The 56,511-nt window shown below is 37.0% G+C and carries 73 protein-coding genes, 1 tRNA gene and 1 pseudogene (2 of these 75 cut by a window edge); 7 read left to right on the forward strand and 68 right to left on the reverse strand.

The window, feature by feature from the left end; genetic code table 11:
- The 52 genes and pseudogenes from MKX57_RS17325 to MKX57_RS17580 all read right to left on the reverse strand — a co-directional run.
- A protein-coding gene (locus tag MKX57_RS17325; RefSeq protein WP_342550455.1) for a hypothetical protein crosses the window boundary here: on the reverse strand, window positions 1-776 show its 5' portion. Its footprint begins 493 nt before the window's first position; only the first 776 of its 1,269 coding nucleotides appear in the window; it begins with the start codon at window positions 774-776; its stop codon lies beyond the left edge, outside the window.
- Window positions 777-1,074: 298 nt separating this feature from the next.
- Window positions 1,075-1,326, reverse strand: coding sequence for a hypothetical protein (locus MKX57_RS17330; protein WP_342550456.1), 252 nt, complete (start codon window positions 1,324-1,326; stop codon window positions 1,075-1,077).
- Between the two features lie 16 nt (window positions 1,327-1,342).
- Window positions 1,343-2,137: an SAR2788 family putative toxin gene (locus MKX57_RS17335; protein WP_342550457.1), complete on the reverse strand. Its 795-nt coding sequence runs from the start codon at window positions 2,135-2,137 to the stop codon at window positions 1,343-1,345.
- Window positions 2,138-2,147: 10 nt separating this feature from the next.
- Window positions 2,148-3,038, reverse strand: a complete 891-nt coding sequence (locus MKX57_RS17340) for a S8 family serine peptidase (RefSeq protein WP_342551135.1) — start codon at window positions 3,036-3,038, stop codon at window positions 2,148-2,150.
- Window positions 3,039-3,469: 431 nt separating this feature from the next.
- Window positions 3,470-4,135: a M15 family metallopeptidase gene (locus MKX57_RS17345; RefSeq protein WP_342550458.1), complete on the reverse strand. Its 666-nt coding sequence runs from the start codon at window positions 4,133-4,135 to the stop codon at window positions 3,470-3,472.
- Complete coding sequence (locus tag MKX57_RS17350) at window positions 4,132-4,536, reverse strand: phage holin family protein (protein ID WP_342550459.1); 405 nt, start codon at window positions 4,534-4,536, stop codon at window positions 4,132-4,134. Before MKX57_RS17350 ends, MKX57_RS17345 begins: the two co-directional genes overlap by 4 nt.
- Window positions 4,537-4,614: 78 nt before the next feature.
- Window positions 4,615-5,352, reverse strand: coding sequence for a hypothetical protein (locus tag MKX57_RS17355; RefSeq protein ID WP_342550460.1), 738 nt, complete (start codon window positions 5,350-5,352; stop codon window positions 4,615-4,617).
- Window positions 5,353-5,447: 95 nt separating this feature from the next.
- The gene (locus MKX57_RS17360; RefSeq protein WP_342550461.1) at window positions 5,448-6,599 is read right to left on the reverse strand and encodes a siphovirus ReqiPepy6 Gp37-like family protein; all 1,152 of its coding nucleotides are present in this window, start codon (window positions 6,597-6,599) and stop codon (window positions 5,448-5,450) included.
- 46 nt (window positions 6,600-6,645) lie between these two features.
- Window positions 6,646-7,125 (reverse strand): hypothetical protein, encoded by a 480-nt coding sequence (locus tag MKX57_RS17365; RefSeq protein ID WP_342550462.1) that lies wholly within the window; start codon window positions 7,123-7,125, stop codon window positions 6,646-6,648.
- Window positions 7,126-7,354: 229 nt separating this feature from the next.
- Window positions 7,355-7,669: a hypothetical protein gene (locus MKX57_RS17370; protein WP_342550463.1), complete on the reverse strand. Its 315-nt coding sequence runs from the start codon at window positions 7,667-7,669 to the stop codon at window positions 7,355-7,357.
- Between the two features lie 21 nt (window positions 7,670-7,690).
- Entirely contained in the window at window positions 7,691-9,256 is a 1,566-nt protein-coding gene (locus MKX57_RS17375; protein ID WP_342550464.1) for a hypothetical protein, read from the reverse strand.
- 11 nt (window positions 9,257-9,267) lie between these two features.
- Window positions 9,268-10,131 (reverse strand): phage tail family protein, encoded by an 864-nt coding sequence (locus tag MKX57_RS17380; protein ID WP_342550465.1) that lies wholly within the window; start codon window positions 10,129-10,131, stop codon window positions 9,268-9,270.
- Between the two features lie 15 nt (window positions 10,132-10,146).
- The gene (locus MKX57_RS17385) at window positions 10,147-14,694 is read right to left on the reverse strand and encodes a hypothetical protein (RefSeq protein WP_342550466.1); all 4,548 of its coding nucleotides are present in this window, start codon (window positions 14,692-14,694) and stop codon (window positions 10,147-10,149) included.
- Window positions 14,695-14,699: 5 nt separating this feature from the next.
- Entirely contained in the window at window positions 14,700-14,984 is a 285-nt protein-coding gene (locus tag MKX57_RS17390) for a hypothetical protein (protein WP_342550467.1), read from the reverse strand.
- Window positions 14,985-15,046: 62 nt separating this feature from the next.
- Entirely contained in the window at window positions 15,047-15,517 is a 471-nt protein-coding gene (locus tag MKX57_RS17395) for a tail assembly chaperone (RefSeq protein ID WP_342550468.1), read from the reverse strand.
- 66 nt (window positions 15,518-15,583) lie between these two features.
- Window positions 15,584-16,354, reverse strand: coding sequence for a phage major tail protein, TP901-1 family (locus MKX57_RS17400; RefSeq protein WP_196243933.1), 771 nt, complete (start codon window positions 16,352-16,354; stop codon window positions 15,584-15,586).
- Between the two features lie 43 nt (window positions 16,355-16,397).
- Complete coding sequence (locus MKX57_RS17405) at window positions 16,398-16,841, reverse strand: DUF3168 domain-containing protein (RefSeq protein WP_342550469.1); 444 nt, start codon at window positions 16,839-16,841, stop codon at window positions 16,398-16,400.
- Window positions 16,838-17,026 (reverse strand): annotated as a pseudogene (locus MKX57_RS17410) (HK97 gp10 family phage protein); the annotation flags it as partial. The gene MKX57_RS17405 and the pseudogene MKX57_RS17410, both read right to left, overlap by 4 nt.
- A 176-nt stretch (window positions 17,027-17,202) precedes the next feature.
- Window positions 17,203-17,892 (reverse strand): hypothetical protein, encoded by a 690-nt coding sequence (locus MKX57_RS17415; RefSeq protein ID WP_342550470.1) that lies wholly within the window; start codon window positions 17,890-17,892, stop codon window positions 17,203-17,205.
- A gap of 110 nt (window positions 17,893-18,002) precedes the next feature.
- Window positions 18,003-18,254, reverse strand: a complete 252-nt coding sequence (locus MKX57_RS17420) for an HK97 gp10 family phage protein (RefSeq protein ID WP_342550471.1) — start codon at window positions 18,252-18,254, stop codon at window positions 18,003-18,005.
- Window positions 18,254-18,577: a phage head closure protein gene (locus MKX57_RS17425; protein ID WP_342550472.1), complete on the reverse strand. Its 324-nt coding sequence runs from the start codon at window positions 18,575-18,577 to the stop codon at window positions 18,254-18,256. The genes MKX57_RS17420 and MKX57_RS17425 overlap by 1 nt, the downstream gene beginning before the upstream one ends.
- Window positions 18,564-18,890 (reverse strand): hypothetical protein, encoded by a 327-nt coding sequence (locus MKX57_RS17430; protein ID WP_342550473.1) that lies wholly within the window; start codon window positions 18,888-18,890, stop codon window positions 18,564-18,566. The genes MKX57_RS17425 and MKX57_RS17430 overlap by 14 nt, the downstream gene beginning before the upstream one ends.
- A gap of 8 nt (window positions 18,891-18,898) precedes the next feature.
- The gene (locus tag MKX57_RS17435) at window positions 18,899-19,057 is read right to left on the reverse strand and encodes a hypothetical protein (RefSeq protein ID WP_342550474.1); all 159 of its coding nucleotides are present in this window, start codon (window positions 19,055-19,057) and stop codon (window positions 18,899-18,901) included.
- A 13-nt stretch (window positions 19,058-19,070) separates the two neighbouring features.
- The gene (locus tag MKX57_RS17440; RefSeq protein ID WP_342550475.1) at window positions 19,071-19,934 is read right to left on the reverse strand and encodes a P22 coat protein - protein 5 domain protein; all 864 of its coding nucleotides are present in this window, start codon (window positions 19,932-19,934) and stop codon (window positions 19,071-19,073) included.
- A 29-nt stretch (window positions 19,935-19,963) separates the two neighbouring features.
- Window positions 19,964-20,629, reverse strand: coding sequence for a DUF4355 domain-containing protein (locus MKX57_RS17445; RefSeq protein ID WP_342550476.1), 666 nt, complete (start codon window positions 20,627-20,629; stop codon window positions 19,964-19,966).
- Window positions 20,630-20,910: 281 nt separating this feature from the next.
- Window positions 20,911-21,393: a hypothetical protein gene (locus tag MKX57_RS17450; protein WP_342550477.1), complete on the reverse strand. Its 483-nt coding sequence runs from the start codon at window positions 21,391-21,393 to the stop codon at window positions 20,911-20,913.
- Window positions 21,394-21,604: 211 nt separating this feature from the next.
- The gene (locus MKX57_RS17455) at window positions 21,605-22,681 is read right to left on the reverse strand and encodes a phage minor head protein (protein WP_342550478.1); all 1,077 of its coding nucleotides are present in this window, start codon (window positions 22,679-22,681) and stop codon (window positions 21,605-21,607) included.
- Window positions 22,678-24,096 (reverse strand): phage portal protein, encoded by a 1,419-nt coding sequence (locus tag MKX57_RS17460; RefSeq protein ID WP_342550479.1) that lies wholly within the window; start codon window positions 24,094-24,096, stop codon window positions 22,678-22,680. Before MKX57_RS17460 ends, MKX57_RS17455 begins: the two co-directional genes overlap by 4 nt.
- Window positions 24,097-24,108: 12 nt before the next feature.
- On the reverse strand, window positions 24,109-25,317 hold the full coding sequence (locus tag MKX57_RS17465) for a PBSX family phage terminase large subunit (RefSeq protein WP_342550480.1): 1,209 nt from the start codon (window positions 25,315-25,317) through the stop codon (window positions 24,109-24,111).
- Window positions 25,317-26,222 carry a terminase small subunit gene (locus MKX57_RS17470; protein WP_342550481.1) on the reverse strand — a complete coding sequence of 302 codons (906 nt, stop codon included), beginning with the start codon at window positions 26,220-26,222 and terminating at the stop codon, window positions 25,317-25,319. Before MKX57_RS17470 ends, MKX57_RS17465 begins: the two co-directional genes overlap by 1 nt.
- A gap of 101 nt (window positions 26,223-26,323) precedes the next feature.
- Window positions 26,324-27,112, reverse strand: a complete 789-nt coding sequence (locus tag MKX57_RS17475) for a hypothetical protein (RefSeq protein WP_342550482.1) — start codon at window positions 27,110-27,112, stop codon at window positions 26,324-26,326.
- 166 nt (window positions 27,113-27,278) lie between these two features.
- Entirely contained in the window at window positions 27,279-27,482 is a 204-nt protein-coding gene (locus tag MKX57_RS17480) for a hypothetical protein (protein ID WP_342550483.1), read from the reverse strand.
- Between the two features lie 606 nt (window positions 27,483-28,088).
- Window positions 28,089-28,805 (reverse strand): hypothetical protein, encoded by a 717-nt coding sequence (locus tag MKX57_RS17485; RefSeq protein WP_342550484.1) that lies wholly within the window; start codon window positions 28,803-28,805, stop codon window positions 28,089-28,091.
- Window positions 28,806-28,876: 71 nt separating this feature from the next.
- Complete coding sequence (locus tag MKX57_RS17490) at window positions 28,877-29,290, reverse strand: LuxR C-terminal-related transcriptional regulator (protein ID WP_342550485.1); 414 nt, start codon at window positions 29,288-29,290, stop codon at window positions 28,877-28,879.
- Window positions 29,291-29,488: 198 nt separating this feature from the next.
- Window positions 29,489-31,549: a hypothetical protein gene (locus tag MKX57_RS17495; protein ID WP_342550486.1), complete on the reverse strand. Its 2,061-nt coding sequence runs from the start codon at window positions 31,547-31,549 to the stop codon at window positions 29,489-29,491.
- Window positions 31,550-31,630: 81 nt separating this feature from the next.
- Window positions 31,631-31,819, reverse strand: a complete 189-nt coding sequence (locus MKX57_RS17500; protein ID WP_342550487.1) for a hypothetical protein — start codon at window positions 31,817-31,819, stop codon at window positions 31,631-31,633.
- Between the two features lie 134 nt (window positions 31,820-31,953).
- Complete coding sequence (locus MKX57_RS17505) at window positions 31,954-32,322, reverse strand: hypothetical protein (RefSeq protein ID WP_342550488.1); 369 nt, start codon at window positions 32,320-32,322, stop codon at window positions 31,954-31,956.
- Between the two features lie 3 nt (window positions 32,323-32,325).
- On the reverse strand, window positions 32,326-32,676 hold the full coding sequence (locus tag MKX57_RS17510; protein ID WP_342550489.1) for a hypothetical protein: 351 nt from the start codon (window positions 32,674-32,676) through the stop codon (window positions 32,326-32,328).
- Between the two features lie 39 nt (window positions 32,677-32,715).
- Window positions 32,716-33,567, reverse strand: coding sequence for an ATP-binding protein (locus MKX57_RS17515; RefSeq protein ID WP_342550490.1), 852 nt, complete (start codon window positions 33,565-33,567; stop codon window positions 32,716-32,718).
- Window positions 33,509-34,258 (reverse strand): DnaD domain protein, encoded by a 750-nt coding sequence (locus MKX57_RS17520; protein ID WP_342550491.1) that lies wholly within the window; start codon window positions 34,256-34,258, stop codon window positions 33,509-33,511. Before MKX57_RS17520 ends, MKX57_RS17515 begins: the two co-directional genes overlap by 59 nt.
- A 204-nt stretch (window positions 34,259-34,462) precedes the next feature.
- On the reverse strand, window positions 34,463-34,858 hold the full coding sequence (locus MKX57_RS17525; RefSeq protein ID WP_342550492.1) for a hypothetical protein: 396 nt from the start codon (window positions 34,856-34,858) through the stop codon (window positions 34,463-34,465).
- Window positions 34,859-35,072: 214 nt separating this feature from the next.
- The gene (locus MKX57_RS17530; RefSeq protein WP_342550493.1) at window positions 35,073-35,873 is read right to left on the reverse strand and encodes a PD-(D/E)XK nuclease-like domain-containing protein; all 801 of its coding nucleotides are present in this window, start codon (window positions 35,871-35,873) and stop codon (window positions 35,073-35,075) included.
- Window positions 35,827-36,726 (reverse strand): hypothetical protein, encoded by a 900-nt coding sequence (locus tag MKX57_RS17535; RefSeq protein ID WP_342550494.1) that lies wholly within the window; start codon window positions 36,724-36,726, stop codon window positions 35,827-35,829. Before MKX57_RS17535 ends, MKX57_RS17530 begins: the two co-directional genes overlap by 47 nt.
- 72 nt (window positions 36,727-36,798) lie before the next feature.
- Window positions 36,799-37,083, reverse strand: coding sequence for a hypothetical protein (locus MKX57_RS17540; RefSeq protein ID WP_342550495.1), 285 nt, complete (start codon window positions 37,081-37,083; stop codon window positions 36,799-36,801).
- Window positions 37,080-37,289 (reverse strand): hypothetical protein, encoded by a 210-nt coding sequence (locus MKX57_RS17545; protein ID WP_342550496.1) that lies wholly within the window; start codon window positions 37,287-37,289, stop codon window positions 37,080-37,082. The genes MKX57_RS17540 and MKX57_RS17545 overlap by 4 nt, the downstream gene beginning before the upstream one ends.
- Window positions 37,290-37,481: 192 nt before the next feature.
- Entirely contained in the window at window positions 37,482-37,616 is a 135-nt protein-coding gene (locus MKX57_RS17550; RefSeq protein ID WP_261612760.1) for a hypothetical protein, read from the reverse strand.
- Entirely contained in the window at window positions 37,600-37,842 is a 243-nt protein-coding gene (locus MKX57_RS17555; protein WP_342550497.1) for a hypothetical protein, read from the reverse strand. Before MKX57_RS17555 ends, MKX57_RS17550 begins: the two co-directional genes overlap by 17 nt.
- Complete coding sequence (locus MKX57_RS17560; RefSeq protein WP_342550498.1) at window positions 37,839-38,357, reverse strand: helix-turn-helix transcriptional regulator; 519 nt, start codon at window positions 38,355-38,357, stop codon at window positions 37,839-37,841. Before MKX57_RS17560 ends, MKX57_RS17555 begins: the two co-directional genes overlap by 4 nt.
- Window positions 38,358-38,537: 180 nt before the next feature.
- On the reverse strand, window positions 38,538-38,888 hold the full coding sequence (locus tag MKX57_RS17565; protein WP_171365603.1) for a hypothetical protein: 351 nt from the start codon (window positions 38,886-38,888) through the stop codon (window positions 38,538-38,540).
- Window positions 38,889-38,929: 41 nt separating this feature from the next.
- Window positions 38,930-39,157, reverse strand: coding sequence for a hypothetical protein (locus MKX57_RS17570; protein WP_193832800.1), 228 nt, complete (start codon window positions 39,155-39,157; stop codon window positions 38,930-38,932).
- Window positions 39,158-39,171: 14 nt separating this feature from the next.
- Complete coding sequence (locus MKX57_RS17575) at window positions 39,172-39,396, reverse strand: hypothetical protein (RefSeq protein WP_342550499.1); 225 nt, start codon at window positions 39,394-39,396, stop codon at window positions 39,172-39,174.
- A gap of 1 nt (window position 39,397) precedes the next feature.
- Complete coding sequence (locus MKX57_RS17580; protein WP_171365606.1) at window positions 39,398-40,195, reverse strand: ORF6C domain-containing protein; 798 nt, start codon at window positions 40,193-40,195, stop codon at window positions 39,398-39,400.
- A gap of 68 nt (window positions 40,196-40,263) precedes the next feature.
- Between MKX57_RS17580 and MKX57_RS17585 the strand changes: the two genes are divergently transcribed.
- Window positions 40,264-40,623 carry a DUF2513 domain-containing protein gene (locus MKX57_RS17585; protein ID WP_342550500.1) on the forward strand — a complete coding sequence of 120 codons (360 nt, stop codon included), beginning with the start codon at window positions 40,264-40,266 and terminating at the stop codon, window positions 40,621-40,623.
- On the opposite strand, the gene MKX57_RS17590 is transcribed toward MKX57_RS17585, so the two are convergent.
- Together MKX57_RS17590 and MKX57_RS17595 are read right to left on the reverse strand one after the other, a co-directional pair.
- A complete protein-coding gene (locus MKX57_RS17590) occupies window positions 40,607-41,089 on the reverse strand; it encodes a hypothetical protein (RefSeq protein ID WP_342550501.1) in 483 nt (160 codons plus the stop codon). The genes MKX57_RS17585 and MKX57_RS17590 overlap by 17 nt on opposite strands.
- Window positions 41,090-41,107: 18 nt before the next feature.
- Entirely contained in the window at window positions 41,108-41,350 is a 243-nt protein-coding gene (locus MKX57_RS17595; RefSeq protein ID WP_342550502.1) for a helix-turn-helix transcriptional regulator, read from the reverse strand.
- A 166-nt stretch (window positions 41,351-41,516) separates the two neighbouring features.
- Between MKX57_RS17595 and MKX57_RS17600 the strand changes: the two genes are divergently transcribed.
- The 3 genes from MKX57_RS17600 (at window position 41,517) to MKX57_RS17610 (ending at window position 43,702) form a co-directional block, all read left to right on the forward strand.
- Window positions 41,517-41,927 (forward strand): helix-turn-helix transcriptional regulator, encoded by a 411-nt coding sequence (locus MKX57_RS17600; RefSeq protein WP_342550503.1) that lies wholly within the window; start codon window positions 41,517-41,519, stop codon window positions 41,925-41,927.
- Window positions 41,928-42,035: 108 nt separating this feature from the next.
- Window positions 42,036-42,524 (forward strand): ImmA/IrrE family metallo-endopeptidase, encoded by a 489-nt coding sequence (locus MKX57_RS17605; protein WP_342550504.1) that lies wholly within the window; start codon window positions 42,036-42,038, stop codon window positions 42,522-42,524.
- A 2-nt stretch (window positions 42,525-42,526) separates the two neighbouring features.
- A complete protein-coding gene (locus MKX57_RS17610) occupies window positions 42,527-43,702 on the forward strand; it encodes a site-specific integrase (protein WP_090002283.1) in 1,176 nt (391 codons plus the stop codon).
- Between the two features lie 94 nt (window positions 43,703-43,796).
- Here the strand turns inward: MKX57_RS17610 and MKX57_RS17615 are convergent.
- A tRNA-Arg gene (locus tag MKX57_RS17615) sits at window positions 43,797-43,870 on the reverse strand.
- Window positions 43,871-44,093: 223 nt separating this feature from the next.
- Here MKX57_RS17615 and MKX57_RS17620 point away from each other — a divergent pair.
- On the forward strand, window positions 44,094-44,840 hold the full coding sequence (locus MKX57_RS17620) for an SDR family oxidoreductase (protein ID WP_089985742.1): 747 nt from the start codon (window positions 44,094-44,096) through the stop codon (window positions 44,838-44,840).
- A gap of 76 nt (window positions 44,841-44,916) precedes the next feature.
- A complete protein-coding gene (locus MKX57_RS17625; protein ID WP_258954693.1) occupies window positions 44,917-45,585 on the forward strand; it encodes a hypothetical protein in 669 nt (222 codons plus the stop codon).
- 41 nt (window positions 45,586-45,626) lie between these two features.
- Here the strand turns inward: MKX57_RS17625 and MKX57_RS17630 are convergent, their stop codons facing one another.
- The 13 genes from MKX57_RS17630 to MKX57_RS17690 form a co-directional block, all read right to left on the reverse strand.
- On the reverse strand, window positions 45,627-46,316 hold the full coding sequence (locus MKX57_RS17630) for a DUF2071 domain-containing protein (RefSeq protein ID WP_008179141.1): 690 nt from the start codon (window positions 46,314-46,316) through the stop codon (window positions 45,627-45,629).
- A 58-nt stretch (window positions 46,317-46,374) separates the two neighbouring features.
- Complete coding sequence (locus MKX57_RS17635; RefSeq protein WP_008179143.1) at window positions 46,375-46,548, reverse strand: DUF2639 domain-containing protein; 174 nt, start codon at window positions 46,546-46,548, stop codon at window positions 46,375-46,377.
- 100 nt (window positions 46,549-46,648) lie between these two features.
- Window positions 46,649-48,109 (reverse strand): YdiU family protein, encoded by a 1,461-nt coding sequence (locus MKX57_RS17640; protein WP_239354836.1) that lies wholly within the window; start codon window positions 48,107-48,109, stop codon window positions 46,649-46,651.
- A 124-nt stretch (window positions 48,110-48,233) separates the two neighbouring features.
- Window positions 48,234-48,737: a metallophosphoesterase gene (locus tag MKX57_RS17645; RefSeq protein WP_090002289.1), complete on the reverse strand. Its 504-nt coding sequence runs from the start codon at window positions 48,735-48,737 to the stop codon at window positions 48,234-48,236.
- Window positions 48,738-48,749: 12 nt separating this feature from the next.
- Window positions 48,750-49,343: an XTP/dITP diphosphatase gene (locus MKX57_RS17650; RefSeq protein ID WP_089985737.1), complete on the reverse strand. Its 594-nt coding sequence runs from the start codon at window positions 49,341-49,343 to the stop codon at window positions 48,750-48,752.
- 1 nt (window position 49,344) lies between these two features.
- Window positions 49,345-50,091, reverse strand: a complete 747-nt coding sequence (gene rph / locus MKX57_RS17655; protein WP_025114540.1) for a ribonuclease PH — start codon at window positions 50,089-50,091, stop codon at window positions 49,345-49,347.
- Window positions 50,092-50,222: 131 nt separating this feature from the next.
- A complete protein-coding gene (gene racE, locus MKX57_RS17660; RefSeq protein ID WP_008179152.1) occupies window positions 50,223-51,020 on the reverse strand; it encodes a glutamate racemase in 798 nt (265 codons plus the stop codon).
- Between the two features lie 10 nt (window positions 51,021-51,030).
- On the reverse strand, window positions 51,031-51,483 hold the full coding sequence (locus tag MKX57_RS17665; RefSeq protein ID WP_008179154.1) for a MarR family transcriptional regulator: 453 nt from the start codon (window positions 51,481-51,483) through the stop codon (window positions 51,031-51,033).
- 74 nt (window positions 51,484-51,557) lie between these two features.
- Window positions 51,558-51,779 (reverse strand): LuxR C-terminal-related transcriptional regulator, encoded by a 222-nt coding sequence (locus MKX57_RS17670; protein WP_004226437.1) that lies wholly within the window; start codon window positions 51,777-51,779, stop codon window positions 51,558-51,560.
- 188 nt (window positions 51,780-51,967) lie between these two features.
- A complete protein-coding gene (locus MKX57_RS17675; protein ID WP_008179157.1) occupies window positions 51,968-52,432 on the reverse strand; it encodes a thioesterase family protein in 465 nt (154 codons plus the stop codon).
- A gap of 248 nt (window positions 52,433-52,680) precedes the next feature.
- On the reverse strand, window positions 52,681-53,460 hold the full coding sequence (gene sdhB, locus MKX57_RS17680) for a succinate dehydrogenase iron-sulfur subunit (protein ID WP_008179159.1): 780 nt from the start codon (window positions 53,458-53,460) through the stop codon (window positions 52,681-52,683).
- A gap of 5 nt (window positions 53,461-53,465) precedes the next feature.
- On the reverse strand, window positions 53,466-55,220 hold the full coding sequence (gene sdhA, locus MKX57_RS17685; protein ID WP_008179162.1) for a succinate dehydrogenase flavoprotein subunit: 1,755 nt from the start codon (window positions 55,218-55,220) through the stop codon (window positions 53,466-53,468).
- A 65-nt stretch (window positions 55,221-55,285) separates the two neighbouring features.
- Entirely contained in the window at window positions 55,286-55,894 is a 609-nt protein-coding gene (locus MKX57_RS17690) for a succinate dehydrogenase cytochrome b558 subunit (RefSeq protein WP_008179164.1), read from the reverse strand.
- A 272-nt stretch (window positions 55,895-56,166) separates the two neighbouring features.
- Between MKX57_RS17690 and MKX57_RS17695 the strand changes: the two genes are divergently transcribed.
- Window positions 56,167-56,511, forward strand: partial view of a YslB family protein gene (locus tag MKX57_RS17695; protein WP_008179166.1) — the 5' portion only. 90 nt of this gene lie beyond the right edge of the window; 345 of the gene's 435 nt are visible here — the first part of the coding sequence; it begins with the start codon at window positions 56,167-56,169; the stop codon falls past the right edge of the window.

Below are 56,511 nucleotides of genomic sequence, written 5' to 3' on the forward strand. Positions count from 1 at the left end.
GCTATTTTTTCTTGAGCATTAAAGGACGCAGCTGTGATTTTTGGGTTGTTGTGACCAGTTGCCTCTTCAGCAAATTCATATAGTGCTTGGGGAATCCATCTTGGAGCAATTATGTGTACTTCCCCTATGTACTCTTTTACTTTATCAAAGAACATACTAGCAATTGGTGTCCAATCATATCTATCCTTCCTCACTCCATTTACATTTTGTAAGTTACTTGTAGGATTAAATATTATCTTCACGTCTTTTGTATTCTCAAAGAATACACAATGGCAAAAGAAAATCTTTTTATATAAGCGCGAAGATCCGTCTATTCTAGATCCTGTTACCTCACACGGAGAAACAAATGAAAAAGTGTAAGCACCATTCATTTCATTGCGATGTACGCCTACTAAAGTTATATCCGTTAGATTTGGCATCACTGTCGAGAAATCTTCTGATTCATTGTCAGGATCAATATCCCAGACTTTTAACTCAATGTGATTCTCTCTGTTTACATAAATATTATGCAATAAACCAACTTTAATTTTTTCTTGAAGATTGTAAACAAAAGTATAATTATTCCCATCAATTTGATGAAGAGATAGCCATTCGTCTAACGCTACTTCCGGGATAGTCGGTCCTAAAAAACCAGCATCATTAACTGCTTCATTAAGCACTTTTGCCATTCCGTCTCTGGATGATTTCCTAGGTAATTTGTACTTATCAAATAAAATTTGATAGTGTTTGTATTGAGTGTACTTATCTAATATGTTCTCTATATTTCTCCAATTCAATACTTTCCCCCCCTACATTATCTAAATTTATTATGCCAAATTTTTGGTTAATTGTATATTTCTTTCGGAAACGTTTTTAAGGACGTCCGGATATATATATTATTTTTTATTTTCATTAATTGCATCCTTTGTCTAAAATATATTGCAATAATAAAAAATTAAAAGTGTATGGTGGAATTCTTTCGTGTAGTTTTGGTCAAATTCTCTCACATTAAAGTACATAGGTTTTCTTTTTTACCGATAAAAAATGCCCAAGCTCAAAATAATTGAGTACCTGGGCTTTTTTTCTTACTTTTATTTATATGGATTGTATGTTTTTTAATTGGTCCTTGTAATCCCAATTTTGCGGTTTCTTATCTTCATTAAACCATTCACAGTTGTTTTCAATCCAATTATTTCGAAATTCCTCATATGATATACCTTCACTCATATCATCAAATCCAAATTGGAAACCACAACACCCGCATATTTCAAAAGATGGATTTGAAAATTCATTGTAAGGCTGTTTTTCTAACCCTTCAAAACCACAAACAGGACAGATATTCGACACCTAAAATCACACCTTTCTATTGTCTATCATAATATTTCTTGCCATCTTTAGGTTTAAAGAAAGTTTTAAGATACCCATCACTTCCTAAAACTGCAAATTCATTAGTAGATTTATTGTAAAAAACTCTATCTCCATCACTTCTTTTTTTACTTAGAACATCATCACTGTCTGAACCTATTAAATCTTGCGCAAGTTCTAAGTACTCACTTTGAGAAATATTACCAAACTCTTTACCATGTTTCTTGTAATGTTCTTTTAAAAGGTCTGTGGATTTAAAAGCTAATTTTCTTACTGCTGCTTTTATAGCTTCTTTAGAAAGCCATCTTAATGCAGCTCTAACTCCAACACTAATAATCGCTGCTATTACTACTGGTATTACAGAAGCATGTAGCTCAGTAGTGTTAAGATCCATAGTTTCACCAGTCTCTGAATCTACTAATGTTGCTATAAGTTTATCTTCATCATATTGATGTACATTTACAAAATAACTTTTATCTACTTGTTCATTATTATCATCCAAATAACTTACGTCAACACTTACATTATTTTCATCACTAGCTACAACAGAAGTATTAACAGTAGAAGATTCATTTTCAACTGTTAGATCTACTTTAACTTCTCCTTCATTGTACTCACCAACTACATTTACTTTCTCTAACAATTCTTGACCTAATTTTTCCCCAATAATTTCATTAGTAATTTCTTGTAGGTTTGAAGATTGATCTATATTTGCACTAGCTTGGGGACTATCAATAAATAAAGTCATAATTAAACAAAACGTCAAATAGAATAAGAAACCTTTTTTAAACAAAACTAACACCTCATTTTATTTTTAATAAACCATAACCATAAGAAGAATCATAACCATCTTCTCCTAAATCAATTACATTATTTTTACCAAGATTTTTTTCAAAATTATTATCTTTTAGCAGTTTTGCTATTGCTCCTGTAACATAGGCTGCTGCAAAAGAGGTCCCTGTAAAAGCAGAATAACCTCCAGTATTATCAGTTGATAATATCTTATAACCAGGTGCAACATAATCGATTTTTCCTGTAGCAGATGAATTTAATAGTTTTAAATCTTGATTAATACTATTAACTGAGATTACCCCCTCATATTTGGCAGGATAATCTACTCCAAGTCCATAAGTATTTCCAGCAGCAGCAACTATTATAATGTTGTAGTCTAAAGCACGATTAATAACTTTTTCTAAACGCTTATCCTTAGTCTGAAAACCAAAACTTACATTAATAATATCTATCTCGTTTGTAATACACCACTCAACAGCATCTATAAAATCATCTATAGTACCATTACCTTTTCCATTAAGAACTTTTAGGTCAAATATTTCTACATTTGAAACGATTCCTTGAATTCCAAAATCATTACTTTGAGCAGCTATAATACCTGCAATTGCAGTACCGTGGCCAAAATCATCAATAACTGCTTTTTCAGGTTCCACAAAATTTACTGCATTTTTTTCTGATATATTTAAATCTGGATGCGATTTATTAATACCACTATCAATTATTGCTACTTTTAGTAATTTGTGATCTGAAACATCTTCTACTTGCGATAAATCTAAAGTTGAAGCTTTAGAAACTGGTAGATTAGTTAAGTTTCTATCAGGAGAAACATTTTTGCCATTACCCTCAATTAAGAAAAAACAGATTACAAGTATTATACTTACATAAACAATAAATCTATAAATTAAATACCTCTCCTCTTATGTTTGAATTAACACTTGTTGACTAGTCAATATTAGCTATTGTGCTATTTAACAAATTTCATTATTCTCGCGAGCAAATATTATCCTATCATTACCAATATATCCAATTCAATATTATATTCACGCCACTTTTTTGACGGTGTGAACGCCATTAATTTGGCGCTATTCAAAGGAAATCCGTAAATTCCGCCAAATCACGCCACTTATCCCCATATTTTTTTAGTGCTATATATACATTTATAGTGTTAACTCAATTTTACACTTGACATTTTCAATAAAAACAAAAATTATTTTTACTATTATATTAATAACAAGTTCATTAATTTGACTATTGACATACCATATATATTACTATTCATATTATAGTTTTTTGTACTAAACGCTAAACGCCCATTACCAATTAAGGTAACCTATTAAGCACTTCGTTGTGCAATGATAATTTTTAAACCTTCAAAATCTCCGCCAGTCAATATACCAGCGTCGAATTTATCAAGCCATGACTTATCAATAAGCTTTTTATCTACTGCTTGTTTGAGGTAGTCGCGTACTGCAGCTTTTGTTGAATCGTTTGTGAATTTCATTGTGCTATCATCCTTTTCTGTTGGTTTTTGTGTATCTTCAATAAGCTGTACCTTTACAGCACTACTTGTCGGAATTACTACTTGCCCTTCTAATTTATAGCCTGCAGGCATCTTCCATGTCGTCGGAATTTCAAAATGAGGTGCATCATACTGACCTACTGGCCAATAGCCTCCCCAAGTGATTCCTAACTTTTTAGCAATTGCCCCAACCTTTGAAAGAGTAGAAATATCATATAGATTCCGTGGAGGAGCAACAGCAATATCCCAAGCTCTACGCGATGTATGATTACTATTTCGTGTCCAAGTAACTACTTGCCCTGGTCTGGTTCGACCTTGTTCATATAAATAGTTTTGGCGCGCTTGGCTGCGATATGTCTCTGTGATGAAAACAAAGTCTATGCCAGCCTTGTAGCACTCTTGAAAGAGTAGTCGGCAGGCTGTTTGAGCAGCTGCAGTTAATTCACTTAAATCTCGACATGTTTGAGTTACGCTTGTCATTTAACCTCACCCTCTCCTGATTTATCTTTTACAATTGCTAAAATATTTTTTACAAAGTCAGGCATTGGCAAGCCCATTTTAGTACCGTTTTCCGTGATCGATATAAATTCAAGAACACAAAATGCAACGGCTGCTCCATCCCCTGCGTACTCAATGCCAGGAATCACAACGGACAATAAATAAACCGATCCTACTAGCATTAAATAATAAATCTTGCGTATGATGCCGTTAAAGCCTGTACGACTATTTAAGTTTTGATTAACGACTCCACTCATGATGCCAGTGGCATAATCAATAGCCATGAAACCGATTAGAACCGTCACAGCTATTCCTAACCCATCAACCGAATATGAAATAATTGTGCCGATTGCTCCACTTACTGCAGCGATCCATTTTTCCATTACAACACTTCCTTTATGCATAATAAAAAGCACCCTCAGCTGAGGGTGCTCGTCTACTTTAATGAAATTCATAGTATATTAATTATTATTTTTATACTCAGTATAATTTTTTAATATAATCACGCTTATAAACGATCCAACTCCACCAATTACATATAGAATCAACGAAAATCTTCCGAAAAATAGAAATGGACTAAACATAAAAGCAATAGAAATAACTATCAATATTACTATTAATAATATCATTGGAATATTTCTATATTGATTAGAGAGCTTAAATAATTTACTAAATGGTATTTCTCCGCTTCTCACCTCTCTTATTTCTAACCCCTTCCAATCTTCTAGCATCATTTGAACTTTTTTATCACTCTTCTTACGGAGTATCAAACAATTATTTGAAGACATTTTAATAATTTTCCATTCTTCGTTCGTATTATCTAATTTTAAATAGTAATCAGCAGTTAATGTTAATTTTTTTTCAAACCAATTCATTATAATGATTAACACCTGAAATAGTACAACTATAATTGCACCAATAACTAGAAAAATTGATATTACCACACTAGATTCCACTGAAAATATTTCTTGTCTTTTCTCCGGATCGAATAATATTCTTACATATGAGATTATCATTATAAATGTAACAATTACGATTAGTTTCCAGAAACTTATCTTTATTCTTTGTAAATCATTCATAAATTTTTTTTCAAATTGCGTTGTATTCCAATAGTTAATTGCTCTAGGAATAACGTATATAAGAATAGACAATAAAAATAAATAATGTGGATTATCTATTACGTTTTCTAATAACACCATGGTTCCTTTCCTCCAATCCATAAACTACATTCGACAAAAGGAAAGGATTTCCTTCTAATTTAGACAATAAAATAACGCTAAGCGTCTGCTTGCGTTTACTTCTTTAACTCATACTTCAATGCGTCAATCTCACGCCTCATTTTACTGATAAAGGTAGGCTTATCATTATCGAACACGACCTCTATCTTTCGCTTGCCGTATTCATAAATTTCTTTTACAGTAGTTATCCTAGTGTCCATCGTAACGCCCCAGCCTTTGTCACGAACAGTAACCACATCACCAACATTGAAATCTTTCCCGTAAATTAATCTTGAGGTTGTGAGTATTTGTCCGCCTAAGTAGATCTCTTGGGCATGCTCTGACAGCTTTTCGTTACCCCGCTTGTTTAAATCAGCTACAACCTTTTCAACAGGGCGTGGGTTTCCCTCATCGTCTTCTTCTGATACATCTCTTGCATCTACAAACATTTCATATCGGTCAGCTCCTACAGCGTCACCAATGGAGATAATTCTGCGTTCTACGCCTTCACCCTGTCCTGCAACGACTGCAAAGTTCTTATAATCCAAATCACTTTCGGTGTATTCGAGGGATTTAATTGTTTCGAACTCCGTTGAGAAAATAACTTGTGGCAACCCCGTTTGATTGGCTAGTAAGTTTCTTCCTTCTTTCACAACGAATACAAAACGTTTATTTTTCAGATCAAGCTCAATGTTCCAACCTAATCCATGAAACTCAGATAATTCAGTGAGCTTTTCATTTAATGGATCATACCTTGAATTTTCTTCAATGGCTGGACCTTTATTTTGGTTAGCGCCTAGTACTAGTCGTGGGAAGATGCGAGCCGGATCACTTGGATTAATCATCTGTGTACTTACAAAATGACGCATTACTGTTTCAACATTACCTGTCATACTTTCATGTGTCTTACCTGTTGCCGGATAGATAAGTCGCTGAGACGTGAATGTTTTTAATGATAAGGCTTTAATGCTCCAGTTTTCCGTTTGCTTGCCGTTTTCGTCTAATTCAATTTCTCGATGCCTGATGATGTAAGCTTGATCTAATCGATTGTAAGGGAAGATGATATTACCTTTAATCAATTTGTCAGCATGTTGTAGGTATCGGTTGATTCGAAGCTCTAACTCTCCAATACCTGACCATGAGATACCTATTTGGGTTGAAGAGTATCGATCCACTTCGCCTAGTAAATTGAATTCATCGTCAATTATTCTTAAAGGGATATTTTGCATGTGGTCACCTTCTTTTGCATAATAAAAGCACTCTCAAATGAGAGTGCTATAAAGTGTCTAAGCTTTTCACAACTTTAAGTAATATAGCTTCGTTTTTTTCGAAAAATGATTTAGATACTTCTGCATTTACATTGTAAATAATATCATTTTCGATAAAAACTAATTCGTAATGAACTTTTTCATCTATATTCCCTATTATGAGCTCGGCACTTTTATCATTATCTAGAGTTATTCTCTGAATATCGAAACCATTATTTTCAGCATTTTCATAAGGATTCGATATATCTTCCATATAGTACGATGCATAGGTAAGAATATGTACGTCTGGATTTCCAACATACAAATTAATACCATCTTCATTATCTGACTCTTCTCCAATTGTCCATTCAGGCGGATAATTTACTGAGAAACCATATTTGGAATTAATGTATTTTTCCCACTCAATACTTTTACTCTGGATTTCATTTTCGCTACAAGCTACAAGAAGTGTAAATATAAAAATTAAAGAAAAAAGTTTTTTTAGCATTTCAAAATCTCCGTTTTTAGAATTTAATATTCATGCATCACTAATTATTCTACTGAAAGCAACGGAATCCTCCTAAAAATGACAATAAAAATAACGCTAGCTTATTGCAGCGTTTACTGTTCGTCTGATATTGCTTGTTTATATGGTTCTGGCACATCGTTAATCGTGATGCGCTGCATATCTATTAAGAATAGATACCCTCGTAGTTTTGGCAGAAATACTATCTCCATTATGCATTACCTCCTGCAACTAAAATTGTTTCCCACAGATCGGCTACACTACCTTTTAGTGCTTGATTCTCTTTTTCTAATTCATCAATTTTCTTCAATAATTGATAAGCTGGTACAATCTGCTTTGTTGTAGATGATGCAGCAACGTTTCCATCTTGGTCTACTCTATCAACAGTAATAATAAATTCAAGTTCCATACCGATATCGAAACTATCACTCTTAGCAATGGAATGACCTTCAACCACCGACTCTGGCTCTGTTTCGTGAATTTTAATCACTAACTTTGTATCATCATCGTATTCTAAATAAAACATATTACGCACTCCTTTTACTTGTTATACTTGAACGACTGTACCTAATGGATTAGAAGCGAAACAGATAGCAAGTACATCACTAGTTGCCCACGTATCTGGATTTGTTCTCCCACGGGCGTATAATTGTACTCGGTCACCATTATTTATATCAAAATCCTCTGAATAGAAAGTACCTGAACTACTATTATTGTCTCTTGTAATACCTTTTGGTACGCCATTGATATATATTTGACCATAGACATGTTCATAACCTTTTCCAGTTCCTGAGCCATACAGATCAAATGTAATTCTGACTCTGCCACTGAAATTACATATAATTTCTTTGATTTTTTTAAAATCGCTCGTGTATTGCACTGTATACCCTACTGATGCTACAACAGCCGCATCACCAACACTAGGCGTTGGTGAACCAATAAGATTACCTGTTACACCATCAATAGTTACACCATTCTTGATGTTACCAGGAATCAATTGAGATAAATCGAGTGTTCCAGTAATGTCTCCATTATCCACCGTAGCTGTTTTTCCCTTTCGCACATCGCTAGGTTGTGCGTTTCCTGCCCCCCCTTCACCCTGTAAGATAAAAGCCCCTGCACGATAGCGAACAGTATAAACACCATTAGCCTTTGCGTTACTAAACGTTGTGCCATTTGCTTTCTTGATTGGAATAGCACCCAAACCATTAATATTTAATGTTATGGCTGCTGTACTATTAGAGGTAGCAGGGAATGAAACAGCCAGGCCATTTTTATAACTTGTAATATCAGGAACAGTAGCAGTTAATACGTTGGCTGTGCCGCCTACTGTTTCAATCCACTTAATGTGTGAAACATCAACTATATGGTTCGCGAACCCCTGCTCTAACTCTGCTATTTTAGCTGCTAAATTAGCTGCTACATTTTCATCTAATATATCTTTAATCGATTCAATCCAAGTTAAATATTCTTGTTTCTGAATTGCTTGCCACGTCTCAAAATCATTTTTCTGCTGCAATTGCCAAGCTTCCATATCATCCTCAAGCGTCCGTTTCTTGAGATTAAACCAATAATCCCACTGTTGCTGAAACACGCTTGTAGGCACGCTAATAAGCGAATAAACGATACCACATAAATCTTCTTTCATACGTTCGTCTACAAGTTTTAGAGGCTCTAAGGAAGATGTATTTTTGGTTAGTCGTATTTGTGCTAACGATAATTCAAATACATATTGATCTCGTTGTAATGATGGAGGTACAGGGTTGGTAGCCGATACGCCTTCTTTTACAAACAGTCTGATGAATCGAGCGTTATTCCGTTTATCCAAACGCAACACAATACGGTCAATGCGATCTAAATTCGGCTCAGGAAGACCATGCGCTAAAAATAATGGCGTTGTATTATGATATTGATATCCTTGTATTAATGCCTTTCCAGCCTCTACATACGTTTGCATCGTTCCTACATTTACTTTTACTTGTAAATTCGGTGTGCCGTCTTTATGTAACAACCCACTCGATAGCACATCACCAAAATAATCAGCAAAGTCACTCGCATAGTGCCAACGTTCATCTCCTGGTGCTGAGTTAAAAAACTTAAATATTTCAGCCACTTTCATCCCTCCTATACTGCGTTGTATCGCTTATGGTAGCTGATGTTTACAATTGCTCCTTGGACGTCATTATCAGCCGTATAATTGATGTCGTTTTCTCCTAACTGCAGTTTAAAAAATACACTGTCTAAATGAAGCCAGTTTATAACGTTTCTTCGAGATCCATCTTCATCAACAAATTCAACCGATTTTGTTCCTGGTGTTGTATCGATTACCATCTTTTCACCTTCAGTGAGTGTTTGATTGACCTTAATGAACTCACCAGTTGTTATATTTTCGATTTTTGGATTCGTCGCAGGGCCATAAAACTCGATATAGAGTGGCGCTGCTACATCTCCGTCATTGTTAATGATTCGTCTATCCCTTTGCATCCCCATCTGAAAAGGACCACTAAATGGGAACTGAAATAACGGTTTGAATGCTGGTTCTTCATCGATTTTCAAACTACGCCAATAAGGATCTGGTGCCACGAAATTGATCATGCCTTTTTGTAATGTTTTAGCCCTGCCTTCGCCATCTGGGAAAATCGGTACACTAGATGCAACTACTAAAATCTCACGGACTAGAAAATCATTTTCATACCGTAGAGTACCGGGACCAAGCTTTGGATTGACAATATGCGCTACCTCTGTTCTCCGCCTTGACACGGTTTCATATCCACCCTCGTCTACTGCATTAACTATAAGAAATGTAATATCAATTGGTCGTTCCTCTAGCAATACATCAATTAAGGTGCTTCCGTCTTCGTACGGTACCCGTTGTGTTTGTAAATTGGCTGGTACATCACCAAGTCCGATAATCTCTTGCAAATAAAAAGGAGGACCGCCAAATGTGACGGACTCTCCAAAACGATTGGTATATGTGACTGTCTCCACAAGACGACCTCTCCTTTATCTAAATGGTATTTGTTGAGCAACACGTTTCAATTCCCGTGCATTTTCTGATGGGCTTAATGGCGTTGGTGAATGTAAGTTCACCACTTGATGTACTCCTCCACCATTCGTACCTTGTCCACCTTCACCATTTACATTAACATCAACTTTTACTTTGTGTTCAATCTCGGTTTGAATGGCATCGATGGCACCATTGATGTCGTTAATAATATCACTAACTTCGACGTGAGGTTGAATCCATTCAGCTACTCTTTCAGCAGCTTTAATGGCATCCGATTTCATATCAGCTAGACCGATAATAATCCCTTTCACCAAGTTGTGACCGATCATCTTTTTACCCCAACGGCTTGGGCTATGGATGTCTAATGCTCCTTGAATAGTAGCTTTGATACTCTCTGCAATGGATTGAGCTTGTGCGAGTAAATCAGGCGTTAATTCTGATAACCCTTGTTGCATGCCTTTAATAACATTACGGCCAATCTGAGGCATTGTAGCAACCATTGCATTAAACTGATTGACAGTACCTGTACGCACTTCTTTAATTTTGTTGGCCCATTCCGTTTTATAGGTATCTAACTGCGTAGCTGTTTCGGCTGTTAATTCTTCTATCTTTTTAGCCGTATCTTCTTTCATCCCAGTTAACTCTAACTCTGCTTGGGAACGTGCAAGATTAGATTTCTCTTGCCATAGTGCCACATATTCAGCAAGTTGAGTAGCACTCAATGTATTTAAGGCTGCGATCTCAGCAGATGCAGATGGACCTAACGCTTGTAATTCAGATAATAACCCTTGGTCAATTCCTTTTGCTCCTAATGCTTGTAGATTAGCTGCCCATTCTTGGAATGCCTGATTTTGACCTCTCAAGTTATCAATCAACTTTTGACCAGATACAGCAGCTTTCTCTTCCATTTCATCGAAGATACCTATAGCGCTATACAAAGATTGTTTCCGAGAATTAACTGCATCCTCATATTCTTGTGTAAGTGCTTTGGAACCATCAATTAGTTTTTGGTTAGTCTCTTGAATCTTAGCTGTAAACTCATCGTTTAGAGAGATTAACTTATCATGGATTTCTTTTTTCGTTTGAGCCACTTTTTCTTCGTAGTAAATACGTTCCTCACTACCAGCTTTATACTGCTTCATGTACTTTTCGTAGGCTGCTAGTTCCTGTGTAAGTGATAACTGATTGAAATTCTTTTTTCGCTCAATGTAATTTTTCTCTTTTTCAAACTGCTCTTTGGCAAGTTCGGCCATTGCTTTATTGTAATTATTCTGTGCTTTAATACGCTCTTTTGTATTTTCCTTAAACAGAGTAGTTGCATACTTCCAGTACCCTGCTTGTTGTTCTGTAGACCATAATTCAAGGGATTCTTTGTTAGACACATACTGCTCTAAAGCTTCTAACGTTTCAGCTTGCGACTTACTTCTTGCTTTCGCCAGTGCATCAGCTTCTTGTTTGGCTAATTTCTGACGACTAGCTGCAGCATCGGCCAAGATGTTGTTAATACGTAGTTGTTGAGCTTTAGTGTTTGTTTGTGTCTTTTTAGATGATGATGCTTTAATAACTGAAATTTGTTGTTCAGTTTTACGATCAAGGTCAGCACGTTTCTTAGCGTAATCTTTTTGAATAGCAAGAGCATTAGCGCTTGTATTGGACGTAGAATTTTTAACAATATAATTAATGTTATCCATCGCGGATTTCGTTGTTGTAATAGACTTACTAAAATCAGGGATAGCCTTACCAGCCATGATGTTCGTAGCCTTTTGAACCACGTTAGTAGCAGACTCAATACCCTTAGCAACACCGATGGGAATCCATTTAGCTAAAGCAATCATGACACGTGATGGTGAATGAATGCCTAGTTTGTTTCGTAGCCACTCTGGTAGTAATTCAGCTAGCTCCATAACTTTTGCTTTTACCTTGCCGAACCAGTTATTGATCCCTGTCACTAAACCAGCTACGATGTATTCCCCAATCTTCACTAGACTGATGTTTTCTAGGAATGATTTAGCAGCATTCCACCCATTAACAACAGCCGTTTTGACATTCTCCATTGCCGTTGAAACAGTGGTTTTAAATCCGTTCCATATCGTTTCAATCACGTTTTTAATACCATTTAGTATTGTAGAAACAGTATTCTTAATGCCTGTCCAAATGCTTTTGATAACGTTGGCAATAGCATTCAATACGGTTGAAATGAAATTTTTAATCCCATTCCAAACTGAACGGACAAGACCAGAGATGCTTGTAAACATATTATCTAGGAATGATGCAATACTTCTCCAAACAGACGTGAATATAGATTTGATGCCGTTTAGAATCGTATTGAAGAAAGACTTTATACTGTTCCAGATTGATGTGATCGTACTTTTCATGCCATTAAATATTGTTGTGACAGTACTTTTAATCGTATTTAAAGTATTGGTGAATATCCCTTTAATAGCTGCCCAAATACCTTGGAGGAATGTTTTAGCAGTCGAACCAAACGCTTTGAGGGGACCAAGTAATTTACCTACAAAGTACAGGTTCACAACACCCCATACAGCTTGTAATGCTCCCACTAAGATTTGCTTAACACCATCCCATACTCCCTTCCAATCTCCTTGGAACAAAGATGTGAACACCTTTACAATGCCTAGAATTATGTTCACTGCACCTTTAATTACATTCATTATCGCGTCCCAAGTAGAGACAATTAAAGCTTTCACAACCGGCCATACAAACTTCATGATAGCTCCGATGACTGTCATGGCTGTTGTCACTACATCTCCAATAAACTTCCAAATTGTAGATGCAGTTGCCTTAATGCTTTCTTGGTTTTCATTCCAAAATGACGTTATCTGTGCCCAAACTGACATGATCGAGTTTTTAATTGCTGTTACAGCCATAGATATCCCCGTTTTAATTACTTCCCAAACGGCTTGAACTTGTGACCTAAATTTCTCATTTGTTTGATACAAGCGTACCAAGACTGCAATGAAAGCTACTATTGCGATCACAATTAAACCAACTGGATTTGTTATTAAACCTTTTCCAAAGGTTTTAACAAAGGACAAGATTTTTGCTCCTACTGTTGTCAAAGTCCCACTAAAATTAGTGAACAGTCCTCCAACACCCTTTAAAGCTTTCCCTAAACCACCTGTAATGGCAGGACCTAACCCTTTAAAAAGCTCTCCAAACGCAATGATATTAGGAACCACCGCAAGTAAAACACCACCGATTGAAATAAAACTTGCTATTAGAACCCCTATCATTCTGTTACTTTCCATCCCACCGTTCATGAACTCTAGAATACTATTCACAATATTCATTAGCCCCGCACCAACTGGAGCCATACCAATGCCCAAGTTCACTAAAAAATTAGTAAGGTTACCGATTAGTTGCAATACACTAGGCGCTGTTTGCTGTACATAGGATAGGAATGTTTGGAAACCTTGATTTTGTGAAAGGCTAGCTGACCATTCCTTAAATCGCGCCATCATTGCTACAAGACCATCCATCATTCCTGATGATGAGCCAGCAAATGCACTAAAGAAATAAATTATCCCGGCTGTCGCATCTCTGAAGATTGCTCTAATCTTTGGCATATTTTCATTTACATAATCCATAAATGATTGGAATTTGGAACTACTTGAAAGGCCATTTGACCATTCCGCAAATCGTGCTGTCATTTCCTCAAAGCCTTTTGCTGTCGAGGCTGTCAAAGGGGCAAATGCTACTAACATACTTGCTAGCCCTTTAAATAGGTTTCCCATAGATCTTGTTACTGTTTTCAACATTGGGGCACCAGTTGTGTTCAAGTAATCTAGAAACTTCTGAATAGGTGGTGTGCCAATGGCTGTGTTCAGTTGCGTCATCAAACTAGATACTGCCTGAGCACTTGATAAGAATAATGGTCTTAACTTCGTTAATAGAGTGTTTGTTATTTGCATGGCACTCGTAAAAGCATTTAATACTGGCTTTTCTGTTTCTTCTACAAGCGATTGATACGTTTTCTTCATGTTGTCAAAAGAAGATTTGGCATTCATTTGAGCTGACGTTAATTTCGCATTTTCATCAAATAACTTTTTGATGGTTGGTATCGCAACTGCCGCAAATGCTCCAGCTGCTACACCAGCACTTGTAAACGCTCCAGCTAAAGCAAAGGTTGAACCTGCTACTGTACCGATCATTGGACCAAGGTTAGCAATAGCTACTCCAATATTCGCTATAAGTGGTGCAATCATCGGTAAAACAGCAATCAATGAGCCGGTTAGGGTGTGTTGCATCAATTCACCAAAAGCACGAATATCTGTGGCAATGCGTTGTATCTTTCTTTGAAAGTTCTCTATTCGTGCCTCTATCTTAATGACGACCCTTTCTCGAACTAATGTAGCTATTCGCGCTCGAATTTCGGCCATACGACGGTTAAACTCGGATACATCTGCTCCAACATCTACGTTCACATCATTTGCAGTAGTACGTATCGTGTTTTGGACTTGTCGCATACGGGCCATAAATTCGGTGATACGTGCACCAATACGCGCTGTAAAGTTCCCGTTCATCTACTTCACCCCTTCTTATTAAAGTTTTCAGCCCATCGCTTCATCGCTTCTTGTGCCTTGGTATGTCGAGTAGTATCAATCTTCTTCGACTCTTTCCACGCATTATCACCATCAATAATTCGCTTGCGAGCACTTCTGGCATCAAACAAGTCCTTCTCTATGTTCAACTTTTTCTTATTAGCAGCGATACGATGAAATACAGCCATATGAGCCATGTTGTCGTAATTGTCAACGACCTGTAACATAGCCCCTTGCTTAAAAGCTTTGTACTCATTAGGCGTCCACGACATAATGAGATCTACATCGTAAATCTTCATGTGTTGTGCAACGTCTGTAAGTACTTCCAGCCATTCTAGTCCGTCGACTCTGTTGTTTCGCCCAATAGCTCCGCCTTCGCGTCCATTAGCATTTGAATGCCCTTCTCGTTCTCGGCTTTTTCCTCGTCTGATTTGCCCATTGTTTTGAATAGCTCTAAGTTCTTCCAAAACGTCTTCACACTTTTTTTGAAAAAACCCGATGCATTGATTTCTTGGAAAGCCTCTTTAAATAATTGATCTGTGTCTCCGTCCTCATTGATACGATCCTCTAAAGCTGCTTCAATATCTGCGATACTTGGACGCTTTTGTAAATGTGCTAATCCGCAGTCCCAAAACGCTTTTAATGCGTCTAAATCGAATTGCAGAAGCCCTGTATAGATACCATTAAAGCCACCAACTTCATTTCCGTTTTCATCTGATTGGTTGTAGTTTTTATCTGCTAGATTTTTAAATGCAAAACCGAATTTTGCCTCTTGTTGTGTACCTGCAATTGTTAATGTAGCCATGTTATATAGCCCTCCTAATGTTTTGTTTGTAGTAAAAGAAAAAAGCACCCCTAAAGAGTGCTTTGATTAAGAAGCTGTAACAGTTACAGCGACTGTCGTTGTTTTGCCACCACTTGCTGTTGTAATAGTAATTGTTGCTGAACCTTCGGCCACGCCTGTGATTAATCCAGCAGGTGTCACCGTAGCGATTGCCACGTCACTTGAAACGAATGTTACGTTTTTATTAGTCGCCTCTGCAGGAAGTACAGTAACTGTTAACTGACGAGTGCTTCCGACTACTACAGATGTTGTTTGCGGGGTAACCGATACACTATCCACTGGAGCACCTTCTGTTTGTTCTTTGCCAAATTCACCTGACTTTTCACCTGGCATTTCAAAGCCATAGCGTGCGAACTCAATTACTTCAGTTGGCAATGGTGGGAGTTCCCCAGTTTGGGATTTACCGATAACTTGTAATGTTGCCGAAACCTCTTGGAATCCGTCACCAGGACTAGATTTCTCTACTGACTCAACTAACGTGTAGGCAAACACAGCATCATGTTTACCATTCGCATTGAGCTCTAGGTCAACTTCCCACACCTTTAATTGCTTTTCGTTTCGGATAGCATTTAAGATAGCCTTTTGCCCTGGATCACTTTTATCACCATAAGCCGTAATTTCAAATGACTCACTCGATTGACCGTATGCTAGGATACGCCCAAATTTTGTTTGTTCATCTACAAGTTCATTCTCCATAGAGTAAGAGTTTTCGGTTAAATTACCGATTAAAAATCCATCCTCACCAAGAGCAGCAGTTGCCAATTGTACGAGTAAGACCGTGTCTTTACCGTTTTGCATAAGTGTTTTCCCTCCTAAAATAAAAACAGCCCATTTAGGACTGTCAGATGTTTTGTACTTTATATTGAATTGTTAGAATGCCATGTTTTACACCGGGGCTATTATCGTCTATTACGCGTGATTCACGTCTTGTAACACTTAATACTTTCGCACCTTGTATCGAGTAGTTTCGAGCCATTAGAGCCTGTTGGCAAGCTGATAACATCTCATACGTTTTACGTTTACCACTGTAATCATCGTTATCCTTCCACCAAGTATGAATAGTAAAAGTAATGGTTTCGACATTACTGGTTTTGGTATCAAATGGGCTCGTGTAAGGCTCTGAGATTGTTACGTATGGATATGGTGTGTTCTCATCGACTGCATCACAAACGCCAAGATCATCTTCATCTTTTCGTGTAATGGATGTTAGGGCTTCGCAAGCCGTTAACTTTTGATAAATTACCCTCTGCAATTCAAAGAAAGGCAAGGCATAGTAATTACTCATAAGCCTAATCGCCTCATTTCTCTTTCGAAGTATTCTCGACCAGCATCTACAGCAGGGCCCCAAAATGGTTGAGCTCTCATACCTTCGGTGGTTACATATCGACCTAGTTTTGTGCTGAAATATGTCCATGGTGTTCTACGGCCATTTCCCGAAACACTATAGATACCTGTGCCGTGCTCCACATATCAATTTTGTTATCGTAGTGGCTTTTTATCCTCTACTTCTTACAGTCACCTGTAAGTTCGGCATACATTTTCAACCATTAAAAAAGACAACCTTTAACGGTTGCCGGACACTCGTGCCGAGATTATATTTATTCACTCGGTATGCTCTACAGTTCTTGATAGCCTTTCGCAATCCATCAAGTTACCTCGGTATTATCTTGGTATTTTCGTATAAGGTCTTTGAAATCGATGCCTTTTGATTTGTAACCCCAAACTTCTGCATGTGGGATACTTAATTTATGGGCCCATTGCATTACAGTTAATTTTTCGCCATTGTATTCTACAAATACAGAAGTAGTTTTATTGTAATGTTGCTCTTCCATAGGAATAAAAGTGCAATTATTCGGCTCATAATGACCGTTGACATCTTTTCTCTCTAGGGTTAGTCCTTCCTCGAACCCATTCCGCTCTGCCCAGTCAATAAAATTTCTCACATCATGCCATTCTTCACAGACTTGAATACCTCTACCTCCATAATTTTTATAAGCATGTGATTTTGGATTTTCACATCTATGGATCATCGCATTCCATCGACCGAACAAAGGATGTTTGGTCTGTCCGTGATAATCTGACACTCCGAAATTTATCAGGTCTTGTTCTGCCTTAAGACAACCACAAGAGCGAATTGGTTTTGTTTTACTTCTAAGTGTATCACTTCTAATTTCTTTAATTGTTCCACACTCACACTGACAAACCCAATATGTTTTTCTGCCAACTCTTTTTTCTGATTTTACCAAAATTTCCAGTCTGCCGTATTTTTGGCCAGTTAAGTCTATTAATCCTGCACCTTCTACAAATTGGCCTTTTTTATTTTTATCTAGTTGCACTTGAACACCCCCAGTATAACTCCGTATTCAAATTCTACCTATTCCGTATTCGATGTACAAATATTCAAACCAAGACTTCCACCGATTTTGCCCGGTTTATTACCTCGTTGTTACCAACAAGGACGGCATATATTTACCGCATAATGAACCCCTACTGAAACGACCGCATTGTATTTACCTAGCATTTTAATTTCGATTGAATCACGTAAACTACCGTCATCAACAGGAGCCAAAGCCTTAGCTTGTGCTTGAATAAGCCTCGCTGTCTCGTATACGATGTCCGACACTTTATCGAGTAAACCCTCCTCAAACCTTTGTGCCGCCATTAATAACCGACGTCCACTAAATGTAATCCTAGCCATTATTCAGTCACCATCTTTAAGGCCACACGTATGATTTCGTGTTGACCACCTTGATCTTCAGGACGGCCAGCGAAAGCATAAATTTCACCCTCATACCGTAATCGCATGCTCGATGTTAAATCGATTCTGTAGGGATAGTACATGTATCTTTGCAATGGATTGCCGAGTTGTTGAGCGTAATATTGCTCTTTGCTCGTTGGCGTATCTACAAAAGTTTTTAAGGTATCAACTAGCGTCCATTCAGTTTTAAATCCTCCTGCACCGTCTGATACCTTCTTCTTCTGAACTACTTCAACTTCATGAGGAAATTCATCGTAATGCATGGAATTTCACCTTCTTGTAAGGTCGTAAATATGTCCAGATGGCTTTTGGAAAATCGGTATCGTATGAATACGAGACTGTCCCCATTGTACGTCCTGCTAGACCTGTTGTTTGTGTATTAAACTGAATTGCTTTAGCTATGAACAACTTAACTCCCTGTGGCATTTCTGACGGTTCCCACTTACCATTACAATGGCCTTTTGCTACATCAAATAAAATAGAAGCCATTGCACGATAAAACCCATCATACTTAGCTCCTGTAACATTATTCAATTGCTTTAGTTGATCTATTTCTTCTTGTGTTGGTTCCCACATAAGACCACCTACTTTTCTACTTCATTGTCTGTTTCTGATTTCTTGGTAGATACACGTTTAGGCTTTGGTGCTTCTACTTCCTCAAACTCATCAGTACGTAAAAGACGGGCACCGTGTTCTTCAGTGACCGCCCATGTAATATCTGTTTTTAAGTTTTTAACTAACACGAATTACCCCTCCTTATTCTGGACGTTTAGCTGATAATACTGCTAGCGCTTCTGGACGTGTCACTTTGGCACCGTATAAATGTAGACCTTTTACTGCATCTGCAAAACGTTTCTCTGGGCGGTATCCTTCAACTTGAGCTGCTTGCTCAGCATACGTCCATGCCATGTTATGACCAGCAATGATTTTTGAGTTTGCTACAACGCCAGAACCTGTGGCTACAGAAGGTGCATTGTTAGATTTCATTAATAAGAAACCTGCTGCTCGACCTACAACCCCATTTAATAAACGCTCATCAGCTGGTAAAGAACCTGAACCAACGAAACGGTCATCTTTTAACAGTAACCCTTCAAACCAAGGTGGTAGAACAGCAAAGCGACCTTGTGTTGGCACATTTGATTCATCAAGTTTAGTTGAAAGGTCTACTAAGTATTCATAAGCATTATCCTTTGTCACTTCAATTGGTGCTGCATCTGTACCAATTGTATTTTTAGCATGTACATAATGTGAGGCAATAAATTGATCAGCAACATTCGATAGTGCATAGGCAGCCTCCGCCATTGCAGCGTCCATCAACTTTGGGTTTTGTTGAATTTTATCAAGATCATCAATCTGGAAATTGAAGAATTTTGATTCAGTAATTTGAAGTGAGCGAGTATGATCTGTTAACTCTTCTGGATCACCCATATTAGAGTTTTTTGTATAATCACCAATTGTTACAGCACCAATACCGTTGATTTTCACAGTGTCACCATAAGCCTTGATTTCACCTTCATAATCACGATTGATTACACCTGTTTGTCCAAACACTAAAGATTTTTGTAAGTTGTGTAATAGTCGAGCTGACCAGATTGTTGGAATAAAGTTTGTAATTGCCATATTGTAATTTCCTCCTTACCGATAATCGGTTATAGTAATTTGTTTTTAACGATTTCATCCCAGTTGGCATTGATTTCTTCAGTAGTCATTTTCATAACAGCTTCTTTTGTCAATGCTGTAGGATTACCGCCTTTTGGTGGTGGTGGCGTTCCTCCATCTTTGAAGCGTTTATCCACTTCTGCTTGAACTGCAGCATTAAACTCAGCTTCAAGGATTCCTAAGTTTGCTTTAGTCCTTTCTGCATCATCACCAACAAAGAACTCTACTAATTTACTCGGTAGGCTCTTTTCAGTAGCAGTAGATAGTGCTTGATTAACTAGTTTTTCGCGCGCAGCTTCTTTTTGAGACTGCTCAAATTGTGCTTTTAAGTCGCGTAACTGTTTTGCTTCCTCTGATTCAGGCGGATAACGCTTAGCAATTTCTTCTTCTAATTTCTTGGGTAGAGTTTTAGTTTCGTACGTTTTAATAGCATCCGTTACACGAGTATCAGCAAATGACTGTAGATAGCTTTTACCTTCTGCATTTTCTGTTAGAAAGGCTTGAACAGACTCAAGCGTCAACGTAGCCCCTTGACCGTTTCCTGGTGGTGCTGGCTCCGGTGTAGGTTCAGGCGTTGGCTCTGGATTTGGATCTCCTGCAAAGTATTGAATATCTGAAGGTAAAAATGTTTTTAAATTAAATGGATTTTGATTCATAATTTCCTCCTTGCCCAATTTAGTTATTCGTATGAATCCCTAAACTGTTCAAAAGTGTATTTGTTCTCGTTCTTTATAGCGTCTGCGAGAAAAAGACAAAAGAAAAAAGCCACTCAAAAAGAATGACTCGATTACTAAGTAATAAAGTTGGATTAGTTTACTGATATTAACCTTGATATGAGACAAATATAAAAAGCTTGTTTTGAGATTGATGATTGTCAAAACAAGCTCTTATTAAATGTAGAAGTTAAAACCCATGTTACAGGGATATCGTTTAACTATTAAAGAGGTGAAACTACAAGTTGATAGTATTCATCTGGCGTATAAATAATGTTGTATGGTGAGTATATCCCAATAACATATTGTGGCACAGTACCATCACTTTTTAAGCCAGGAATGTTTAAATAAACATTTTGGTAGAAGTCTCCATTGTCTCTAGCTACTTCAACATATTGTCCATTTATTTTTTCCCATACGGCTACTCCATAATTGTATCCGCCATCAGGAACTTGCAAAGCAATTTGATAGCCATTAGGATTAGTCCCATATTCAAATTTCCAATAATCAATATCATTTACTGAGCTGATATAACCTCTATTTATAGCCTGATCGATGTTATAAGTAATAACTTGACTGCCAGTAGCCCAGCTATCGTTCGGTTCTGTTTCCCACTGAATATAATTCGCTGAGGCCGCTGAGGCACCTGTGGACATTAAAAATATTGTGAGTAATGTCGTAAAAGAAAATGTATAGAGTTTCTTCATTTTTAAAACCTCCTAATATATTGTTTGGGTGACCAATCAACACTAGATTACCATGTTATATCTAAATTAGGAAGTATTTTACTTATAATAGTTGTAATATTGCATATTATGTTGTAATTAAATAGGAAATTAAGTCAAACTTTATCTATATTCACTGCGAAATAAGGCTTATTTAAATAGTTGTTAATAGTTTTACTCTATAGAAGTACAATCACTCCTCACCACTAAACTGTTTCCTCCAACTCTCGTAACTCACGAACGGAACCACAACACTTGGTGGCTTTACCTGTTTGTACGCTTTGTTGAAAGCTTGTTTGTAAGTAAGCCCTAAATCAGACATGTAAGCATCAATACGAGCAGCCAGTGTCTTTTGGTAGGTATCGTCCATGTAGTCTCTACCTCGTCTGTACTCTGGTAGTTTGCCATTCACCATATAAATCGTGTGGCAACGACATTGAATATCCATTGATGCAATACCCCATAAACGAGGACCTTTTGCTTTCCATCCTAAACTTAGCGCTTTATCTTGTAGATGTTCTGGTAAGTGATCACTACCTCCGATTCCGTTGTAGTGGAAGTAGCCATCTTTATCAGCTTTCTGACCATCTAACTTTCTATGTGATTTGCGTACCCTATTATCAAGTGATGACATCCACACTTTAGTGAGCCGCACTGTTTTACTCGCCTGTTCCTCAATGGCTAAATCAACTTGTGATCTAACTCGGCCACCTTCAGTTCGGGCAACAAGGATAGCTTTCTTCCTCGTCCATCTCATAGCATTCTCAATCCTAATAGCCATGTCTGTGTAGCTTTCACCAGCTTGCAAGCTCTGGGCTATCTCAATGTTTAAACGCCTGATAATTTCGTTCCTGTGTGCTTCAAATATTTTAGGTAACGTCAAAAACTCAACAGGATTGGTTACCGCTGCTTGAATCACCTCAGTGGATGGTATTTTAAAGCCCATTTCCTCACCTGTAGACTGCTGTAAGAGATAAGCCATCAATAAGTATCTCTCGATATAAAGTCGCTCCTGTGAAGCTTGTATAAGTTTAATAATCTCTTTGTAATCAGCATTAAGTTGTTGAGCTATTAACTTCATCTCTTGATTAAAGCGATTGTACTTATTAACGTCAGTCCAAGTAGCTTGGCCGTTCTTACCAAACTTCCGATGCATGTCTAACATTTGAGCAAGAATAGTCTTTAAACGTCGTGCAAAAACAACCTCAATTTCTCTCTCTGCTTTGGCTTCAAGTTCATCTAAGATTCGATTGATATCCTGTTGATTCATGGCACATCAACTTCTTGAGGTTCATTCTCGTCTTCGTCCAAAGGTTCAATACCATTACCATATAACTTTGCGTCTTTCTGCATTTCTTCAATCTCAAAGTCCACATCATCAACAATAGACATCTTAGATAGTCGAGTGCGCTCTGATACTTGCCCTTGCAACGCTTGAGATGCTTGAGCCTCCGACAGTAAATCGATAGGAATGTTTCGCTTGTACTCATACCAAACTTTTAAATAATCGTCCTTTGAACAAATACCTTTTTTGGCCCATGCACTACACAGCACTTTAAATTGGTATCTAAGAGCAGTAGTGAACTTTCGCTCCATCGTTTTACATTTGTTTTCTAGCGCCATTAACTTATACTTCATAGCCACGCCACTTGCATTTCCTGCAAACGATTCATCACTGAAGTTAACGCTCTTAGCTAAACGCATGATGTTCTCTTCTAAACGATTTAAATGGTTCTCAATCATTTGATCATTAACATCTTTAGTTAGATATTTAATATCATCATCTTCACCCATTAACTCAAAAATGCCTGTTCGAGCAACCTTCTTAGCGTCCTCGTCATCCATTCCCATGCCTTTAAGTACTAGGTATGCCAATCTAAACTGTTCAATTTCGTTGGAGGCATCAGAAAGAGTTCGATCATAAGCATCGATGAGGTTATACACCTTGTCAGCATCACCCTGTAGTTCCTCGTTATTAGGGACTCCAAATAAAGGGCAATAGTCGAATAAGTGTTTACGTTCATCTTTCAAAACAAAAGGTGAATCAGCATCAGCACGAGTGTAGAGTCTTTCAGTTGTTGCATCGTAAAACACTAGCTGCTCAATTTCTACTTTTTCACCCTCAGCATCTAGTTCAGCGCTTTTAAAATATCGCATAGAGTATTTTGGTTCGCTAACGTCTGCTGTTTCTGAAAGAATGATAGTTTCCCATGGATCAATTGTTGTAACTCGTTCATTTCCATCTGTATCAATGTAAAGTAAACGTGCTGAATAACCACAAATAGCTGTTTTCTTCCCTGACTCGCTGTCCAAATCATCAACAGAATTACGCAAATTAAAAAGCTCAATTGCCTCAGATAATTTATCAAGGCTTTGAGCTTGCTTGTCTACTACGTATGAAATTGGATTACCGAACATGTAGCCTACCTTTGTGTCTACTATTTCAGCATCTAAAGGATTATTAAGTGTATTATTCACCTTGTCATCAACACGCACCACATGATCATTACCTTGAGCATAATCGGTTGGTTTACGTGTTAAAATCGGTACTGCTGATAATTCTGCTTTATACCGGTTGTAGTTTAGTAGTCGCTTGTTTCGTTCAACCTTTGTCTCATCTACTAGCTTATTAAGTAACAGAGGCGTAACACCTTTTTCATCAATATAAGCAATGTATTCGTTCACTTTACCACCTCCTTATCGGTTCTTCCCAGTGATGATTTCTTTATAATAATGCGTATAAATCGCATAGCGTAGAGCATCCAGTACGTCATCCCACAACTTCACTGGTTCTCCTGTGCTCGAATTCCACACATATTGAAAAATTTCATCTTCAAAACGTTCCACTTTATCACGAACAACAAACAACTTTTCCAATTTGAAACGTCTTGCTACTTCTTCAATACCTGCAACAACTGCTTTTTTAGCATTGAATGCTCGTAATTTTTCACGTTTGAAACGTGCAACATGCTCTGGTCGAGCTGTATCACAATAAAAATTGATATTGCCATAACGCTCTTTAATATCTTTCGCTATCTTTACCCAATCATCAATCTCGTAATATTGATGCGCATACTCCTCGCACAAGTACACATCGCCTTGGTCATCTTCTGCTAACACAACGATAGATCCGAAGTGCTCATATCCCCAGTCAACGCCAGCAAAATATTTCACGATATTCTTTTTGTCGAATTCTTCTAAAGAAACATAATGTACTTTCTCTTTAAAATCTTTATATACTATACCTTCAGCAGCTACCCAACGTCCGTGAATATCACGTTCAGTAAACATACCTGAAGGTGTACTTGCTACAATTGATTCAATGTATTCCTCATCTAATTTATCGTTATCAAATAAAGAAAAATTGAATACGCGAATGTTCAAACGACCACTTTCTAAAGTTTGACCATCTTTGTCAATGTAGTCTTTCTTGATACTGTGCGCTGGATTCTCTGGGTTTGTATCGATTAATACTCTAGCACCTGGGTAAGAACATCGTGAAATAACTTCTTTTACAAATGTGTCATGTAATGCGGTTCCTTCATTGATAAAGGCCCCTGCTGCTGTAAATCCACGTGCCTTTTTCCATGAATCTGCTTTCGCCCCATCAAACACGTATACCTTATTACCAAAAACCGTAACAGCATTGGCCTTATTGAGCTTCAATTCTTTGCCCAATATCATTTCCATATCATCTAGTACATTTCGTCTTATACTCGCCTGTGTAGCGCCACCGATGATAAAAGATAGCCCTTGTCCTTCATACTTTGCAATGTGCATTAAAAAAAGCAAGATAAACACAAATGTTTTCCCTGCTCGTTTAGCACCACTAGCGACTATGATTTTAGGTTTTTCTTCAACGAACGAATCCATAACGGCCTGTTGTTTTTTTGTTAATTCAGCCATTACTCTTCACCAGCCATACGACGTAACATTTTCGCAATCTCTGATTCTTGCTTATTACTATCAGGGTTTTTGAGTTTACTAATTTCTGCTTTCGTCTTGTTAATACTCATTCGAGCCTGTTCAGCCTGCAGTTGCTTCAACTCATTTTCATTAAGTAAATCAGTATATTTCGCAAGGAATGCCAATGCTGCCATTTTATCAGCGAGTTTAACCTTGAACATGCCATCTTTACCTTTTGAAAGTTCGGTAATGAGTGTTCCGTCAATCTCTTCCGAATGATGCATCGAAAACTTTGTGTAAGTGTATGGTACAACTTCTGTTTTCTCGGACTTCTTTGAACCATCAGGATTATATTCAACTGATGTTTCTGTCGCTTCTGATTCGACTTGAGTAAAGTCTATGAAGTCTGTTATGTCTGCAAATGCGATGGCTTTGTATTTCTCTAACACATCGAATTTATCTAAGTCTAAACTTTCTAGCCTTTGCCTTTTCAATTCAGCAACAGTCTCTTTCACCTTAGCCTTACTTAGCAACCTACTACCGTTTGCCATTGCAGTTTGATAGCTACATTCGTATACCTTTTTATACGCACCGGTAGCATTTAATGAACGAACATAATACATACAAAAAAGCCGTTGCTTATCAGTTAGTCCGTCATCACCTTCTAATTCAAAGGTATTAACTTCTTCTGATTCAACGACTTCTTTTTCTTTGGATGCATCCTCTTTTATGGTTGCAACCTTCTTGGTTTTGGATGCATCCTTTTTAGTTGCATCCCTCGACCACTTCTCGCGACTTTTTCGACTCTTTAATGTACCTAGCTTTTTGTCATGCTTTTCAGCAAGATCAGCAAGTGTAATCTTTGTGGTTTCCCACTCTTTCTGTATTTCATCCCAATTAGCCATATCTCATAAACACCACCTCCACATCATTTACTTGTTACGTAATCCTACCACTTGTGCTTATTGCTAATTTTGATAAAAAACACCTTAAGAGGGTGTTTAACTTACTCATTTTTAATATTTAGATAAAATCTCCATGTTATTGATTCCATATAAATCCAAACTTTTATCTTCTCGTCTGTCAAAATTGAATATCTAATTTCAACTATATCTTTGAAATCCTTGGAAATAGTCTCATTATTATTACTAAAGATAATTGTAATACTTCTTTTACTATAATTAACAATATATTTTTTCAGTTTAAAAGTTTTTTCATTAAAACCAATATCATCTTCTGTAATGCCCAATTCTATTTCTTCTGTTTTTCTCAGAAATTCCTCCAATTCACGCCATATTAGAAGCTGGAATAAATCATAATTCTCATCATTTTCTATAAGTGAATTTTTAAAGTTCTTGCCTGCTTTATTGATGTTGTTTTCAAAGGCATCTTTCAGATTATCAATACTTGATTTTTTCTGATTTTCTCCATCATTCTTCTGTAATTCAGCGGTAATAAGATCTATATAATCTTTTCCAATCTCTTGAACCTCTTCTTTAAATTTTTCAATATTATTTTTAATAGTACTTGGATTAAGGTCATTTATCTTAGTATCTACCTGCCCTAATTTTTCTTTCATTTCCCCTAAAATGATATTCATCTCATTTTTTATTGTATCTGCCTTTGTAGCTTCTCGTACAGATATATATATTGCTACTGCTGCTAAAGCAATTGAAACAAATGTTGAAATGTATGAAATAACTTCAATTAATGCTAGGCTTTTTATTTCATTATAGATAGAAATAAAGATTATAAATATAAATAACCAAATCCAATCTTTATGTGTCCATTTCATTTTGCACCTCCTACATAATAATAAATCATGTTGGATGTACAAAACCTTAATAAGTTTTTGCTTTCGCTCTCAAAAGCAAGTACCGGCGATCAAAGGGAGAACTGCTCAATACTCACTTTTCAGGGCAAAAAAAAAGCCACTACTCATTTGAGTGCGGCATTTGTTTTTATGACCATTCTTTTTTTACATCTTCGAATTTCTTAGTGAATAGATCATAAACGAATTTATTTTCAGGACTAGCGCTAGTTGGATCAACGTTATCTTTTAATGCAGTAGATACCTTTTGGACATTAGCCATATCTCCTACTTTATAAGCGCCGATAATCGCTTTCCCTAACTTTTCTAAATCTAAATCTTGAATCTTTGACATTATTTTCACCTCCTGCCAATCAATTATAACCTAGCAGAAGAAATATATGTAATAACCTTCCACTCTCAAAACCACACCAAACTCCGCCCTCTCAACTCATAATGTTTTGGCTGTTTGATGCAGTTTTCAAAGCAAAAGAAAAGCCTCCATCCGAAGATGAAAGCTTAAATATTGTGGTAATCCTAATATCGAGTGCTCACTTTTGACATCGTGGCAGAGCGTACCACGTTATTTCGTAATTGTGTTTTAGATTTATAGTGCATTTCCGTGCACTTTGAACCTGTAGTAATTTGTTTTAGTAAGTTTGACTGAATTCTATGGAAAGTGGACGAAGGTCACATATAAACCACTCCTTCAGTTTTATTAGCCTTTTATATTAATTAAGATACCTAATCTCTTAAAAAATATGGGCCGGCCGTGTATGTCATGCTCCGAACAAGTTTGCTCAGCGCGGGTCGGTCGTCGGTCGGTCTTTCCCTAATATTTAGGATTTTATAAATACCAAGTAAAGAAACATTTACCTGTCCGACCTCCCCTCCATTTTACATCTCTCGATTCTATATCACCTAATGTTGAAAGTATGGCAAGTTTGGCAAGTATGATAGTTTAAATATCTCTTAAATAGATTTTATCATCCAGGTGAGTTATTTCTTCGTTTATTTTTTTTTGTATTTTAATTCTTTGTGTTTTTATAGATGATAAAATTTCTTTTGCTTTATCACAATCATCTGGTATCATTCTCCAAATTTTTTGTCTTTCTAAGTTTGCTATCTCTACCTCTTTTTTTATATCCTGATATTTAAAACTAGTATATTTATCAATCCGAGCAGAACTCTTTTTTTCTAATGAATCTATATTAGTTTCATATGAATTACGAATACGTTTTAATTTGTTTTGAAAAAATATGATATCTCTAAGTATAATGGTATCACTAATATCCCATTTTTTATTCCATATATCCATACTAACCTGGTAAAAATCCCTTGTTTTTTTAGGATATCCCGGAAGAAATTTAGCTATGTGGACTTCACCTTCTAAAAATTCAACTACCCTTTCAAATTCATATTCAAATGCTGCATATACAGGTAATTCTTTAGCTAATTTATTTAACTTTTCATTTTCTTTATCTTTTTTCATTTGAAATCGCGCTACTAAGTAAGCACCCAATGCACCTACTGAGCCACCAAAGAAACTTAAAAAACCACCCGTTATTGTAGCTACATACTCACTATCTCTAAATAAAAAATGTCCTGTAAAAATCAGAAAGCTAACTACAAATATTACCAAAGATGCAATGAAAATATATTCAAATTTTTTACTCATATAACCACTCTTTCCATATTTGATACACACAATATCTTACCACAAATAAAAAGCCTCTCTTTCGAGAGACTTTAATTAACCATTTGTTTTACAATACTGTCCTTAATATTTTGAATATGTGTATGACTTAACCCCATAACCTTTGCTATCCACCGTTGTGATTTGCCGTCTAGCATCCAGTTCAACACTTGAACCTCTCTGTCACCAGCAACTCTTTCGATTAGATTTTGAACCTCTAAAAGCTTCTGCTCATACTCTGTAACTCGTTTAATATTTCTGGAGCGTCTAATAGCCTCCTGCATAATTGGATCACCTACACTGCCTGCTGCCTTTGGTAGTGTAGCCTCAATTCCATACTGTGCCGTTTTTGCCCCTATAACCATTTCTGATCGCATTTCTTTGATGGCGTTAACCATCCAGTGGTAGTCTGTAATCATTGAATCTAAAGCATCTGGTGTAATCGTTAGTGTTCTTTCTTTTAACATAGGTTTGCCCTCCTAAGTTGTGATATAATACCGTTATCTGACTAGCCTAGAAGGGCATAAACCAATTCGAGCTGTAGCGTCTGTAAACGTTGCGGCTCTTTACTTTTTTTGTTTCTTAATCTATAACTCAATTTACTCTTTATATAAGCGATATTAACCATTGATCAGCTATAATTGTAAAATTTGAAGTCTTTCTACTTAAACTTCAGTTTTATTTAGAAATTTTTTAAAATAATCATATTCAAAATATGGATCTCCTGCTCCAGATGTAACATATTTTAAAGTTTCCATACTCTCTTCAAATTCTAGATTTCCATTAACGTCTTCAATTCTAGATAAAAGCATCTGTAAACTAACAAAAGAACAATTGAAATATAATTCACGAACAGTAGGTTTTGAATTATTACTAGAATATTTCTGTATTTCTTCGAATTGATTTTGAAGTTCCTTACATATTTTGTTTACTCCATTTAGTTCCCCTCGACGATTTAATTGATTAGTTGTGAGTTCAACTCCAGTTAAAAACATCAAAATTGTTTGCGAAAAGATTTTATCATTCATCACTCCATAATCCCAAGCATTTAAACTTACTCTCTCGATTATTCTATTCTTATGCTCAACTGAATGGATAAGTTTATTATCACGTTTCCCTTTCTTTAGGTATAAATCGATTTTCCCATGCTTTAGCAATTCAATTTCCCTCTTACCAAGTTGTAATTGAGAGCTTAATAAACCTTTAGTTAAATCGCTAAAAATTGTCACGTCATCACCTGATAATGCTTTTCTAGTTAATGGTTTCTTTTTAATTTCCACAAGAAAAATAAACTTTTGTGTTTCAATAATCAAATCACACTCTTCATTTTGATTATAGTAGCCAGAAAAGTAAGTAATATTTCTTTTATCTAATTCTTGCTTTATAAAATTTTCAAGTATAGTACCAAGTTTAGAATCAAAATTATCTATTTTCCCTCTCATAAATTGACAAAGAATTTCATAAAAAGAAATAGAATTTATCGTTCTATCAACTAAAAAATATTTTTCATTTTTCTTTATTAAAGGTCTTAATTCAAAATCTGATATGTCGTTCGGAGATCTAAATTGTTTATTTATAGACTTATAATCATGAGAAAAGATATTTAAGATTTTAATTAGATTATTTTTCGAAATATTAGGGAATTTCCTTTCGAAGTCACTACTCTTGTATTCTCTAAATCTTAAAGGACGGTCAGGATTATTAAGAATGTAATTTATTAATTCAAGTAATAAATTCATCTCTATACCTAATTGCTCGTCAACTTTAAATTCTTTAAATATATCCTTGAGCATTCCATTAATAATTTTGGGTACTATTAAAGGTTTATATTGTCTAAAATTACTTATCTTATCTCTGAGAACATTACTATAGACATATTCTATAAAGTTATATCTATTAACTGATAAATGGCTATATTTATTAAAAGTTTGTAGTTGTAATAGTGCAACTAAATTACTTGCCATTAATAACAATTCATCAAGGTTCTTTTGAAATAATTTATTTGAACTGTGATTTAGTTTAATAAAATGTTTTACACTTAAATTAATTAAGTAACCAAAAGGTAACTCTAAAGAATTTTCATCCCTAAGTATTCTATACCTTAAAGCATTTTCATCATAAGGGACTTTCTTTAAAAGCATTTCTAATACATTATATCCACCTAGTGATATTAGTTTTTTTTCAACTTCATCTCCCATTTTTAGATATGTGCTATCATCTAAATGAATTTTTCCATTTAAAACACCAACATTGTATCCTCTCTGAATCCAATACTTTGCAGCAGAGGATTCAAGCTTTAATTTATCTGTAAAGAACATTTCAGTATAATCTTTTTTAGAAAGGTGTCGATAATCTAAAATTAAAGTTAGTAGCGATTTCCATCTATCAACTTCATAGATAGCCGGAAAGGTTGTTTCTCCATTGGTATAAGCTCTTATAAAGGCTAATACTTTAAAAGATTGAAGAATAGTATCTCGATTAAAAATAAGATATTCTAAAGCCAATTGATTACTTAATTTGTATATTTCGAAACCATCTATCTCCCCTTTTTCTTTAAATTTTTCTTTTAGAATATCCTCTAATAGCTTATTTATATGGGGTTTATTAATATTTCCTCCGTTTTCTATTTCATGTCTTTCCATCATATCTAAAGTTTCTTTATTACTGGTTTCAACTATGCACTCATCTACTATATTAATAAAAAAGTCTTTTAATTGATTTATCATTTCAGCCTCCATAAATTTTCTCAATATGTAAATTATACATATAGTAAGAAGCTGATTAAACTAATTAATATTAATAGATAATCATGCAGCCATAGCCCCTTCCATTCTAGAAATTAGATAATCTGTAGCCTCTTCAGCATCTTTCAGCCCAACCATGACTCTCAATTGCTCCAAACGCTTATAAGCCATTATTTCGTTATACTTTCCTCCAAAACGCTGGTGCTGTCCCAGGTACAAAATGATTTGATCGATTAGAAATTGTTCATTCATAAAAATTCCTCCTCTCCAACAACTCGTTGTCTTGAAACTCCATAATCTTTGCAATGATAAGGTGCCATTGTTGTATCTTAGTGGCATTTAAAATCCTCGTTAACTCACCATCCCCAATCATGATTTTGCTATTACTACGTGTGATGATTTTGTTTCCGTTGGCCATCTAGTTCACCACCTAGAGCATTTTGTGCAATTTTGTATGCAGTTGTTTCCCAACCTTCCATGATAGGTGCTTCAACTTCCATGACTTTTTCTAGTGCTTTGTGTAACCTCTCAACCTCTACAATAAGAGCTGGCACATCTGTAATGGAATGTTTAATAAACTCTGTATCACCTTCATTCAGACAATCATAGGTTTCGTTACCGGTTTGGCAAATGGCGTAATCTTCATTTGGGTTAAAAATATCGATATGCCCCTCTGCTGTTTCTTCACTTGCCCAAGGGCCCTTCGTAGCCTTCGCCACGCGTTCTTTAATGGCATTCAACTGTTCTTGTTTCATCCCTCATTCACGTCCTTTCACTGGTAGATCAAACCATTCAGCTACAGCCAACATGCCACCCAAAAAATCTTTTTCGAATAAAATGTCAGATTGTGAATACTTGTCGTAAAAGTATTTGAATCTTTCTACTGGTGTTTCTTTAACTTCATACTCCCCAAAGCAAATTTGAATGGCATCTTCTAGTTCGTAATTATCTTTAACTAGCAATTTAGCTAGTTTGGTAGAAGATTTATCTACCATGGTAAATCCTGCATAAATAGACGAAACATCGCTAATTAACATTGCTCGACTGAACGTACTACAAACCTCTGCAGCATCTGCAATTTCACGACTAACTTTGACTTTTTCTATCATCCCTTCACCCTCCATCAAGGGGCTGTTGCCCCTCGTAATCTAAAACCCTAAATCCACACTACGTTTATCTTTAGTCTCTTTAAAAAGCACGACCTTAGCATTCTTGTTTAATCTCGATAGAGTTTTGCTGTCATAAATAACGTTTAGCTTGCCCCCTGACAGGTTTGTAGTGATGATGGTTACTTTATCCTGCCTAGCATTTGAAATAGCTCTTAGCATACGTCCTATGAAGTCGGAGGCCTTTTTGTTAGTGTCCTCATTACCTACTTCTGCACCTAGATCATCCAAAACGAGTACATCAACATCACTCAACAGTTTCGTGAAATAAAATTCTGTGTAAATACTATCTGGATTATCATAAGCTCCTCGTATCTCACGTAACATCTGGTCAAAGTCAATAAACAAGCACGACTTTTCTTTATTGCTGTTGTTATTTACACGGTGCAACAAACTGTAACTCAAATGCGATTTCCCTACGCCTGGCGTACCATTTAGGAAGATATTAAAGACTTGTCCACTAATGATTTCCTCCGCATATTGCGTCATTAGTCGAGCGTTTTTTCTAGCCTCGTGTTCATCTTCTTTGAGTTGATACGTGTTAAATCGTGCATCCAAAATCGTTTTATCAGGAACAATGCTTCGTTTGATAAGGGTGTTGAATTTAGCCATGAGCTTTTGTTCGTTTTTAATCTCTGAATATTCCTTTTCAAGCACATTGTTATTGCCTTCCCTAAAGCACATAGGACACTCAAACTCTCCAGAACCTTTCTGCCTTTCAAGCATTTGTATACCTGTAGGGAATTTCTCTTTATCGTGTTTAAAACAATACTTATCAGAAGCCCAGTTTAACCGTGTACCCATTGCCTGTATTGTGTCCTTGATCGCCTGCAAGTTGCTGCGCCTCCTTTTTAGCTAATAGTTCGATAGATGTTACGCCTTCATGTTTCCAGTTACGTAATGTTCCAGTAGCATATTTTTCTTTATTGGTAACACGGCTATTTATAAGAGCTCGCTCAAATGCTTGAATAATAAGATCTGCATCCTGATAGGTTGCTAGGTAGTATTCGATATCTTCTCGTAACTTATCACTAGGAAACTTTTGCAGACGACTGACAAAGAACTCATATAGCTTTTGAGCATGCTGGGTGTCTGTAGTCAGTACTTGGTTATTATCAGTATTTGGTTTATTCAATACTTGGTTATTATCAGTACTTAGTAGTGTTCGATTTTCTACTTCTTGAAAACCTACTTCTTGGTTTTCTACTTCTTGAAAATCGGTAAGTAGAGAATCTATAGGTACTTCATGAACGATCGTTTCCCATTCTTTAATTCTTTGCCCTTCACGAATAGGTTTTCGTTCGATGTAACCACATTGTTTTAACTCATTGAAACCAGCTCTGAATGATGCCTTGCCGTCTGTTGAGTGAGTCATTAGCTCGTCCATATAAAACACCCAATCATCTGGCATTGAAAGCATGTATGCCATTATGCCTTTAGCTTTCCAAGATAGCCGGTTATCGTTCAATGCCGTTCGATTCATCACTACATAGTTGCTATTCTTAGCCACTCGGATAATGCCCATTTGCCCTCGCCTCTCCTATTTAAGTTTTCTGCGTCGTGGTCGATTAAATGTTTTATGATGCCAAGCTGTCCATTTTGGTGCTGGTGGTAGCTCTTTTGCCCAAGAGTTAAAACCACGCCATAGTCTATCGTTCATCTCTAACCCTCCATATTTTCAATATTCAAATTTTTAATCACATGTTTATTTACAAAATCCACATGAACATTAACGTTCAAGAAGTTTTAAATAATAATTGAATTCAATAAATCGAATAGTTAAAGGTCGGTTCACATCGTTTCCTAATCGGTCATAGATCCTATTCATTTCACCATTTGTGAAATTGGTACCCAGTACCTCATTAAAACTACTTAAAACTTTTGGTGACCAATATCTATTTAAACTTTTTGCTATTGGTCGAGATAGCCAAGCAAACATCTTACATTTAAAGTCCAAAGCAGTTGTTACATCTTCCAAACGAAAATACACGTTGTTTCTTGGCTCTAAAATAATCTCGTTACTGCGATTAATAAAAGCATTCGGGAATGCCTGTAATGTTTGATTTATTATGCTTTTTAGCTCAATTTCTTCATTCAAAGCATGTAATTTTTCAGTTTCGCTCATCATTAACCTCCTACGTTATAAAAATCATCTCGCCTGTTGCCCTATAAAAGCCCTTGTTCCCTCTCACAAATCGCGAAACTACCACTAACCTTGGTAATTCTATAGTTTGGATATCTTTGCATGTATTGCAGCACCAAGCGTCTGATTTCATCGTTATCCTTCGCCTGTTGGAATATCCAAGCAGGCAATAACACCTTCGTTGGTACATTGCTCATCATTCTAATAAATATCCAACTTTAATGGTTCTAGTGAGTTGTTTAGTCATCCGACAGTATTCACATTTCCCGCATCGCACTGGCTCTTTCTTAGAGTTTTTTGCTTCAATAATGCTTGGCAATATGGTTTTTACATTCTCGAACTCAAAATCGAAATCAGATATTTCAAATTCCAATATTTCCTTATCGGGTGGTGTTTCCTTAGTGACAGTGACGAGATATGGAACATAATACTGACCTGTGTTTTGATAGATTATTTCACGATAAATCGCCATTTGTAGCACATAATCATAAGCCTCAACAAACGAAACGTACTTATTGTATTTCTCGCTCCAATAACGCTTATATAGGCTTTGAGTAGTCTTTAAATCGCTAAATGATCTACGCTCATGGTTTATAGAATCGACTTTGATTTTCCAAGGCACTCCAAATATTTCACCTGTGAAAATAACTTCTTTCTCTCCATCTAACGCAAACATTGCAAATCGATCGTTTTTTAAGGTTTCTATCATCTTATCTGCTTGTTCAAAGTCAGCGTATTTCCCACCACGACTCTTAAAAATACTGTTATGATTCTCTTCACAAAACTCAACAAAAGCCTGTTCGCTTTCAAAAGCTGCATGTGTGTATGAGCCAACCATTAATGCAGTAGTTTGAGGACGAGTAAACTCGCCCTTCATCTCAGCGATCAAACGTGCTTCACATTCCAAAGCATTTTTAAACTGCGACACCGACATATATTGTTGGTTAGCCTCATTCGAGTGGTAATTCTGGCTGTTCAATTGGAATGACATTATCATCTTGCTTCACCTCAGTTTTTGGCTGTTCTTGTGATTTATTAAATTCGGCAGTTAATCCACTTGTTTGATTTTTACCAACTTCCTTGTCAAACCAATCTTCAACCTTTGACATACCATCACACAACGAATTGTATATTTTGCCTAAATCAACATAGTCTCGTTCTGTAAATTCACTTGTTTTATAACCAAACTTGTCCTCAACCATTTCTTGTGTGACTTTAAAATACTCTTTAAGAAGCTTTAAAGCATTTGCTAGTCGGTCTTTCAATGGTTCAGTGTTATTACCATGTATAGTCACTTCACACTCTTTTAAAGCTTTTTCTACAACGTCTCCTGGGATAATACTCAAAATGCATGAACGAAGTCGGCGAGCACCGTCGTTAGCTACTTTTTCATATATATCACGTGGATCGGATAGTATCTTTAATCCACGTTTTGTCTTTATTGAATGTTTAACTGTAAAAGTTTTTTCTTGTCTTGTATTTGTTTCTAAATCCCAACAAAAAGCCATAGCTGTCGATTCGCCATTTCGTTGTTCCAATTCTTTAACACCGAAAGAAATGTTCCCCCAGTTTTGTGCTAAAACCTCAGCAAGTCTTATTGAAGGTCCAGTTACATTTGTGTCTCCACGTGGATATGAATACATCGCTGCGTCTGCTAATGAAAAACGTTTACATGCATCTAAGATTCTTTTTTCAGCTTCATAAATATTTCTCGGAAATGACTTCGCCATAAAAATTTGCCCTTTAACTTCCTCCATTTCACGAGAGGAACTAGCTTGAGCTAGTACCCCTCCTCCTTGAGGCTGTTGGTAGGAAGACGGATTATTGAACTGTTCTGCTAAGTTACTCATTGAAATTCCTCCTGTAATGCGCTATAATTGCGCTAAATATTTGATTTGTAAGCCACTATTCCGAGTAGTGGTTTATTTTTTTGTATGAGCAAGTCCATACTGCTCCTCCACATAAGCAATAACCTCGGTATCATTCATGTCATAAGTTGATTCATCCCTATATCCAACAGCCAAATAATCACTGATATTATCGATGTGTACTATCGCATCACCGATTTCAAAGAATACGTCACCACAGGCTATGAAACTACCGAAATCATCGTGCATTTCAAAGCTTATAGAAGGCTCATAATGTGGCGATGGATATTCAATACGACCAAGTACCATTGGGTTTTCTACTTCTAGCAAAGCACTCACGCTATCGCCTCCTTCTGCTTTCTTAAAATTTCTGCATAAGTTGCTGTAACATAACTTGTGTAGCGTACATTACCCTCAACAGCCACTAAAGTAAGAATGATTCCTGTAAATTCACTAGTAATGTCATACTCAGCAAATCGCTCCTCAAAATCTTCTGTATCCAGCCTTATCTCACGCATTTTTGGCTTAAATTGAGCAATACTCATATCTTCACCTCTTTCTGATGGCATCCCATCAAGCAACTTACAACGGCAAAGCATAACCGTAGGGAGACGGTGCTGTAAGCTGCTTGACGAGGGCGAGATAATTCTCGCAATCATCTGATTTTGTGATATAATTGGTTTATCGATTCTATATCTTTTTGGCTGCTTAATTCTGAAGAAATTAAGTAGCTTTTTTTATTGCCAATATGTGATGATGATTGGCACTCCGATAATAAGCATCGCAATAACAGTACTGATGCAAAACTTTCTGTGTGATTCTGGTACATCGTCCTCTGGCAAGTAAAAATAGTTATCAAGCCATTTCCACAACCTTCTTCACCACCTTCGCCTTTTTCCCTTGCAAGTTTAGTTCATCCGTAATTGACCACAATCCCTTACGTCTATGAAGTTTTTCAAGGTGTTCCAGTGAATTATGTAGGTCTCGCTCTAGTTGTTTTGCTATGTCTGTTTCACCTTTTCTTGCTAGCATTACGATTTCTATTGCTAGATCTTCGATACGTCTATTTTCACGTTCGATTTGTTCATCTATATTCATTTGATAAATCCTGCTTTCTGTAAGTACTTATAGTGATCCATCCAAACCCCTGTGTAGCTAATGCCAAGATGCTCTGTAGTAACTGCGATAAAGTTCGCTAGTGCTGTAGCTGCCTCAACTGCCTCCTCGATCATGTCCATGATGTTCTTCCTTTCGAAGTGTTCAATAGCATCACCAGGTTTTGCAAGACTTGTACTAGTTATAGAATCCAAGGCTTCTTGAAGTTCTTCTATTGTTTTCTCACGTACACTACACCTATGAAGGTCTACATTTGGTCCGTTTAACCATATTGGTCCCGTACCTGTATATTGATGTTGTACAGCAAGCGCAAACTTGGGATCATCGAACTTCTCTACGATGCTTTTACTTATATCTGCAGGGACCTTACTACGGCCATTTTCGTATTTGGAGATAGCCTCTCTCCCTACTCCAAAATCAAAACCGAACCGTAATTGTGTTTCATCTCCCCTAATCTCTTTCATTACCTCGCCAACTAAATTTCCAGTAACAGTCATATTTCCATTCCTTTCTTTTTTGAATAAGTCACATTTCATAGAAAAGTTAACTTGTAAGAGACCGCACTTTGTATAAATTCTCTGTATAATAATGGTTAAGAGGTAGATTTGCCCCTACCTCTTAGATTTCTACTAGATTGGTAGTTTGATTTATCTTGAGGCCATTTGCCCTGGCCTCTCCTATGCTCTTAATAATCTAAGACTTTCATTTTCACTCACATAGATACCAAGACGTGAGTTCATGTACATTACATTTTTATCTCGCCATTCCAGCACTTTATCCCTTGGATAACGAGCTGTTAGAGCATGACATTTAGGAAATCCATCCATGCGGATGATCTTTTCTACAGTTGGTAACTCACACTGAAATATTTGAGCTACATGTTCTTTTTTTAAGTTTGATGGTAGAGATAATTCAAATCTCATACTTTCTCTACAATCTTCTACACCTTGTTGATACGCTCGATGTAAAAAATCAACTAGCTCCGCTTTAAGTAGCTCCGCTTTTAATTCTTCGATTGTTAGATTCATAGTTTCGCCTCCAATCTCAGGCGCTGAAATAGCGCCTTCCTCTATTTAGACTCTCGTTCTTGATGCTTTAATACATCGGCGATAGCGTAATAAATTTCCTGTAATTCATCCGGTGAAAGAATTACACCAGCTACACCAACTTCTTTAAAATTGCTATCCATATCTCGTAAAACTACGTGAATGATACCTTGTTCACCATCACTTTCAAGTTCGAATAAAGTGTGACTTGCTGGACCTTCTATCGTTACTTTTACTTCTTTATTACTCATTGGTTAAACCTCCATTAATCTATTTGTGGGAATACGCATCCTAAAGTCGTTAAAACATAATCCATGACACTTTCTAAATGTTCTTCACGGCTTGCAATATAATCGCGCGTCCCATGCTCATCTATAATTTTTGTTGGGTAAGCTTTGCGCCTATCGCATAAAACGCTGTTCATAATGTCGCAAACCTCTTGCAAAACTTCTGACTGATCCTTTGTAAGAAGATTGACTACTCTCGACATATCACTTCACCAACTTTAATTGCAATTGCGTGTTGTAATGTTCGATTCCAAGGCGCATTTCTGTTCTTGGTTGCCACATAAACAAGAATTTCATACCATCTTCAAACTTGTTTTTTGGTAGATCTCTAAATTCATTGATATCAAAATAGTCTTTGAACTCACCCCAACATGCGGAGAACAACTTTTTATTCAAATGTTTGTACGCGTTACTTTCTTTGCCACCAAGTGCTTCATATACTTTCTCTGCAACTTTTTTTCGGATTACTTTTGCTTGTGAACTTGTGATGTGAAGGTTGTCTCGTAATTCCTCGATGTCAGCCTTAACCTCTTTCACTTCCGTTTGAATTGTTTGTACCGTTTTACGTGTTTCAAGTGCTGCTTCTAAAGCCAGAGTAATAGGATCATGCGGTTGTTGTTTCGGCAAGAATGCCTCTGCTAATACTTCTTTAGCTTTAAGTTGATATTTCACTAGATTTTCAACAGCCTTCGGGTTATTTTCTTGCATCGATGGCGTAATAGAAATCTTCGCTAACCATAATGGAAGGAAATCTAATTCAATACACAAAACATCTTGAATACCGCCGTTTGTAGGGAGGGTTAAATTTCGCCCCCCTTTAGAAAGCACTAAATCATTTTGAATTTTATTACGCTCGTTCTTGATTTGGTCACGTGTTAAGCCTATTCCTTCGCACGCCCATTTGACTGCTGCATAAATTTTTCCGTCTGTAATTTTAGCTGCTAATAATTCGTGTTCACCAAACGGTACTAATTTTTGTTCAACTACTGTTAATTGATTCATGATAAAACCTCCTATGTTTTAGAATTTTCCAATCTGCTAAACTATTGGTAGATTGGAGGTGAAAATATATGAAATTAAATTTTGATGCTATGCGCGAGTTAATGTTTGTAATAGAAGAACAACCTAGCAACATAGATGTTAATGTAGTTGTCTTTGACTCTCGACTTGAGCGATTTGATAAAAATGAACTTGGTTATGCTATTGAAAAATTAATTGAATCTAATCTTTTGAACGGACAAGTTGGAAAATCGAAAACTGGCACACAGTTACTTATTCATTCAATCAGTATAGAAGGTCATCAATTCATAGATGCAATCCGACAAGATACCGTTTGGAATAAAACGAAAGAAACTGCTTCCAAAGTGGGTGCGGCCACTATTAGAGAAATCGGTTCGATTGTGTTTGGTTCTGTCAAAGAATTGTTTTAAAATCTAAACCTTTGACTTTGGCGTAGAATTTTACTGTCACTTCGGAAATGTTATTAACATCTGATTTAATGGTAACGTCTATCAACTTTTCAACTTCCATACCATTAATAAAGAAACCATTTTCGAGTGACACTACGTCATAGTCAAATTCGTCGAAGCTATAACGCGGGTACTTTTTAACCAACCCACTAACATCCTTTTCGTTTAAGTAGCCAGCAGCAATGAGTAAGTTAATATAGCTTACTTCCTCATTCTGTTCACTGATTTTCCTAAGTACTTGTGAGGTTGGTGCGTCAATTAATACCCCTTTTTTCAAACAAGTTAAATGATTAAGTGAAAGGCCTATTTTTTGGGCAAATTCATAATCTGACGTTTCTCCTTGTGCTGACTCAATTAAATTAATCAAATTCATTGTTTCACCACTTAGTATTGTCTCAGGTGGCATCTCTTTTAATTTCTGTTCCACATTCACACCCCTTTTTGCTTATGCAATTTTATCGGAATCGCAATTTGCGATTTCGATATCAAAAAAAATTTCATCCAACGTCACACCGAATAGCTCTCTTATTTTTGGTAGATATTTAGTTGGTAAAACACGATGACCATTTTCGATTTGACAATAGTAGTTTGCTGAAATGCCAATTGATTTTGCCACAAATTTTTGCTGGATACCTCTTGTTTTGCGCAATTGTTTAAGGTTGTTTTGTACAATTGGTTTTTCTTTCATGATTAACACCCCCCTAATTTTCGCAAATTGCGATTCGATTAATTACACTTTAACATCGCAAAATGAGATTGTCAAACTTTTTTATCACATTATGCGAATATTTATATAAAAAATCGAGAATTGCGATATTATTTATAATAACGATTACATAGAAAGGTTGTTTTTCATGGGCGAAGATATTTTAGCTAGACGCTTAAGAGCGCTGCGAGAAGAACATGGTTACCTCCAGAAATTTGTTGCTGATAAATTAGGTATTAAAAGCAATACTTTGTCCGGATATGAAAACGGAACAAGGTCGCCTGATCCATCAATGTTATCTGACTTAGCAGACTTGTATAATGTCTCTATAGACTACCTATTAGGAAGAACGGATAATAAAGAAGCTTTACATAAACAAGCTGGTATATCGGACGATGATTACAACAGCCTTAACCCATACCAAAAAGAAGTTATTAATTTCTTTTTAACTAGAGAGAATTTGTTTTTCAAAAACCAACCTGAAAATTTACTTGATGCTCTAGAGCAATTCGAAATTTATTACGAGGTGTGGAAGAAGCAGCAAGAGAATAAGAAGTGATTTTACATTTTTATGTAGGTTTTCCAGATATTTAAAAAAATTCGCCTTTCCAATGGTGGATTTTTTTGTTAACATAAATAGAACATACGTTTGCAAAAGAGGGATGATATGATTTTTGTTTATACTCATTTAGAAGACTACATAAAAGATTTATTCACTAGCATTAATGTGATGTATCCAAAGCAATTGGATCCAATGATAATTGGCCATAAACTCGGCTACGAGGTCATTTACTTACCTATTGATTCAGTAAGTTATGACAACATCATTTATATAGACTCACGATTATCCGAGCAGGAACAATGGCAAGAATTTTGCCATGAGTTAGGCCATGTAATCTCACATTCTGGCAACCAAACAAAAACACCTCCTTTGTTTAGAGAGTACCAGGAATGGAAAGCAAATAATTTTGCTCTACAAGCATGTGTACCAACATTCATGCTAAATAAAATCAAGCTTCCTATAAATGAAGAAAAGGCTATTAATAAAATTTCTCTACTATTTAATGTTGAATACGATTTCGCACAAAAAAGGCTTAATCATTATCTTAACAATCATTTTTTTAGCGATTGTACTCTTCTTGAAAGGAGCTGTTAGCAATGGGATATGTACAAAAAATCAGTAAGAATAAATTCAAACTTATCGCAGATTTAGGTTATCGAGGTAATCGCCGTATTCGTAAAACTAAAAATGTAGAAGCCAAAAGCGAAAAAGAAGCGATGCGCCTACTAATACTGTTTGAAGAAGAAATGAAGCAAAATAAAGATGTATATTTTAGTGATATTGAATCGATTACATTAAATCATCTTTTTCCACGATGGAAAGATAATTACGCAAAACAACATTATAGTGCACGATCATTTCATGATAACTGTACGCATTTAGAAAAACGAATCCTCCCTATTTTTGGTGATATCAAATTAAAGGATATTAAAAAAGTAGATGTAGTATTTTTTGTAGGTGATTTACAGAAGAAAAAACGAAGATTAGACGGCAAAGAAAGCGAGTTAGCCCCTTCCACTATCCATAATATTTACAAGGCATTCGCTAGTATTATGAATGTAGCAGTTGAATGGAATTTAATCGAAGAGAGTCCTTGTAAAAATATAAAGCTACCTAAACTTAAATATGAAGAAGGTAAAGCCTACAGCGAGGAACAAGTTAAATTATTGTTTGAGCGATTAAATAATAGAGAGACTGCTGAAAAACGATTGTTAGTTGAACTGGCTGTGGTAAGTGCTGCTCGACAAGGTGAACTAGTTGCCCTTGAAGAAAAACATTTAAACATTGAAAACAATACCCTATTAATAGAACAAGCTTTAGTTAATTTAACTGGAGATGGGATTATCATAAAAGAAACAAAAGGTAAAAGAAAACGTGTAGTTACTATTCCTTCAAATATTCTGAATGATTTAGTTACACTTGCCGCAGTAAAAAAATATCAACTGGAAGAGGCTGGCGAGGAGCGAGTATGGGAAGGACATACTTTTCTTTTTTCAAATGAGTTTGGTAAACCTTATCGTCCAGATTCAATAAGTCAGTGGTGGGATCGTTTTATGAAAAAGAATCCCGATTTACCTAGAATTCGTTTTCACGATTTAAGACATACTTCAGCTACCCTTTTGATTCATGCTGGTGAACATCCTAAGGTTATTCAGTCTAGATTAGGTCATTCAAATATCACAACTACCATGAATACTTATGGACATCTTTTGCAAGAAACGGATCAGCGAGCAAGTTCTCACTTTGATAAACTTTTTGATGAAAAAGATTGATTTGGGCACCTCTTGGGCACCAAACAGAATATTATACATTTATGCATAAAAACAAAAAGCCTTACAACCGTTGTGGCTGTAAGGCTTTGTATGACGTCCCAGGAGGGATTCGAACCCCCGACCGACGGCTTAGAAGGCCGTTGCTCTATCCTGCTGAGCTACTGAGACATGATGTCGTTTCTTATGTATTCCATAGGAAGGACAATACTTATTATATGTATTATATGGCGTAATGTCAACATTAATTTTACTATGTAGGCAAGGTTTCCCTCATCTATGTTTTATCATATGTTTTCACCATATAGATTATACCATTTTTTTGCCTTATCGATAGGTCGAACATGAAAATTTTTGTTAAAATATTGGCTAGAAATCAATGGGAGGTATGTAGATGTTTAAGGATGCTGTTGTAGTTGTGACTGGTGGTGCACAAGGAATAGGCAAGGGCATTGTGCTAGCGTATGCACGACAGGGTGCGAAGGTGGTTATTGCTGATATCAATAAGGGATTAGGTCAGCAATTAGAGACGGATTTGGTCGATCAGGGCTTCTCTGTCATCTTTGTTCCTACGGATGTGGCGAAGGAACAGGATATTGTTTCATTGATGCGACGAGCGGTCGCACAATATGGGTCGATTCATATATTCATTAATAATGCTGGAAAGTTTCAACATACATCCCCTTATGATATTACGTGGGAGGAGTGGAACGATCTCTTGCAAACGAATTTAACAAGTGCCTTTTTCTGTGCAAGGGAGGCTGCGAAAGTGATGAGGCACAATGCCAAAGGAGGCTCGATTGTATGTCTAGCCTCTACACGGGCTGAAATGTCTGAACCTTTTACTGAAGCCTATACCGCTACAAAAGGTGGGATTGTGGCATTGACTCATGCTTTAGCACGATCGTTTGGTCCTGATCAGATTACTGTGAATTGTATTTCGCCTGGGTGGATTGAGACTGGCAATTATGAGGAACTTCGTCCGATTGACCATGCGCAGCATTTATCAGGGAGAGTGGGTGTGCCAGAGGATATTGCTCAAGCATGTCTTTATTTAACAAATCCGTTGAATGATTTTGTTACGGGCATTAACTTAACGGTCGACGGTGGGATGACGAAGAAAATGATGTACGAGGATTGATGCTAGATCTCCTCCCTTGGCCTTCTTTGCTTTCATACATAGAGCTACCTGGGAGTATGCTAGTGTAGGAAAAAGAATGAAAAGGAGTGAGGTTTTGTACCCTTATTCAAATGGGTTTTCATTAAGCCAATTGTATCAATCCCCCTCTACGCAATACACAGCACCGATTCGTCATTTTTTACGTTCAGCTGATAATCGACGCTGTATTAGTAAAGCAGAGGCGGATTATATGGCAATGAATCGGCTACTGTGGATGGAGCATGTAAATTGGACACGGATGACGATTATTAGCATCGTTTTCAATTTGCCCGATTTACCCTTTGTACAGCAGCGTTTGTTACGAAATGCAACCGATTTAGGGAATTGCCTCCGTCCCTTTTATGGTGACTCTATAGCAGATCGATATGCAGCTTTAATTAAAGAGCATCTTGTGATTGCAGCTCAGTTAGTGACTGCTGCTACTAAAGGAGATACAGCGACGGCTGAGGCAAAAGAGAGAGATTGGTATCGTAATGCTGACGATATTGCACAATTTTTGCATACGATCAATCCTTATTTAAGTATGGAGGCCGTACAAAAGATGTTTTATATGCATTTGGCTTTAACAAAGAATGAAGCTGTGACCATGATTCAAAAAGATTATCAAGCTGACGTGGACATATTTGATGAAATTGAGGCTGAGGCACTTGCCATGTCAGATATGATTGCCGGCGCTATTGTCATGCAATTTTGTTATCTCTTTTAAAATAAAAACAGTTTTTTTCTCTCACTTACAAAAAACAAGGTCTATTTTTGTATAGATCTTGTTTTCCGTTGTTCAATCACTGGAGGAAAAACTTTTGCCTCTTTTGTCTTTGCATAATGTGCAATGGGTCGTGTCCCTTGAAAGGTTCCCTTCATAAAAGAAGCTAACGTATTGCTTTGAATCTTTACTTCAGCTTGTTGTAAGTCCCACGGTGTATGTTGAATATCAATACGAAATAATGTATCGTTCCATTTTGCCCATGAATGGTAACGTTCTACAAGCCATTGGTCAAAATTAGTTTGAGTGTTGTTCCCTATTGTATAGGACACCCTCAATCTTTCATCCAATGTTTTATAATAGCTCGTATAGGTGTTGTCATTATCCCTTTGCTTTCCTTCAATTTTTGAGTATCGATAGGGTAAGCTGACTAATGCCGTTATTTTTGAGAAGACATAATTAGTCACATCTAAATGAAAAAAATAGATTCCTTTCTTGCCCTCAAATTCTACATATGTTCGTACATTCAATTGTAAGGAAGTATTCAAGCCAGGAATGGGTGGTAGAAATCGCATGCGATGCCTATGGACTTTAAAAAGTACCGCACTTACCCAGGCATCTTCTGCGAATAGATCTAGCGTCAGTTCTGGAGGTATATGTTTTTCTAATTCTGGGGGTGATACTGGCCAATGTAAAAATAGGACATCCTGCCATGTCTGTGCTATCATCCACATAGTAAAACTCCTTTCTATGCCCATTTTTTCCTAGAAAGGAGTTATTCAAACAATATAGCTATTTTTGAATCTGCTCAGCCGCTTCTATTTCTACATAGCGATAATATAAATTTCGTAATTCAGATTCTTTAAATAACCCTAGATGACTTTTAAGTTGTGGATGTACTAAAATGCCATGTGTTCGTAGCTCTTTTACAAACCAACCTTTTGAATATTTATGCACCGAATCCATTCTCCTTTACCTTTATTCATACATAGGGTATGCGTTTGGTTTGTGTAGGGTGCCATTGCACAATAAAAAAACGAGAGGAGCCATTCCTCTCGTTGTCTACTTATGTGCCACAAAAAGTTCGATATGGTTGATTAGACGGTTCTGGTAATGAAGCATATTCCTGTTGTTCATTCGTGTGGGCAAAGGGCTGTGCCAGAGCTGTCACTAATTTATTCATCACACTATAGTCTCCCCGCTCTACAGCCGCTTCCAATGCCTCCTCCACCCTGTGATTACGTGGAATAATGGCGGGATTATGCTGACGCATCAATTGTTGTGACGTGTCTTTTGTTTGTGACTGTCTTGCTAATCGTGCAAGCCATTTTTGATGCCAGTCTTTAAATGCTGACGACTTCCATAACGAGGTTTTATCGATTTGGTCAAAGCTTAGGGCGATGAACGTATTAGTATAATCCGCTCTGTCCTGTTGCATGAGCTGTAAAAGTTCTTCTATAAGCTTCATATCCTCTTGCTCTTCATCGAATAACCCTAATTTTGCTCGCATTCCTTTCAGCCAGTTTTGAACGTACAGCTTTGGATATTGTTCTAAGGTAGCTTGAGCAAGTTCAATGGCTTGCTCTTGATTTTCATGAATTAAGGGAAGTAACGCCTCTGCCAAGCGTGTTAAGTTCCAACCACCAATGTTTGGCTGGTTACCATACGCATAACGCCCTTGTCGATCAATTGAACTGAACACTGTCGCTGGGTCATAGGCATCCATAAAGGCACACGGTCCATAATCAATGGTTTCCCCACTGATGGTCATATTATCAGTATTCATGACCCCATGAATGAAGCCCACTAACTGCCACTTTGCTATAAGTGATGCTTGTTTTTTAATGACTTCCTGCAATAAATAAAGATAGCGATTCGTGTCACCGTGTTGATTTGGGTAATGCCGTTCTATGGCATAATCTGCTAAGATTTGGAGTTCTTCATCTGTACCCCATTGTGCTGCATATTGAAAGGTCCCTACCCGTAAATGACTGCTGGCAACTCTCGTAAGGATAGCGCCAGGTAGATCAGTTTCACGGATAATCGTTTCACCTGTACTCACTACCGCTAAACTTCGGGAAGTGGGAATCCCCAACGCAAACATCGCTTCACTAATGATGTACTCCCTAAGCATAGGCCCCAATGCGGCTCTTCCGTCTCCACCACGAGAATAAGGGGTTCTGCCAGACCCTTTTAGTGCGATATCCATGCGTTCATTTAAGGGTGTTATTTGCTCGCCATATAAAAGAGCCCGTCCATCACCTAACATATTAAAATGTCCAAACTGGTGTCCTGCATAAGCCTGCGCAATAGGAATACTACCATCAGGGGCTTTATTACCAGCTAATTCGGCTATGCCCTCTTCACTTTTTAAAGCTTGACTATTTAATCCTAGTGACGCAACTACCGCTTCATTTAACAGGACTAATTCGGGTGAACGAACAGGGTTTAACGTCATACCGGAATAAAAAATACTTGGTAGTTGAACATAGCTATTGTCCATTTTCCAGCCAATTGTCTTTTCCATATTTTCTCCTTTGTTACCTTTTCTATTTATTTTTTCTATTTCAACATCATTCATTCCTAGTCAATTTTACCACCCCATATAAAAATCCGCTTACTTGAAGAGTAATGCGGATTTTTAAGTCGTATTAATTTCGTTGGAAAGTATGACTTGACATACATTGTTGATCATCCGTCCAAAATTCCACTGTAAAAGTCGAATCTTCTATTTCTAGCACGGCAAAGCTTTTTTCTTTGCGACCCCGTGGCTTTAATAAGCTTCCTGGATTGATAAATAAAACATGATCCATCATTTCAGCCCCGAGAATATGAGAGTGACCAAAACAAACAATTTGGGCATTCAATTCTTTTGCCCGATAGGTTAAGGACAGCATGGAACTTTTCACATTAAATAAATGACCATGAGTCACCAAGATTCTTACGCCATCGACTGTAAAAATTTCTTCCTCAGGAAAAGCTTCCTCCCGATCACAGTTCCCTCGTACTTTTTTCATTCCTTTTAATGCATCATGTACATAAGGAAGCTCACTATCACCACAATGTATGCAAACATCTATATCAGGATAAAAATTTCTAACCTTGTCGATCACCTGACTGTCGCCATGTGTATCGCTCATGATAAGTATTTTCATGAATACCACCTCTTATTTAATAAGATTCGGCAATTGCTCCTTCAACTTACGAATAGCATTACCTCGGTGAGAAATAGCACCTTTTTCTTCTGGCGAAAGCTCAGCCATCATACGATTTAGACTTGGAACAAAGAAGATTGGATCATAGCCAAAGCCATTCGTACCACGTTTCTCATGTGCAATCACGCCCTCACAAGTACCAAATACAGTCGTCGTTTCAAAATCTGGACCTGCAATAGCAATACAGCAGCAGAATCGAGCGGTACGTTTGCCATCTTCAACACCTTGTAGGTTTTCTAGCAGCTTCACCATATTAGCTTCATCATCATGATCACCAGCATAACGTGCAGAGTAGACCCCTGGCTCACCATTTAATGCATCTACTGCTAAACCACTATCATCAGCAATCACAATGGTACCAAGATTTTTCGCTAGGGCTTCTGCCTTTAAGATTGCATTTTCTTCAAATGTTGTACCTGTTTCTTCTATTTCCATGTCTGGAGCTACTTCAAACATTGTGACAACTTCATAACCAAGTGGGCCAAATAATGCTTCGAAATCTTTGGCTTTTCCTTTATTTTTTGTTGCGATCACTACCTGTTTCATATTATTTCCCTCCGACCATGTTTGCTTGTTCAGCAAGCGCTGTTTTTTGGAGCTCAACTAATTGCTGGATGCCTTTTTCACCTAGTGCTAATAAATCATTCAATTCTTCACGAGAGAATGTTGCTTCCTCGCCAGTACCTTGTAATTCCACAAAGCGACCTGCACCTGTCATAACAATATTCATATCAACAGCAGCAGCCACATCTTCTACATAATTTAAATCTAAAACAGCACCCTGTTCTTCCACAATCCCTACACTAGTTGCCGCTAAAAAATCGGTTACAGGAAACTTGACGAACGGCTTTTCTTCCGCAAATTTAGCAATTGCCTGTGTCATCGCAACAAATGCTCCCGTAATAGAGGCTGTACGAGTGCCACCATCTGCTTGAATCACATCACAATCGATCCATACCGTACGCTCTCCAAGAGCCTCTAAATCGACCACAGCACGTAATGCACGCCCAATTAGGCGTTGAATCTCCATTGTACGTCCATTGACCTTCCCACGAGATGATTCACGCGGTGTACGTTGAGCTGTTGCACGAGGTAGCATCGAATATTCAGCTGTAATCCAGCCTTTCCCTTGCCCGCGTAAAAAGCCAGGCACTTTGTCTTCGATTGTTGCTGTACAAATTACTTTTGTATTTCCTACTTGAATTAAGACCGAGCCCTCTGGGTGTAATAAATACTCCCCATCCATTTTTACAGGTCGCAGTTCATCTGCCATTCTTCCATCAAATCTTGTCATATTTATTGTTCCTCCTAAAAACTTTCGCGCCCTCATCTTATCATAATTTATTTCTTCAAAAAAGTACTCAATGATTATGTAAAATGCTGAAAACGGCAAAAATCAGCCTAGCCCATTGCTAAGCTGATTTTTTATTTTAATGTAATGCGTTTTATGTCGAGAGTACCTTGCTCCAACCAATTTTCAGCGATTGAACGGAAAATTGGAACAGAACCAGTTGCAAAAAATTTATGAGCAGGCACTGTATTTGCATTTGCTAAAGTGCCATTATAAGCTAGCATTTCTTGAACATCCTTTGCTGTTTCTTCCGCAGAAGATAAAACATTCACTTCATCTCCTACGACAGCTTCAATTTGTTTTTGTAGAATAGGGTAATGTGTACACCCTAAAATAACCGTATCAAATTGTTGATTTTTCAACGGCTTTAAGCCTTCTGCTATTAACTTCGTCGCAAATTCACCTTTATATTCGCCACTTTCTACAAGTGGAACGAAAGTTGGACAGGCTAGTGGAATAATATGTGTTGACGTATTAAGTGACAGTAAGGCCTCTTCATATGCACCACTTTTAATTGTTCCTTCTGTTGCAAGCACAACGACTTCATGTCGCTTCGTTTTCTTTACAGCTGCACGTGCGCCAGCATTTATAACGCCTAGTACCGGAAAAGGCATATTTCTTTGTAAACTTTCGAGTGCTACTGCAGTCGCTGTATTACAAGCAATAACGAGCATCTTAACATTCATTTTTTCTAGCGCTTTCGCCATTTGCCAAGTGAAGTTCCGTACTTCCTGACGGCTTCTTGGACCATATGGACATCTTGCTGTATCGCCAATATAATAAATCGTTTCGTTTGGCAATCGCTTCATAATTTCTTTTGCTACGGTTAACCCGCCTACTCCTGAATCAATAACGCCTATCGGGGCATTCATACTTTCCGCCTCAATCCTGTTTCATGTGTACATGTAGTTTTTCTAGGTAGCTTGATAATTGCGCGACTTCTTGCTCATCAAAACCTACAAGCATCTCTTGCAAATATTGCTGTCTTTTTTCTATAACCTCTTGAATAATACGTTCGCCCTTTTCGAGAAGATGAACAACAACGACACGGCGGTCATTTTCATCACGCATACGCTTGACTAATTCATTTTTCTCCATCCGGTCCACTAAATCTGTTGTCGTGCTAAAAGCTAAATATAAACGGTTTGATAATTCGCCAATTGTAATATCACCAAGCTCTTCTAACCACTGTAATGCAACAAATTGTGGCGGCGTAATCGCATAGTCGGAAACAATTTCTCTTCCCTTTTGCTTCACGATGGCCGCTATATAGCGTAATTCCTTTTCAACCGTTGCAACGGTTTCAGGTGAGTGTTTTGTTACTTCATCCGACATATAACTATTTCACTCCTAAAAATACGTTGAATAGTTCTATTTTGTCGTTTTTTTCACGAAATAGCAAGTGTCCATTAGTCTAATTTAAATTCTTCTAAGCGTAACAGCTCAATTAACGCCTGAGATCGATTTGTTACACCTAGCTTTTGAATTGTATTGGAAATGTGATTTCGCACTGTTTTTTCACTAATACCAAGCTGCTCTGCAATATCTCTCGTTGTTTTTTCAGCTAATAAAAGCGCAAATATTTCACGTTCTCGGTTCGTTAATAGAGAACGATGATGAGAGCCATTCATTCAGTTACACCCTCCTCCCCCGCACGTATTGTAACTTATGTTAAGGGGCTTGAAGCGGTGACGGCTATTTGCATGATTATTACATGTTTCCTTAAAAATTTCGGAAATTGCTTCGACATTTTCATAAATTTTATGTAAAACATAATTCCTACTATTCTCATAATTATTTATGCAATAGCCCTACTCACTTAATGAGGGATAATTTCCAAACTAATCAAGTGCGCTCTTTCTTCTTTAGAAATCGGTACACTTTTACCTGTTCGAGGGTCCATTTGCACAATTGTTCCTCGACCTGTGAAGCACACTTCATCCCTTTGATTTTTTGCTAAATAATGAATATCCATTGATGAACTTCCAACTTTCGCTATTTTAGTGTAAATTCGTAGCACGTCATCAAAGAAAACCTGCTTTACATAATCACATTGTAAATCTGCTACAATCGGTATACTCTTTACATTCTCATCAGCTACAGATGGCATTAAAATACCTACATGTCGGAAATAATCAATTCTTGCCTGTTCAAAATATGTAAAGCTTACCGTATTATTCATATGTCCATACATATCTGTTTCTGAAAATCGTACTCGTGCCTCACTATAAAAGGAAAAACCCTTTTCCCACTCTTGGAAGTCTTCAATATAACTTGCTTTCATATTAGCACCATCCCCTATAATTAATTGGCCATCTTTTTTAGTTTGGTTCAGACAGCCCATAAATAATGAATACAAATTCATTATAAAAGAAAATGCTATATTATCATAGGAAAAACCAAAATTCCCTTATTTTATTGCTACATCTCTTTTCTTTCTATAGTATGGTTTTTCCTTGAACTATGCTAACTATGTTTATATCACAATAAAAAACTCCCTCACACTAAGTGTAAGGGAGTCAGCTTGTCCGATTAGTCTACGAAGTGGTCAGAACCGAAGAAGTTACGGAACATTTGCACTGTAGTAGCACGGTTTAATGAAGCGATTGATGTTGTTAAAGGAATACCTTTTGGACATGCAGCAACACAGTTTTGAGAGTTACCACAGTTTGCAAGGCCACCATCGCCCATAATAGCATTTAAACGTTCATCTTTAATCATTGCACCAGTTGGGTGAGTGTTGAAAAGACGTACTTGTGATAATGGAGCTGGCCCGATGAATGAAGCTTTTTCAGACACGTTTGGACATGCTTCCATACATACACCACAAGTCATACATTTAGATAATTCATAAGCCCATTGACGTTTACCTTCTGGCATACGTGGACCTTCACCTAAATCATAAGTACCGTCGATCGGTACCCATGCTTTCACTTTTTTAAGCGCGTTGAACATACGTTCACGGTCAACTTGTAAGTCACGAATAACAGGGAATGTTTTCATTGGCTCTAATTTAATTGGCTCAGTCAATTGGTCAACAAGTGTTGAACATGATTGACGTGGACGGCCATTAATAACCATTGAACATGCACCACAAACTTCTTCTAAACAGTTCATATCCCATGATACTGGCGAAGTATTTTCACCATTTTCAGTAACAGGATTTTTTTGAATTTCCATTAAAATAGAAATTACGTTCATACCATGACGGTAAGGCACTTGGAATTTTTGCCAGTAGCTATTTCCGCCCTGTGTATCTTGACGTAAGATTTCAACTTTAACCATTCTTCCAGTATTAGCTGCGATTTGCATAACTTTTAGTCTCCTTTCGCAGAGTAGTCGCGTTTACGTGGTGGGATTAAAGAAACGTCGACTTCTTGGTACGTGATGATTGGATTACCAGTAGTTGGGTCAAACTTCGCCATTGTTGTTTTCAAGAATTGCTCGTCATCACGGTTAGGGAAATCAGGTTTATAGTGCGCACCACGAGATTCATTACGTAATAATGCACCTTTTGTCATTACTTTCGCAAGCACTAACATATTTTTAAGCTGACGTGTAAAGTGAGCGCCTTGATTACTCCATTTTTGCGTATCGTTGATGTTGATGTTGTTCCAACGCTCAGTAAGGTCATCAAGTTTTTTCAATGTATCTTCAAGCTGATCATTGTAACGTACTACAGTCATTGTAGCAGTCATCATTTCACCAAGCTCTTTATGCAGTAAGTAAGCGTTTTCTGTGCCTTCCATTTTCATGATAGCATCCCATTTCGCTTGTTCTTCTGTTACGCGAGCATCGTAAATCTCTTGTGGAATATCTTCTGCATGCTTTTTAAGATGTTTTACATAATCTACTGCGTTTGGTCCTGCAACCATACCGCCATAGATAGCAGATAATAATGAGTTCGCACCAAGACGGTTTGCGCCGTGTTGAGAGTAATCACATTCACCTGCTGCAAATAGACCAGGAATTTCAGTCATTTGGTTGTAGTCAACCCATAATCCACCCATTGAATAGTGAACTGCTGGGAAAATTTTCATAGGTAATTTACGTGGGTCATCTCCTACGAATTTTTCGTAGATTTCGATGATTCCACCAAGTTTAACGTCCAACTCATGTGGATCTTTATGAGAAAGATCTAGGTATACCATGTTCTCGCCATTGATACCAAGTTTTTGGTTTACACAAACGTCGAAAATTTCACGTGTTGCAATATCACGTGGCACTAAGTTACCGTAAGCTGGGTATTTTTCTTCTAAGAAGTACCAAGGTTTACCGTCTTTATAAGTCCAAATACGACCACCTTCACCACGAGCTGATTCTGACATTAGACGGTTTTTGTCATCTCCAGGAATCGCTGTAGGGTGAATTTGGATGAACTCACCATTCGCATATGAAGCACCTTGTTGGTAAACGATAGAAGCAGCAGAACCTGTGTTAATAACAGAGTTTGTTGTTTTACCGAAAATAATACCAGGGCCACCAGTCGCCATAATAACAGCGTCTGCACGGAATGATTTAATTTCTTCTGTACGCATATCTTGCGCTACGATACCACGGCACACGCCGTCTTCATCGATAATAACACCAAGGAATTCCCAGTGCTCATATTTATTTACTAAACCAGCTACTTCATGAGAACGAACTTGCTCATCAAGCGCATATAGTAATTGTTGACCAGTTGTTGCACCAGAGAAAGCTGTACGGTGCATTAAAGTACCGCCAAAACGACGGAAATCTAATAATCCTTCTGGTGTACGGTTGAACATAACACCCATACGGTCCATTAAATGGATAATGCCAGGTGCTGCATCACACATACCCTTAACTGGTGGTTGGTTCGCTAAGAAGTCCCCACCATATACTGTATCATCAAAGTGGATCCATGGAGAATCCCCTTCACCTTTTGTATTTACTGCACCATTAATTCCGCCCTGCGCACAAACAGAGTGTGAGCGTTTTACAGGAACTAATGAGAATAAATCAACTTCAGTACCAACTTCAGCTGCTTTAATCGTTGCCATCAGACCGGCAAGACCACCGCCGACAACAATTACTTTGCTTTTCGCCATGATTATTTCTCACTCCTCTTAAAAAATTGCAATGATTGCATGTGCTCTATCGTAGCTCTATTGAATTATACGAAAGCTAAAATAGCAGCCACACCAACTACACTTAGAATTACGAAAATGATGTTTGTTACGTAAGTAGCAATCTTTTGAGACTGAGGAGATTGTACAATACCCCAGCTTACTAGGAATGCCCATAAACCGTTAGATAAGTGGAAAGTTGCTGATAAAATACCAACAATGTAGAACCCAAGCATGAATGGATTAGCAACAATATTCGCCATCATGTCGTAATCAACGTGTGTTCCAAGTGCTTTTTGAATACGAGTTTGGAAAATATGCCATGCAATGAAAATCACTAGGAATACACCAGTGAAACGTTGTAATGAGAACATCCAGTTACGGTATGTGCTGAAACGTCCTGTGTTTGGTGAAGCAGTGAATGCAATGAACACTCCATAAAATGCATGGAACATCAATGGAATATAGATGACAATCCATTCAACTAGGATAAGGAATGGAATCTTTTCCATTACTGCGGTAGCATCGTTATAACTATCTGCCCCGCCTGTTGCTGTAAAGTTAATGAACAGGTGCATCGTTAAAAACAGACCTACTGGAATGATCCCAAGTAGAGAATGTAAGCGACGCCATAAAAACTCTCGATCTTTCGACAAGACTGTTACCCCCCTTAGTACTTAAAATAGCACAACAAAAGAAGTCATCATTTTGTAAATGATACTTCATTGACTGTGTATTTCATCATGGTACAATATTATGACATGTTTATTGTACTCTCAAGAGCTACGAGCGTCAAGGCAACTCGGAGTTTTTCATAGAGCTTATTAAAGAACTAATCTAGTGCATAATGCGTCGTTTTTTCTCGAAAAATCTACCATTACTTTATTAACGCTAAATTATAAGAAAATTCTAAGAAAGAAGGATAACAATGTTAAACACTCCATCTCCTACAATCTCATCCTTTGGTTATGAGATCATTCGCGATCATATTCTATCTTCTATACTCGGTAAACATGAGGATGATGTCCTTTATTGGGCAGGTAAAGAGCTTGCGCGCAAGTTTCCATGTAAAAGTCAAGACGAACTAATCGCATTTTTCGCAGATGCCTGTTGGGGTACATTAGAGCTAATGAAAGAATCGAAGGACGGACGTATTTTCCAGTTGACAAACGACCCTGAAATCTTGCAAATCAAACAACGCAGCTTCAGACTTGAAGCAGGATTTATAGCTGAACAGATTCAGCTAGCTAAAGGCTATTTAACAGAATGTTAT

The sequence above is a fragment of the Lysinibacillus sp. FSL M8-0216 genome, from assembly GCF_038595555.1.
Lineage (GTDB): Bacteria > Bacillota > Bacilli > Bacillales_A > Planococcaceae > Lysinibacillus > Lysinibacillus fusiformis.

Coding starts and splice junctions, on each gene's coding strand:
- MKX57_RS17345 (WP_342550458.1), bottom strand. CDS start 4,135: ATGACAAGCGTAACTCAAACATGTCGAGATTTAAGTGAATTAACTGCA.
- MKX57_RS17350 (WP_342550459.1), bottom strand. CDS start 4,536: ATGGAAAAATGGATCGCTGCAGTAAGTGGAGCAATCGGCACAATTATT.
- MKX57_RS17355 (WP_342550460.1), bottom strand. CDS start 5,352: ATGGTGTTATTAGAAAACGTAATAGATAATCCACATTATTTATTTTTA.
- MKX57_RS17360 (WP_342550461.1), bottom strand. CDS start 6,599: ATGCAAAATATCCCTTTAAGAATAATTGACGATGAATTCAATTTACTA.
- MKX57_RS17365 (WP_342550462.1), bottom strand. CDS start 7,125: ATGCTAAAAAAACTTTTTTCTTTAATTTTTATATTTACACTTCTTGTA.
- MKX57_RS17370 (WP_342550463.1), bottom strand. CDS start 7,669: ATGTTTTATTTAGAATACGATGATGATACAAAGTTAGTGATTAAAATT.
- MKX57_RS17385 (WP_342550466.1), bottom strand. CDS start 14,694: ATGAACGGGAACTTTACAGCGCGTATTGGTGCACGTATCACCGAATTT.
- MKX57_RS17390 (WP_342550467.1), bottom strand. CDS start 14,984: ATGTCGTGGACGCCTAATGAGTACAAAGCTTTTAAGCAAGGGGCTATG.
- MKX57_RS17395 (WP_342550468.1), bottom strand. CDS start 15,517: ATGGCTACATTAACAATTGCAGGTACACAACAAGAGGCAAAATTCGGT.
- MKX57_RS17400 (WP_196243933.1), bottom strand. CDS start 16,354: ATGCAAAACGGTAAAGACACGGTCTTACTCGTACAATTGGCAACTGCT.
- MKX57_RS17405 (WP_342550469.1), bottom strand. CDS start 16,841: ATGAGTAATTACTATGCCTTGCCTTTCTTTGAATTGCAGAGGGTAATT.
- MKX57_RS17420 (WP_342550471.1), bottom strand. CDS start 18,254: ATGGCTAGGATTACATTTAGTGGACGTCGGTTATTAATGGCGGCACAA.
- MKX57_RS17425 (WP_342550472.1), bottom strand. CDS start 18,577: ATGCATTACGATGAATTTCCTCATGAAGTTGAAGTAGTTCAGAAGAAG.
- MKX57_RS17430 (WP_342550473.1), bottom strand. CDS start 18,890: ATGTGGGAACCAACACAAGAAGAAATAGATCAACTAAAGCAATTGAAT.
- MKX57_RS17440 (WP_342550475.1), bottom strand. CDS start 19,934: ATGGCAATTACAAACTTTATTCCAACAATCTGGTCAGCTCGACTATTA.
- MKX57_RS17445 (WP_342550476.1), bottom strand. CDS start 20,629: ATGAATCAAAATCCATTTAATTTAAAAACATTTTTACCTTCAGATATT.
- MKX57_RS17450 (WP_342550477.1), bottom strand. CDS start 21,393: ATGAAGAAACTCTATACATTTTCTTTTACGACATTACTCACAATATTT.
- MKX57_RS17455 (WP_342550478.1), bottom strand. CDS start 22,681: ATGAATCAACAGGATATCAATCGAATCTTAGATGAACTTGAAGCCAAA.
- MKX57_RS17465 (WP_342550480.1), bottom strand. CDS start 25,317: ATGGCTGAATTAACAAAAAAACAACAGGCCGTTATGGATTCGTTCGTT.
- MKX57_RS17470 (WP_342550481.1), bottom strand. CDS start 26,222: ATGGCTAATTGGGATGAAATACAGAAAGAGTGGGAAACCACAAAGATT.
- MKX57_RS17475 (WP_342550482.1), bottom strand. CDS start 27,112: ATGAAATGGACACATAAAGATTGGATTTGGTTATTTATATTTATAATC.
- MKX57_RS17480 (WP_342550483.1), bottom strand. CDS start 27,482: ATGTCAAAGATTCAAGATTTAGATTTAGAAAAGTTAGGGAAAGCGATT.
- MKX57_RS17485 (WP_342550484.1), bottom strand. CDS start 28,805: ATGAGTAAAAAATTTGAATATATTTTCATTGCATCTTTGGTAATATTT.
- MKX57_RS17490 (WP_342550485.1), bottom strand. CDS start 29,290: ATGTTAAAAGAAAGAACACTAACGATTACACCAGATGCTTTAGATTCA.
- MKX57_RS17495 (WP_342550486.1), bottom strand. CDS start 31,549: ATGATAAATCAATTAAAAGACTTTTTTATTAATATAGTAGATGAGTGC.
- MKX57_RS17500 (WP_342550487.1), bottom strand. CDS start 31,819: ATGAATGAACAATTTCTAATCGATCAAATCATTTTGTACCTGGGACAG.
- MKX57_RS17505 (WP_342550488.1), bottom strand. CDS start 32,322: ATGAAACAAGAACAGTTGAATGCCATTAAAGAACGCGTGGCGAAGGCT.
- MKX57_RS17510 (WP_342550489.1), bottom strand. CDS start 32,676: ATGATAGAAAAAGTCAAAGTTAGTCGTGAAATTGCAGATGCTGCAGAG.
- MKX57_RS17520 (WP_342550491.1), bottom strand. CDS start 34,258: ATGGGCATTATCCGAGTGGCTAAGAATAGCAACTATGTAGTGATGAAT.
- MKX57_RS17525 (WP_342550492.1), bottom strand. CDS start 34,858: ATGAGCGAAACTGAAAAATTACATGCTTTGAATGAAGAAATTGAGCTA.
- MKX57_RS17530 (WP_342550493.1), bottom strand. CDS start 35,873: ATGATAATGTCATTCCAATTGAACAGCCAGAATTACCACTCGAATGAG.
- MKX57_RS17535 (WP_342550494.1), bottom strand. CDS start 36,726: ATGAGTAACTTAGCAGAACAGTTCAATAATCCGTCTTCCTACCAACAG.
- MKX57_RS17545 (WP_342550496.1), bottom strand. CDS start 37,289: ATGAGTATTGCTCAATTTAAGCCAAAAATGCGTGAGATAAGGCTGGAT.
- MKX57_RS17555 (WP_342550497.1), bottom strand. CDS start 37,842: ATGAATATAGATGAACAAATCGAACGTGAAAATAGACGTATCGAAGAT.
- MKX57_RS17560 (WP_342550498.1), bottom strand. CDS start 38,357: ATGACTGTTACTGGAAATTTAGTTGGCGAGGTAATGAAAGAGATTAGG.
- MKX57_RS17565 (WP_171365603.1), bottom strand. CDS start 38,888: ATGAATCTAACAATCGAAGAATTAAAAGCGGAGCTACTTAAAGCGGAG.
- MKX57_RS17570 (WP_193832800.1), bottom strand. CDS start 39,157: ATGAGTAATAAAGAAGTAAAAGTAACGATAGAAGGTCCAGCAAGTCAC.
- MKX57_RS17575 (WP_342550499.1), bottom strand. CDS start 39,396: ATGTCGAGAGTAGTCAATCTTCTTACAAAGGATCAGTCAGAAGTTTTG.
- MKX57_RS17580 (WP_171365606.1), bottom strand. CDS start 40,195: ATGAATCAATTAACAGTAGTTGAACAAAAATTAGTACCGTTTGGTGAA.
- MKX57_RS17585 (WP_342550500.1), top strand. CDS start 40,264: ATGAAATTAAATTTTGATGCTATGCGCGAGTTAATGTTTGTAATAGAA.
- MKX57_RS17595 (WP_342550502.1), bottom strand. CDS start 41,350: ATGAAAGAAAAACCAATTGTACAAAACAACCTTAAACAATTGCGCAAA.
- MKX57_RS17600 (WP_342550503.1), top strand. CDS start 41,517: ATGGGCGAAGATATTTTAGCTAGACGCTTAAGAGCGCTGCGAGAAGAA.
- MKX57_RS17605 (WP_342550504.1), top strand. CDS start 42,036: ATGATTTTTGTTTATACTCATTTAGAAGACTACATAAAAGATTTATTC.
- MKX57_RS17610 (WP_090002283.1), top strand. CDS start 42,527: ATGGGATATGTACAAAAAATCAGTAAGAATAAATTCAAACTTATCGCA.
- MKX57_RS17620 (WP_089985742.1), top strand. CDS start 44,094: ATGTTTAAGGATGCTGTTGTAGTTGTGACTGGTGGTGCACAAGGAATA.
- MKX57_RS17625 (WP_258954693.1), top strand. CDS start 44,917: ATGAAAAGGAGTGAGGTTTTGTACCCTTATTCAAATGGGTTTTCATTA.
- MKX57_RS17630 (WP_008179141.1), bottom strand. CDS start 46,316: ATGTGGATGATAGCACAGACATGGCAGGATGTCCTATTTTTACATTGG.
- MKX57_RS17635 (WP_008179143.1), bottom strand. CDS start 46,548: ATGGATTCGGTGCATAAATATTCAAAAGGTTGGTTTGTAAAAGAGCTA.
- MKX57_RS17640 (WP_239354836.1), bottom strand. CDS start 48,109: ATGGAAAAGACAATTGGCTGGAAAATGGACAATAGCTATGTTCAACTA.
- MKX57_RS17645 (WP_090002289.1), bottom strand. CDS start 48,737: ATGAAAATACTTATCATGAGCGATACACATGGCGACAGTCAGGTGATC.
- MKX57_RS17650 (WP_089985737.1), bottom strand. CDS start 49,343: ATGAAACAGGTAGTGATCGCAACAAAAAATAAAGGAAAAGCCAAAGAT.
- rph (WP_025114540.1), bottom strand. CDS start 50,091: ATGACAAGATTTGATGGAAGAATGGCAGATGAACTGCGACCTGTAAAA.
- racE (WP_008179152.1), bottom strand. CDS start 51,020: ATGAATGCCCCGATAGGCGTTATTGATTCAGGAGTAGGCGGGTTAACC.
- MKX57_RS17665 (WP_008179154.1), bottom strand. CDS start 51,483: ATGTCGGATGAAGTAACAAAACACTCACCTGAAACCGTTGCAACGGTT.
- MKX57_RS17670 (WP_004226437.1), bottom strand. CDS start 51,779: ATGAATGGCTCTCATCATCGTTCTCTATTAACGAACCGAGAACGTGAA.
- MKX57_RS17675 (WP_008179157.1), bottom strand. CDS start 52,432: ATGAAAGCAAGTTATATTGAAGACTTCCAAGAGTGGGAAAAGGGTTTT.
- sdhB (WP_008179159.1), bottom strand. CDS start 53,460: ATGCAAATCGCAGCTAATACTGGAAGAATGGTTAAAGTTGAAATCTTA.
- sdhA (WP_008179162.1), bottom strand. CDS start 55,220: ATGGCGAAAAGCAAAGTAATTGTTGTCGGCGGTGGTCTTGCCGGTCTG.